This is a genomic window from Pseudomonas sp. FW306-02-D09B (assembly GCF_058782685.1).
The window spans coordinates 314939-370799 of sequence record NZ_JBYSXY010000003.1; the positions used below are offsets into that span (position 1 = coordinate 314939).

General features: G+C 58.4%; 61 protein-coding genes, 1 tRNA gene and 1 pseudogene (1 of these 63 only partly in view). 23 read left to right on the top strand and 40 right to left on the bottom strand.

The annotated features are described in order from the left end of the window. The 19 genes from der to trmJ form a co-directional block, all read right to left on the bottom strand. The coding region (gene der, locus AC3WK5_RS08110) for a ribosome biogenesis GTPase Der (RefSeq protein ID WP_492574145.1) at nt 1-1410 on the bottom strand (1410 nt) is incomplete at its 3' end. Nucleotides 1411-1553: 143 nt separating this feature from the next. Further along, on the bottom strand, nt 1554-2705 hold the full coding sequence (bamB, locus tag AC3WK5_RS08115) for an outer membrane protein assembly factor BamB (protein WP_103319252.1): 1152 nt from the start codon (nt 2703-2705) through the stop codon (nt 1554-1556). Next, on the bottom strand, nt 2698-3339 hold the full coding sequence (locus AC3WK5_RS08120) for a tetratricopeptide repeat protein (RefSeq protein ID WP_103319250.1): 642 nt from the start codon (nt 3337-3339) through the stop codon (nt 2698-2700). Before AC3WK5_RS08120 ends, bamB begins: the two co-directional genes overlap by 8 nt. 40 nt (nt 3340-3379) lie before the next feature. Then, a complete protein-coding gene (gene hisS, locus AC3WK5_RS08125; RefSeq protein ID WP_103319248.1) occupies nt 3380-4669 on the bottom strand; it encodes a histidine--tRNA ligase in 1290 nt (429 codons plus the stop codon). Nucleotides 4670-4692: 23 nt separating this feature from the next. Then, entirely contained in the window at nt 4693-5802 is a 1110-nt protein-coding gene (gene ispG / locus AC3WK5_RS08130) for a flavodoxin-dependent (E)-4-hydroxy-3-methylbut-2-enyl-diphosphate synthase (protein WP_054595806.1), read from the bottom strand. A gap of 3 nt (nt 5803-5805) precedes the next feature. Then, complete coding sequence (locus tag AC3WK5_RS08135; protein WP_103319246.1) at nt 5806-6834, bottom strand: RodZ domain-containing protein; 1029 nt, start codon at nt 6832-6834, stop codon at nt 5806-5808. Continuing rightward, on the bottom strand, nt 6834-7592 hold the full coding sequence (gene pilW, locus AC3WK5_RS08140; RefSeq protein ID WP_054595804.1) for a type IV pilus biogenesis/stability protein PilW: 759 nt from the start codon (nt 7590-7592) through the stop codon (nt 6834-6836). Before pilW ends, AC3WK5_RS08135 begins: the two co-directional genes overlap by 1 nt. A gap of 12 nt (nt 7593-7604) precedes the next feature. Next, nucleotides 7605-8753 carry a dual-specificity RNA methyltransferase RlmN gene (rlmN, locus tag AC3WK5_RS08145; RefSeq protein ID WP_019693463.1) on the bottom strand — a complete coding sequence of 383 codons (1149 nt, stop codon included), beginning with the start codon at nt 8751-8753 and terminating at the stop codon, nt 7605-7607. A gap of 28 nt (nt 8754-8781) precedes the next feature. Beyond that, nucleotides 8782-9207 carry a nucleoside-diphosphate kinase gene (gene ndk / locus AC3WK5_RS08150; RefSeq protein ID WP_007903599.1) on the bottom strand — a complete coding sequence of 142 codons (426 nt, stop codon included), beginning with the start codon at nt 9205-9207 and terminating at the stop codon, nt 8782-8784. A gap of 90 nt (nt 9208-9297) precedes the next feature. Continuing rightward, complete coding sequence (gene iscX, locus AC3WK5_RS08155; protein ID WP_019693464.1) at nt 9298-9498, bottom strand: Fe-S cluster assembly protein IscX; 201 nt, start codon at nt 9496-9498, stop codon at nt 9298-9300. 14 nt (nt 9499-9512) lie between these two features. Beyond that, complete coding sequence (fdx, locus tag AC3WK5_RS08160; protein ID WP_103319244.1) at nt 9513-9854, bottom strand: ISC system 2Fe-2S type ferredoxin; 342 nt, start codon at nt 9852-9854, stop codon at nt 9513-9515. Nucleotides 9855-9857: 3 nt separating this feature from the next. Beyond that, nucleotides 9858-11720: a Fe-S protein assembly chaperone HscA gene (gene hscA, locus AC3WK5_RS08165; protein WP_103319242.1), complete on the bottom strand. Its 1863-nt coding sequence runs from the start codon at nt 11718-11720 to the stop codon at nt 9858-9860. 51 nt (nt 11721-11771) lie between these two features. After that, nucleotides 11772-12293, bottom strand: a complete 522-nt coding sequence (gene hscB / locus AC3WK5_RS08170) for a co-chaperone HscB (RefSeq protein WP_054595799.1) — start codon at nt 12291-12293, stop codon at nt 11772-11774. 8 nt (nt 12294-12301) lie between these two features. Continuing rightward, the gene (gene iscA / locus AC3WK5_RS08175; protein WP_019693468.1) at nt 12302-12625 is read right to left on the bottom strand and encodes an iron-sulfur cluster assembly protein IscA; all 324 of its coding nucleotides are present in this window, start codon (nt 12623-12625) and stop codon (nt 12302-12304) included. A 34-nt stretch (nt 12626-12659) separates the two neighbouring features. Further along, the gene (gene iscU / locus AC3WK5_RS08180) at nt 12660-13046 is read right to left on the bottom strand and encodes a Fe-S cluster assembly scaffold IscU (protein WP_003443374.1); all 387 of its coding nucleotides are present in this window, start codon (nt 13044-13046) and stop codon (nt 12660-12662) included. Between the two features lie 93 nt (nt 13047-13139). Beyond that, a complete protein-coding gene (locus tag AC3WK5_RS08185; protein ID WP_103319241.1) occupies nt 13140-14354 on the bottom strand; it encodes an IscS subfamily cysteine desulfurase in 1215 nt (404 codons plus the stop codon). 50 nt (nt 14355-14404) lie between these two features. Beyond that, nucleotides 14405-14896 carry a Fe-S cluster assembly transcriptional regulator IscR gene (gene iscR, locus AC3WK5_RS08190; protein ID WP_054595797.1) on the bottom strand — a complete coding sequence of 164 codons (492 nt, stop codon included), beginning with the start codon at nt 14894-14896 and terminating at the stop codon, nt 14405-14407. A 251-nt stretch (nt 14897-15147) separates the two neighbouring features. Then, the gene (gene cysE / locus AC3WK5_RS08195; protein WP_054595796.1) at nt 15148-15924 is read right to left on the bottom strand and encodes a serine O-acetyltransferase; all 777 of its coding nucleotides are present in this window, start codon (nt 15922-15924) and stop codon (nt 15148-15150) included. Between the two features lie 2 nt (nt 15925-15926). Continuing rightward, nucleotides 15927-16697: a tRNA (cytosine(32)/uridine(32)-2'-O)-methyltransferase TrmJ gene (trmJ, locus tag AC3WK5_RS08200; protein WP_054595795.1), complete on the bottom strand. Its 771-nt coding sequence runs from the start codon at nt 16695-16697 to the stop codon at nt 15927-15929. Nucleotides 16698-16843: 146 nt separating this feature from the next. On the opposite strand from trmJ, the gene suhB reads away from it, so the two are divergent. After that, nucleotides 16844-17662 carry a type III secretion system regulator SuhB gene (gene suhB / locus AC3WK5_RS08205; RefSeq protein ID WP_054595794.1) on the top strand — a complete coding sequence of 273 codons (819 nt, stop codon included), beginning with the start codon at nt 16844-16846 and terminating at the stop codon, nt 17660-17662. A gap of 248 nt (nt 17663-17910) precedes the next feature. Here the strand turns inward: suhB and AC3WK5_RS08210 are convergent, their stop codons facing one another. The 6 genes from AC3WK5_RS08210 to queA all read right to left on the bottom strand — a co-directional run bounded on the left by AC3WK5_RS08210 (nt 17911) and on the right by queA (nt 23998). Further along, a complete protein-coding gene (locus tag AC3WK5_RS08210) occupies nt 17911-18465 on the bottom strand; it encodes a glycine zipper 2TM domain-containing protein (RefSeq protein ID WP_103318070.1) in 555 nt (184 codons plus the stop codon). Between the two features lie 118 nt (nt 18466-18583). Beyond that, nucleotides 18584-19498 carry a protein translocase subunit SecF gene (gene secF, locus AC3WK5_RS08215; protein WP_054595792.1) on the bottom strand — a complete coding sequence of 305 codons (915 nt, stop codon included), beginning with the start codon at nt 19496-19498 and terminating at the stop codon, nt 18584-18586. Between the two features lie 9 nt (nt 19499-19507). Next, nucleotides 19508-21376 carry a protein translocase subunit SecD gene (secD, locus tag AC3WK5_RS08220; RefSeq protein WP_103318072.1) on the bottom strand — a complete coding sequence of 623 codons (1869 nt, stop codon included), beginning with the start codon at nt 21374-21376 and terminating at the stop codon, nt 19508-19510. Between the two features lie 63 nt (nt 21377-21439). Next, on the bottom strand, nt 21440-21775 hold the full coding sequence (gene yajC, locus AC3WK5_RS08225) for a preprotein translocase subunit YajC (protein ID WP_019693477.1): 336 nt from the start codon (nt 21773-21775) through the stop codon (nt 21440-21442). Between the two features lie 43 nt (nt 21776-21818). Continuing rightward, nucleotides 21819-22934 carry a tRNA guanosine(34) transglycosylase Tgt gene (tgt, locus tag AC3WK5_RS08230; protein WP_162130405.1) on the bottom strand — a complete coding sequence of 372 codons (1116 nt, stop codon included), beginning with the start codon at nt 22932-22934 and terminating at the stop codon, nt 21819-21821. Nucleotides 22935-22948: 14 nt separating this feature from the next. Further along, nucleotides 22949-23998: a tRNA preQ1(34) S-adenosylmethionine ribosyltransferase-isomerase QueA gene (gene queA, locus AC3WK5_RS08235; RefSeq protein ID WP_103318074.1), complete on the bottom strand. Its 1050-nt coding sequence runs from the start codon at nt 23996-23998 to the stop codon at nt 22949-22951. A 107-nt stretch (nt 23999-24105) separates the two neighbouring features. Here queA and AC3WK5_RS08240 point away from each other — a divergent pair. The 5 genes from AC3WK5_RS08240 (at nt 24106) to AC3WK5_RS08260 (ending at nt 27689) form a co-directional block, all read left to right on the top strand. Continuing rightward, nucleotides 24106-24190, top strand: a tRNA-Leu gene (locus AC3WK5_RS08240). A gap of 206 nt (nt 24191-24396) precedes the next feature. Continuing rightward, nucleotides 24397-24726, top strand: a complete 330-nt coding sequence (locus AC3WK5_RS08245; RefSeq protein WP_103318076.1) for a hypothetical protein — start codon at nt 24397-24399, stop codon at nt 24724-24726. Nucleotides 24727-24871: 145 nt separating this feature from the next. Continuing rightward, on the top strand, nt 24872-25372 hold the full coding sequence (locus tag AC3WK5_RS08250; RefSeq protein WP_103318078.1) for a DUF3916 domain-containing protein: 501 nt from the start codon (nt 24872-24874) through the stop codon (nt 25370-25372). Between the two features lie 397 nt (nt 25373-25769). After that, on the top strand, nt 25770-26834 hold the full coding sequence (locus AC3WK5_RS08255) for a hypothetical protein (protein WP_103318080.1): 1065 nt from the start codon (nt 25770-25772) through the stop codon (nt 26832-26834). A gap of 378 nt (nt 26835-27212) precedes the next feature. After that, entirely contained in the window at nt 27213-27689 is a 477-nt protein-coding gene (locus AC3WK5_RS08260; RefSeq protein WP_492574146.1) for a hypothetical protein, read from the top strand. A 115-nt stretch (nt 27690-27804) separates the two neighbouring features. On the opposite strand, the gene AC3WK5_RS08265 is transcribed toward AC3WK5_RS08260, so the two are convergent. Both AC3WK5_RS08265 and AC3WK5_RS08270 read right to left on the bottom strand, forming a co-directional pair. Beyond that, nucleotides 27805-28062: a hypothetical protein gene (locus AC3WK5_RS08265; protein ID WP_103318084.1), complete on the bottom strand. Its 258-nt coding sequence runs from the start codon at nt 28060-28062 to the stop codon at nt 27805-27807. 34 nt (nt 28063-28096) lie between these two features. After that, the gene (locus tag AC3WK5_RS08270) at nt 28097-28480 is read right to left on the bottom strand and encodes a DUF6124 family protein (protein WP_103318086.1); all 384 of its coding nucleotides are present in this window, start codon (nt 28478-28480) and stop codon (nt 28097-28099) included. A gap of 309 nt (nt 28481-28789) precedes the next feature. Here AC3WK5_RS08270 and AC3WK5_RS08275 point away from each other — a divergent pair, with 309 nt between their 5' ends. The 3 genes and pseudogenes from AC3WK5_RS08275 to AC3WK5_RS08285 all read left to right on the top strand — a co-directional run bounded on the left by AC3WK5_RS08275 (nt 28790) and on the right by AC3WK5_RS08285 (nt 30264). Continuing rightward, entirely contained in the window at nt 28790-29563 is a 774-nt protein-coding gene (locus AC3WK5_RS08275) for an alpha/beta fold hydrolase (RefSeq protein WP_103318088.1), read from the top strand. 149 nt (nt 29564-29712) lie between these two features. Next, nucleotides 29713-30012 (top strand): annotated as a pseudogene (locus AC3WK5_RS08280) (hypothetical protein); the annotation flags it as partial. 18 nt (nt 30013-30030) lie between these two features. Beyond that, nucleotides 30031-30264: a hypothetical protein gene (locus AC3WK5_RS08285; protein ID WP_103318090.1), complete on the top strand. Its 234-nt coding sequence runs from the start codon at nt 30031-30033 to the stop codon at nt 30262-30264. 149 nt (nt 30265-30413) lie between these two features. Here AC3WK5_RS08285 and AC3WK5_RS08290 read toward each other — a convergent pair whose 3' ends face one another. From AC3WK5_RS08290 to AC3WK5_RS08310, 5 genes are all read right to left on the bottom strand, one after another. Then, on the bottom strand, nt 30414-31034 hold the full coding sequence (locus tag AC3WK5_RS08290; protein ID WP_103318172.1) for a LysE family translocator: 621 nt from the start codon (nt 31032-31034) through the stop codon (nt 30414-30416). A gap of 111 nt (nt 31035-31145) precedes the next feature. Beyond that, a complete protein-coding gene (locus AC3WK5_RS08295) occupies nt 31146-31520 on the bottom strand; it encodes a hypothetical protein (RefSeq protein WP_103318092.1) in 375 nt (124 codons plus the stop codon). Then, on the bottom strand, nt 31517-31684 hold the full coding sequence (locus AC3WK5_RS08300; RefSeq protein WP_158248920.1) for a hypothetical protein: 168 nt from the start codon (nt 31682-31684) through the stop codon (nt 31517-31519). Before AC3WK5_RS08300 ends, AC3WK5_RS08295 begins: the two co-directional genes overlap by 4 nt. Nucleotides 31685-31780: 96 nt before the next feature. Beyond that, complete coding sequence (locus AC3WK5_RS08305; RefSeq protein ID WP_103318094.1) at nt 31781-32167, bottom strand: hypothetical protein; 387 nt, start codon at nt 32165-32167, stop codon at nt 31781-31783. Next, nucleotides 32164-33312, bottom strand: coding sequence for a hypothetical protein (locus AC3WK5_RS08310; protein WP_103318096.1), 1149 nt, complete (start codon nt 33310-33312; stop codon nt 32164-32166). The genes AC3WK5_RS08305 and AC3WK5_RS08310 overlap by 4 nt, the downstream gene beginning before the upstream one ends. Before the next feature lie 538 nt (nt 33313-33850). Here AC3WK5_RS08310 and AC3WK5_RS08315 point away from each other — a divergent pair. The 5 genes from AC3WK5_RS08315 (at nt 33851) to AC3WK5_RS08335 (ending at nt 39821) form a co-directional block, all read left to right on the top strand. Beyond that, nucleotides 33851-34327 (top strand): formate dehydrogenase subunit gamma, encoded by a 477-nt coding sequence (locus tag AC3WK5_RS08315; RefSeq protein WP_054595777.1) that lies wholly within the window; start codon nt 33851-33853, stop codon nt 34325-34327. After that, entirely contained in the window at nt 34324-35886 is a 1563-nt protein-coding gene (locus AC3WK5_RS08320; protein ID WP_103318098.1) for a formate dehydrogenase beta subunit, read from the top strand. The genes AC3WK5_RS08315 and AC3WK5_RS08320 overlap by 4 nt, the downstream gene beginning before the upstream one ends. After that, nucleotides 35883-38771, top strand: coding sequence for a formate dehydrogenase subunit alpha (gene fdhF / locus AC3WK5_RS08325; RefSeq protein ID WP_103318100.1), 2889 nt, complete (start codon nt 35883-35885; stop codon nt 38769-38771). The genes AC3WK5_RS08320 and fdhF overlap by 4 nt, the downstream gene beginning before the upstream one ends. Then, the gene (locus tag AC3WK5_RS08330) at nt 38768-38989 is read left to right on the top strand and encodes a formate dehydrogenase subunit delta (RefSeq protein ID WP_103318102.1); all 222 of its coding nucleotides are present in this window, start codon (nt 38768-38770) and stop codon (nt 38987-38989) included. Before fdhF ends, AC3WK5_RS08330 begins: the two co-directional genes overlap by 4 nt. Nucleotides 38990-39362: 373 nt before the next feature. Beyond that, nucleotides 39363-39821: a hemerythrin domain-containing protein gene (locus AC3WK5_RS08335; protein ID WP_103318104.1), complete on the top strand. Its 459-nt coding sequence runs from the start codon at nt 39363-39365 to the stop codon at nt 39819-39821. A gap of 147 nt (nt 39822-39968) precedes the next feature. Here AC3WK5_RS08335 and AC3WK5_RS08340 read toward each other — a convergent pair whose 3' ends face one another. Then, entirely contained in the window at nt 39969-40853 is an 885-nt protein-coding gene (locus tag AC3WK5_RS08340) for a LysR substrate-binding domain-containing protein (RefSeq protein ID WP_103318106.1), read from the bottom strand. Nucleotides 40854-40924: 71 nt separating this feature from the next. On the opposite strand from AC3WK5_RS08340, the gene AC3WK5_RS08345 reads away from it, so the two are divergent. Beyond that, nucleotides 40925-42202, top strand: a complete 1278-nt coding sequence (locus AC3WK5_RS08345) for an MFS transporter (RefSeq protein WP_256585260.1) — start codon at nt 40925-40927, stop codon at nt 42200-42202. Between the two features lie 107 nt (nt 42203-42309). Here AC3WK5_RS08345 and AC3WK5_RS08350 read toward each other — a convergent pair whose 3' ends face one another. The 3 genes from AC3WK5_RS08350 to AC3WK5_RS08360 form a co-directional block, all read right to left on the bottom strand. Continuing rightward, nucleotides 42310-43431, bottom strand: a complete 1122-nt coding sequence (locus AC3WK5_RS08350) for an alginate lyase family protein (protein ID WP_103318109.1) — start codon at nt 43429-43431, stop codon at nt 42310-42312. A 280-nt stretch (nt 43432-43711) separates the two neighbouring features. Continuing rightward, a complete protein-coding gene (locus AC3WK5_RS08355) occupies nt 43712-45049 on the bottom strand; it encodes a sensor histidine kinase (RefSeq protein ID WP_103318111.1) in 1338 nt (445 codons plus the stop codon). Nucleotides 45050-45057: 8 nt separating this feature from the next. Then, entirely contained in the window at nt 45058-45768 is a 711-nt protein-coding gene (locus AC3WK5_RS08360; protein WP_103318174.1) for a response regulator, read from the bottom strand. 199 nt (nt 45769-45967) lie between these two features. On the opposite strand from AC3WK5_RS08360, the gene AC3WK5_RS08365 reads away from it, so the two are divergent. From AC3WK5_RS08365 to AC3WK5_RS08380, 4 genes are all read left to right on the top strand, one after another. Continuing rightward, entirely contained in the window at nt 45968-46285 is a 318-nt protein-coding gene (locus AC3WK5_RS08365; protein WP_103318113.1) for a hypothetical protein, read from the top strand. Between the two features lie 82 nt (nt 46286-46367). Continuing rightward, a complete protein-coding gene (locus tag AC3WK5_RS08370) occupies nt 46368-46766 on the top strand; it encodes an RNA-binding protein (protein ID WP_103318115.1) in 399 nt (132 codons plus the stop codon). Between the two features lie 52 nt (nt 46767-46818). Next, nucleotides 46819-47259 (top strand): bleomycin resistance protein, encoded by a 441-nt coding sequence (locus AC3WK5_RS08375; RefSeq protein WP_054595770.1) that lies wholly within the window; start codon nt 46819-46821, stop codon nt 47257-47259. Between the two features lie 94 nt (nt 47260-47353). After that, nucleotides 47354-47932 carry a DedA family protein gene (locus AC3WK5_RS08380; RefSeq protein WP_103318117.1) on the top strand — a complete coding sequence of 193 codons (579 nt, stop codon included), beginning with the start codon at nt 47354-47356 and terminating at the stop codon, nt 47930-47932. 126 nt (nt 47933-48058) lie between these two features. On the opposite strand, the gene AC3WK5_RS08385 is transcribed toward AC3WK5_RS08380, so the two are convergent. Next, nucleotides 48059-49240 (bottom strand): aspartate aminotransferase family protein, encoded by a 1182-nt coding sequence (locus AC3WK5_RS08385; RefSeq protein WP_103318119.1) that lies wholly within the window; start codon nt 49238-49240, stop codon nt 48059-48061. 102 nt (nt 49241-49342) lie between these two features. On the opposite strand from AC3WK5_RS08385, the gene AC3WK5_RS08390 reads away from it, so the two are divergent. Continuing rightward, on the top strand, nt 49343-50251 hold the full coding sequence (locus tag AC3WK5_RS08390; RefSeq protein ID WP_103318121.1) for a LysR family transcriptional regulator: 909 nt from the start codon (nt 49343-49345) through the stop codon (nt 50249-50251). Between the two features lie 131 nt (nt 50252-50382). Then, nucleotides 50383-51396 carry a GGDEF domain-containing protein gene (locus AC3WK5_RS08395; protein WP_103318123.1) on the top strand — a complete coding sequence of 338 codons (1014 nt, stop codon included), beginning with the start codon at nt 50383-50385 and terminating at the stop codon, nt 51394-51396. 7 nt (nt 51397-51403) lie between these two features. Here AC3WK5_RS08395 and msrA read toward each other — a convergent pair whose 3' ends face one another. The 3 genes from msrA to msrB all read right to left on the bottom strand — a co-directional run bounded on the left by msrA (nt 51404) and on the right by msrB (nt 54716). After that, nucleotides 51404-52111 (bottom strand): peptide-methionine (S)-S-oxide reductase MsrA, encoded by a 708-nt coding sequence (gene msrA, locus AC3WK5_RS08400; protein ID WP_103318125.1) that lies wholly within the window; start codon nt 52109-52111, stop codon nt 51404-51406. 231 nt (nt 52112-52342) lie between these two features. Continuing rightward, nucleotides 52343-54154 (bottom strand): cytochrome c biogenesis protein DipZ, encoded by a 1812-nt coding sequence (locus AC3WK5_RS08405; RefSeq protein ID WP_103318127.1) that lies wholly within the window; start codon nt 54152-54154, stop codon nt 52343-52345. A 43-nt stretch (nt 54155-54197) separates the two neighbouring features. Further along, a complete protein-coding gene (gene msrB / locus AC3WK5_RS08410; protein WP_103318129.1) occupies nt 54198-54716 on the bottom strand; it encodes a peptide-methionine (R)-S-oxide reductase MsrB in 519 nt (172 codons plus the stop codon). A gap of 152 nt (nt 54717-54868) precedes the next feature. Here msrB and AC3WK5_RS08415 point away from each other — a divergent pair, with 152 nt between their 5' ends. Both AC3WK5_RS08415 and AC3WK5_RS08420 read left to right on the top strand, forming a co-directional pair. After that, nucleotides 54869-55585, top strand: coding sequence for a response regulator transcription factor (locus AC3WK5_RS08415; protein ID WP_103318131.1), 717 nt, complete (start codon nt 54869-54871; stop codon nt 55583-55585). Then, a protein-coding gene (locus tag AC3WK5_RS08420; protein ID WP_103318133.1) for a sensor histidine kinase crosses the window boundary here: on the top strand, nt 55582-55861 show its beginning. 1247 nt of this gene lie beyond the right edge of the window; only the first 280 of its 1527 coding nucleotides appear in the window; it begins with the start codon at nt 55582-55584; the stop codon falls past the right edge of the window. The genes AC3WK5_RS08415 and AC3WK5_RS08420 overlap by 4 nt, the downstream gene beginning before the upstream one ends.

Sequence of the window (55861 nt, forward strand, 5' to 3'; positions counted from 1 at the left end):
CTTGTTGACCTGGCGGTCTGTAAGCGTGTTCTTGTTGCCTTCGTACGGGTTCTCGCCACCTTTGAACTCGATGCGGATCGGCGTACCGACCAGCTTCAAGACACGACGGTAGGTGTTTTCCAGGTAACGGACGTAAGACTTTGGAACCTTCTCGACCTGGTTACCGTGGATCACGATGATCGGCGGGTTCGCACCACCCAAGTGGGCATAACGCAGCTTGATCCGACGGTTGTTGACCATCGGCGGCGCGTGCTCACCAACCGCATCTTCGAGAATCTGGGTCAGGCGGTTGGTCGGCCAGCGGGTAACCGCGGACTTGAACGAGTTCTGCACCGACGCGTAAAGGTTGCCCACGCCAGTACCGTGCAGGGCCGAGATGAAGTGGATGTCGGCGAAGTCGACAAAGAACAGCCGACGTTGCAGCTCGACCTTCACGAAGTCGCGCTCGCTCGGCGTCATGCCGTCCCACTTGTTGATCGCGATCACCAACGCCCGACCCGCTTCCAGGGCAAAGCCCAGCAAGTTGAGGTCGTGGTCTACCACGCCTTCGCGGGCGTCCATCACGAAGATCACCACGTTGGCGTCTTTGATCGCTTGCAGGGTTTTGACCACGGAGAATTTTTCGACTTCTTCGTGGATCTTGCCGCGCTTGCGCACACCCGCGGTGTCGATCAGCGTGTACTTCTCGTCGTTACGCTCGAACGGGATGTAGATGCTGTCGCGGGTGGTGCCTGGCTGGTCATACACGATCACCCGGTCTTCACCGAGCATGCGGTTGACCAGGGTCGACTTGCCGACGTTCGGCCGGCCAATGATAGCGATCTTGATACCGTCTTTTTCGCTCGGGCCCGGAATGCGCTTGGCTTCCTCGCCTTCGGCAACGATCTCATCGAAGCCGTCTTCCGGCTCTTCGCTGTCTTTAGGGAAGTCGCTCAGGGCGATTTCCAGCATCTGGGTGATGCCACGACCGTGGGCACCGGCGATCGGGATCGCGTGGCCCATGCCCAGCGGGGCGAACTCGGCGCGGGCCATTTCAGGGTCGATGTTGTCGACCTTGTTGGCAACCACGTAAGAACGCTTGTTACGCTTGCGCAAGTGCTCGGCGATCATCTGGTCGGCCGCGGTGAAACCGGCCTTGGCATCTACCAGGAACAGAACGACATCCGCTTCTTCAATGGCCAGCAGCGACTGCTCGGCCATTTTTTCGTCCATACCGTGTTCGTCACCGGAGATACCGCCGGTGTCAACCAAAATGTAGGAACGCCCTTGCCACTTGGCCTCACCGTATTGGCGATCACGGGTCAGACCGGACAAGTCGCCGACGATGGCGTCACGAGTCCTGGTCAGGCGGTTGAACAAGGTGGACTTGCCGACGTTCGGTCGGCCCACCAGGGCGATTACGGGAACCATGCGGCTCTCCACTTCGTTATTTCAGAAAATACAAAAGCCGCTGCGAGGCAGCGGCTGGTGCTCGGGGCAGCACTTGATGTACTGCGAGCCTTGTAAAACAAGGCCGCCTGGGAACATTGCTATCCCCAAGCATAGTCAAACCATTACTTGATGGTCAGGGCTTCCAATTTGCCGCTGTTGCCATACACGTAAATCATGTCACCCACCACCAGCGGACGCGCACGCAGGCCGTCGCTGTCGATGCGTTCACGGCCGACGAAACGACCGTCCACCTGACTCAGCAGGTGCAGGTAACCTTCCAGGTCACCGACTGCAACGTAGCTGGAGAACACTTCCGGTGCCGACAGTTGACGGCGGGCCAGCGAGTCGTTGCTCCACAAGGAGGTGGTCGAACGCTCGTCGACGCCTTCAACAGTGCCCGAAGACAGGCTGATGTAGACGCTGCCGAAACCTTGGGCGACACCGGCATAGCTGGAAGCATCACGCTGCCAGAGCTGACGACCGCTTTGCAGGTCCAGGGCCGCTACGCGCCCCTGATAGCTGGCGACATAGATCTTGTCGCCGGACAGCAGCAAGCCACCGTCGATATCAACCACGCGCTCCAGCTCCGAGCGACCCTGTGGAATCGCAATGCGCTGCTCCCACACCGGCACGCCGTTGGAGATATCCAGCGCCACGACTTTACCGGTCGACAGGCCGGCAATCGCCAGGCGGTTGGTCACGATCGGCGCACTGGTGCCGCGCAGAGTCAGGACCGCTGGCGTGCTGTCATACAACCAGCGCTGGTTACCGGTGGAAGCATCCAGACCGATCAGACGATCGTCCTGGGTTTGCACCACCACCACGTCACCGTTGTTGGCAGGCGGTGCGAGCACTTCACTGGTCACGCGAGCGCGCCATTTCTCTTCGCCGGAGCTTGCATCCAGGGCAACCACTTCGCCCTTCAGCGTGCCGATCATGACCAGACCGTAACCCACGCCAACGGCGCCGGACACAGGCAACTCAAGATCTTTCTTCCATTTGACGTCGCCGTTCATGCGATCCAGCGCCATCACCACGCCTTTGACGTCAGCAGCATAGATGGTGTTGCCATCGATGGCCGGCACCAGCATGTTGTAGGTTTCGCCCTGGCCGTTACCGACCGAACGGCTCCACTGCTTTTGCAGGACCACTTCTTCCTTGAATTTGACCAGCTCGGCCGGCGGCAATTCTTTTTTGCTGTTGCTGCTGCAACCCGCGGCCAGAATGGCCAGAGCCAGCAATGCTGCATGTTTCCAACGGATCACGTCACGCATCCCCTTTGGCCAGGTCGTCCAGCTTGATTTGTAAGCCACCGACCGCCGCTTCATCCGACAGCGCAGCCTTGGCTTTTTGGTAAGCAGCATGGGCTTCATCGGTACGACCCAACTGGACCAGCAGGTCACCCTTGAGTTCTTCGCGAGTGGCCAGGAATGCCTGATCGGCATCACCTTCGAGCAATTTCAGTGCTTCGTCAGCCTTGTTCTGTGCGGCCAGAACCTGAGCCAGACGCTGACGCGCCACTTCGCCCAGCGCCGGGTTGGCAGGTTTGTCAGCCACAGCCTTGAGCTGGCTTACAGCGTCATCCAGCTTGCCGCTGTCGACCGCGACTTTCGCCACGAATAGGCTGCCGTATTGGGCGTAAGCCGTGCCGCCGAACTCGCTGTTGAGCTTGTTGGCGAGGTCCGCTACACGGGCCGCGTCAGGCTTGCCGTCCGGGGTCAGCGTGGTTTCCAGCAGTTGCTGGTAAAGCATCGAGGCGCCTTGCGACTGATTGCTCTGATACTTGTGGAACGCCTGCCAGCCGAACACGATGACCAGCGCCAACAGGCCGCCGGTTACGAGAGGTTTGCCGTTACGCTGCCACCAGTCTTTGAATTCCGCCAGATGTTCGTCTTCGGTACTCGACACCCCAATACTCCTTAATCGCTAAATCGGCTGTTTGACAGCTTCAACCCTGCACGACGCAGGTGGCCAGGTGAGCGGCAAGCGCATCCCAGGCAATGCTTTGTTGTTCGCCCTGGCCACGCAGGGGTTTGAAACCTACCACTTGCTGGGCCATTTCGTCGTCACCGAGGATCAATGCGTACAGCGCACCGCTCTTGTCGGCCTTCTTGAACTGACTTTTGAAGCTGCCTGCACCGGCATTGATCTGCAGACGCAGGTTTGGCAACTGATCACGAACCTGCTCGCTCAGTGTCAGAGCGGCCAGTTCGGCAGCCTCACCGAAGGCGCACAGGTAGACATCAACCTGCCGGGAGATTTCTTCCGGGATCTGCTCCAGGGTTTCGAGCAGCAGCACCAGGCGCTCGATGCCCATGGCGAAACCAACGCCCGGCGTCGGCTTGCCGCCCATCTGCTCGACCAGACCGTCGTAACGGCCACCCGCGCAGACAGTGCCCTGGGCGCCGAGTTTGTCGGTGACCCATTCGAATACGGTTTTGCTGTAGTAATCCAGCCCGCGCACCAGCTTCGGGTTGATCACGTAAGGAATGCCGGCAGCGTCCAGACGCGCCTTGAGGCCCTCGAAGTGCACGCGGGATTCTTCATCGAGGTAGTCGGCCATTTTCGGTGCATCGACCAGCGCCGCCTGGGTATCGGCGTTCTTGGTATCGAGCACCCGCAGCGGGTTGGTTTTCAGGCGGCGCTGGCTGTCTTCGTCCAGTTGGTCCAGGCGTGCCGTCAGGTATTCGACCAGTGCATCGCGATAACGAGCGCGAGATGCGCTGGTGCCCAGGCTGTTGAGCTCGAGCTTGACCGCGTCACGGATGCCCAGCTCGCCCCACAGGCGCCAGGTCAGCACGATCAGTTCGGCGTCGATGTCCGGACCATCAAGGTTGAAAACCTCGCAACCGATCTGGTGGAACTGGCGATAACGGCCTTTCTGCGGACGCTCGTGGCGGAACATCGGGCCGATGTACCAGAGTTTCTGCACCTGGCCACCGCCGGTGATGCCGTGCTCAAGCACTGCACGCACGCAGGCCGCTGTGCCTTCAGGGCGCAGGGTCAGCGAATCGCCGTTACGGTCTTCGAAGGTGTACATCTCTTTTTCGACGATGTCGGTCACTTCACCGATGGAGCGTTTGAACAGCTCGGTGAACTCGACGATCGGCATACGAATCTGCTTATAACCGTAGTTATCCAGCAGACGCGAAACGGTGCCCTCGAAATGACGCCACAGCGGGGTCTGTTCGGGCAGGATGTCGTTCATGCCACGTATGGCTTGCAGAGACTTGCTCACTTTAAATCCTTAAATTCGTTCGATCAGCCGCGAGCGATTACTGCTGCGTCGGCTTCGACCTTTTCGGCCGCTTTCTGGCGGATCAGCCTTTCCAGCTCATCCACCAGATTGTCATTCGTCAATTTCTGCGACGGCTTGCCGTCGATGTAAATCAGGTTCGGCGTACCGCCAGTCAAACCGATATGGGCCTCTTTGGCTTCACCGGGACCGTTGACCACACAACCGATGACCGCGACATCCAGCGGCACCAGCAGATCTTCGAGGCGCCCTTCCAGTTCGTTCATGGTTTTCACCACATCGAAGTTCTGCCGCGAGCAGCTCGGGCAGGCGATGAAGTTGATGCCACGGGAACGCAGATGCAGGGATTTGAGAATGTCGTAGCCGACTTTCACTTCCTCGACCGGGTCAGCCGCCAACGAGATGCGAATAGTATCGCCAATCCCTTCGGCGAGCAGCATACCGAGGCCCACGGCGGATTTCACTGTGCCTGAACGCAAACCGCCGGCTTCAGTGATGCCCAGGTGCAGTGGCTGGACGATTTCCTTGGCCAGCAGACGATAGGCTTCGACGGCCATGAACACGTCGGAGGCCTTCACGCTGACCTTGAAGTCCTGGAAGTTCAGGCGTTCAAGGTGCTCGACGTGGCGCAGGGCCGACTCGACCAGCGCGGCCGGTGTCGGCTCGCCGTATTTCTTTTGCAGGTCTTTTTCCAGCGAACCGGCGTTGACGCCGATACGGATCGGAATCCCGCGGTCACGGGCGGCATCGACCACCGCGCGCACACGGTCTTCACGACCGATGTTGCCCGGGTTGATCCGCAGGCAATCGACGCCCAGTTCGGCTACGCGCAAAGCGATCTTGTAGTCGAAGTGAATGTCGGCAACCAATGGCACCTTGACCAGTTGCTTGATTCGACCGAAGGCTTCGGCCGCGTCCATGTCCGGAACGGAAACCCGCACGATGTCGACACCGGCCGCTTCCAGACGATTGATCTGGGCCACGGTGGCGGCAACGTCATTGGTGTCGCTGTTGGTCATGCTCTGTACAGCGATAGGCGCATCACCGCCCACCGGTACCGAACCAACCCAGATCTTGCGGGATTCGCGACGTTTGATTGGAGATTCGCCGTGCATGACTTATTGACCCAACTTCAGGCGAGCAGTCTCGCCACTGGTGAACGGAGCTACATCGACCACTTGCCCGTTGTAGCTGACCTGCGCGCCACGGGCGTAGCCCAGGCGTACTGTAAACGGTGGTTTACCGCTGACGTCAGCGGTTTCGCCCTTATGCTTGAGAGCGCTCAACAGCACTTTGCCGTTACCATCGGTGACTTGTGTCCAGCAGTTGGCAGAGAACTGAATCTGCACCTTACCCGCACCGGCAACCGGAGTGGCCGGCGCAGCAGCCGAAGCGGCAGGTGCTGGCACGGCAGCCACGACTGGCGTTGGCGCAACAGCCACGACTGGTGCCGCTGGCGTCGCAACAACCGGGGCCGGCACGGTGCGCACTGGAGCGGCAACCGGGGCTGTCGGCGCAACCACCGGGGCGGCCGGCGTCGGCGCTTCGGCAGTTGCCGGAGCTTCGGCAGGCGCCTGACCTTCCGGCAATGCCAGAGGCGTCCCGGCTTCGACCTGACCTTCTACCACGGCCTGATCTTCCGGCTCGTCGAGCGGATGGATTTGCGTGGTGCCATCGGCGCCTTCGACTTCGACGTGTTCAGGGCTGAGACCACTCAGGTCCTTGGTACGCAATGAGGTTTGATCCTGCCACCAGACAAAACCGCCACCCACCACGGCCATCAGCAGCAACAGGCTGACGATGCGCAAAATGGTGTGGGAGACCCGCGATGGCTCCTCGATACGCCCAAGGCTGTGCACGTTGCTGCCCTGGGAGTCGGTGCCGGTGTGCTGGTCGAACTGCTGGACCAGAACGGCCTGGTCCATGCCGAGCAATTTGGCGTAGGCGCGGATATAGCCGCGAGCAAAGGTATGCCCCGGCAGCTTGTCGAAAGCGCCGTCTTCCAGATTCTTCAAGGAATTAGCGGTGAGATTGAGCTTGAGCGCTACTTCCGCCAGCGACCAACCATTGCCTTCGCGGGCCTGACGCAGGGTCTCTCCGGGGTTTACGCGAGTCGCTGCTACAACTTCTGGATGCGCCGCTTTCATCATTGCTCCGACAGGTATTGCTGATATTCCGGCGTACCGGGATAGAGTCGTTTTAATTGCAGGCCAAAACTGGCGGCCTTGTCGCGATCTTCGAACACTTTGGCCAGCCGAACGCCGAGCAATAGACTACGTGCATTTTGCTCGGCGAGCAGGCTAAAACGATCGTAATAGTCACGCGCGGGCACATAATGCCTGTCTTCGTACGACAACTCAGCCATTTCCAGCAACGCCCGTGGCTGTTGGCGGTTCAGGCGCAGGGCTTTTTCCAGTTGCTGACGGGCCAGATCCCGCTGGCCAAGCATCGAAGCCGTCATGCCGAGGTTCTCGAAAACCCGTGAACGCTCAGGATAAAGGCTATCGGCAGCCGCTTGTTCAAAGCGCTCGTAAGCTTCTTTGTAACGTTTCTCTTCAAAGAGAAAGCTGCCGTAGTTGTTCAGGATACGAGCATCGCCAGGACGGCCGGACAATGCCTTGCGAAAATGCTGATCCGCGAGCTCAGGTTCCATTTCGGCCTGAAACACCAGGCCCAACGCCGCGTTGGCATCCGGGTCGGCGCTATCCAGTTCGAGGGCCTTCTTCAACGGGACTTTCGCCCGTTCGGTCATGCCCTGTTGCAGATACCCCACACCCAGCTGCACATACGCAGCACGCGCCTCATCGCGCCCCTTGCTGGTTTTCATCGGATTGAAATCACCCGACAGAACACAACCAGCCGACAGGCTGGCGAACAGCAGAAGCAGCGCTAGGCGCAGTGACATAGAGATCCTCTCTTAAGTACGATTCGCAGCGTCTTGCGGCATATCGTTGTCGGCGCTCAACTCACGCACGGCGATATAACGTTCGCTACGACGGGTGCGATCCAGCACCTGTCCTACCAATTGGCCACACGCAGCGTCGATGTCTTCGCCACGGGTGGTGCGCACGGTGACATTGAAGCCAGCGTGATGAAGTTGATCCTGGAAACGACGGATGGCGTTGTTGCTCGGCCGCTCGTAACCGGAATGAGGGAACGGGTTGAACGGGATCAGGTTGATCTTGCAAGGGGTGTCCTTGAGCAACTCGATCATTTCAACCGCATGCTCGACCTTGTCATTGATGTCCTTGAGCAAGGTGTACTCGATGGTCAGCACGCGCTTTTCGCCCAGGGACGACATGTAGCGGCGGCAGGACTCGAGGAGCATTTTCAGCGGGTACTTCTTGTTGATCGGTACCAACTGGTTACGCAGCGCATCGTTCGGTGCGTGCAGGGACAACGCCAGGGAAACGTCGATGTGCTTGGACAGCTCATCGATCATCGGCACCACGCCCGAGGTCGACAGGGTCACACGACGCTTGGAAATGCCGTAGCCCAGGTCGTCCATCATCAAGTGCATGGCGGCAACGACGTTGTCGAAGTTCAGCAGCGGCTCACCCATGCCCATCATCACCACGTTGGTGATGGCACGGTCGGCGGTCGCCGGGATGCTGCCGAACGATTTATTGGCAATCCACACCTGGCCGATGACTTCGGCGGCGGTGAGGTTGCTGTTGAAACCTTGCTTGCCGGTGGAGCAGAAACTGCAATCCAGGGCACAGCCTGCCTGGGACGAAACGCACAGAGTGCCGCGCTTGCCCTGGGGAATGTAGACGGTCTCGACGCAGCTGCCGGACGCCACGCGCACCACCCACTTACGGGTGCCGTCGCTGGAGATGTCCTCGCTGACCACTTCGGGGCCGCGAACTTCGGCAATAGCCTTGAGCTTGTCGCGCAAGGCCTTGCTGACGTTCGTCATGGCGTCGAAATCATCGACGCCAAGGTGGTGAATCCACTTCATTACCTGACTGGCACGGAAACGCTTCTCCCCGATTGAGTCGAAGAATTTTTCCATTTCCGGCTGAGTCAGACCCAGCAGGTTAGTTTTTGCAGTCGATGTAGTCATGGATTCACCTTCACTCATAAGCCAATGCTTAGCGAGTGGTTACTTCAGTAGCTGCGAAGAAGTACGAGATTTCGCGAGCAGCAGCGGCTTCGGAGTCCGAACCGTGCACAGCGTTGGCGTCGATGGAGTCAGCGAAGTCAGCGCGGATGGTGCCGGCAGCAGCTTCTTTAGGGTTGGTAGCGCCCATCAGCTCACGGTTCAGAGCGATAGCGTTTTCGCCTTCCAGAACCTGAACGACAACCGGACCGGAGATCATGAAAGCAACCAGGTCGTTGAAGAAACCACGAGCGCTGTGCTCAGCGTAGAAGCCTTCAGCTTCGGCTTTGGACAGTTGCTTCAGTTTCGAAGCTACAACGCGCAGGCCTGCTTTTTCGAAACGAGTGGTGATCTCGCCGATAACGTTTTTTGCAACGGCGTCAGGCTTGATGATGGAGAAAGTACGTTGAACAGCCATGGTGTAACTCCAGAAACGGTAATTTGCGAAAAATTAAACCCGCGAATTATACGCGGGTTCTTGGGTATTGCCTAACGGCGTACAGTGCGTTCAGTCTGCTTCTTCGATCCAGGCCGCTTGAATCGCTTCAAGCACCTTCTCGCCACCGCGGGTCGGATCATCGCTGAAGTCCGGCAGAGCCATGACCCAGGTGTGCAGATCGACGAAGTTCACGTAACGCGGATCCACATCCGGCTTGCTGTCAGCCAGCTGGATCGCGATTTCCAGCACATCAACCCATTTAAGACTCATGCCAGTTCCTTGAATCAGTGCGGCGCTTCGGCAGCGTGGTTGAGCGAGTATTTAGGAATTTCAACGGTCAGGTCTTCAGTCCCGACGATTGCCTGGCAGGTCAGGCGCGACTGCGCTTCCAGCCCCCAGGCCCGATCAAGATAGTCCTCTTCCAGCTCATCGGCCTCATTCAGCGAGTCAAAGCCTTCGCGAATGATGCAGTGGCAGGTGGTGCAGGCACAGACGCCGCCGCAGGCGCTCTCGATCTCGATATGGTTGTCATGAGCCACTTCGAGAATGGACTTGCCGGTCTCAGCCTCTACGACCATACCGTCCGGGCAATGCTCGGCGTGTGGCAGAAAAATGATCTGCGGCATCAGTTATTCCTCGATTTCATTCAGGTTGCGCCCCGCCAGAGCGGCTTTCACCGTCGAGTCCAGGCGGCGGGCAGCAAAGGCATCGGTCACTTGCGACAGACGCTTGGTCTGCTGCTCGATGGCGTAACCATCGGTACCTTTCATCAGTTCGCTCAGTTCCTGCATCTGCAATTCGATGACCATGCGTTCTTCGGCGTCGAGCAGGCGCTCGCCGTCGACATCGAGGGCGCCTTGCACCGCTTCGATCAAACGCTGGGCATCGACTTGCTGCTCACGCAGTACGCGGGCGACCTTGTCGTCGTTGGCGTGCTGGAACGATTCCTTGAGCATGCGGGCGATTTCGCCGTCGGTCAGGCCGTAGGACGGCTTGACCTGAATGCTCGCCTCGACGCCCGAACCCAATTCGCGGGCGGCCACGCTGAGCAAGCCATCGGCATCGACCTGGAAGGTCACGCGAATCTTCGCCGCACCCGCGACCATGGCCGGAATGCCGCGCAATTCGAAGCGCGCCAGGGAGCGGCAATCGCTGATCAGCTCGCGCTCGCCCTGCAGCACATGAATCATCATGGCCGACTGGCCGTCTTTATAGGTGGTGAAGTCTTGGGCGCGGGCGACCGGGATGGTGGTGTTACGCGGAATCACCTTCTCCATCAGACCGCCCATGGTTTCCAGCCCCAGGGACAACGGAATCACGTCGAGTAGCAGCAGTTCGCCGCCATCGCGCTTGTTGCCCGCCAAGGTATCGGCCTGGATCGCAGCACCAATGGCCACCACTTGATCCGGATCGATCTCGGTCAGCGGCTGACGACCGAAGGCTTCAGCCACGGCATCGCGAACACGCGGCACGCGAGTCGAACCGCCGACCATCACCACCGCCTTCACGTCTTCCAGCTCGACACCGGAATCACGCACGGCGCGGCGGCAGGCTTTCAGGCTGCGAGCAACCATAGGCTCGATCAGCGCATCAAAGGCTTCGCGGGTCAGCTGGGATTTCCAGCCGTCATAAACGACTTCAACCGTCGCCGCATTCGTCAGGGCCTCTTTGGCCGCGCAGGCGGTTTGCAGCAGATGACGTTGCGCGCCCGGATCGAGGTCGGCGGACAGGCCCGCGCTCTCGATGATCCAGCCAGCAATCGCGTGGTCGAAGTCATCGCCGCCCAGGGCGCTGTCGCCACCGGTGGCCAGTACTTCAAACACACCGCCGGTCAGACGCAGAATCGAAATATCGAAGGTGCCGCCGCCCAGGTCATAGATGGCGACCAGGCCTTCGGCGTGTTGATCCAGACCATAAGCCACCGCCGCAGCGGTCGGCTCATTGAGCAAACGCAGCACGTTCAGGCCGGCCAGCTTGGCCGCATCCTTGGTTGCCTGGCGCTGTGCGTCGTCGAAGTAAGCCGGAACGGTGATCACCGCGCCAACCAGTTCGCCGCCCAGCGTCAACTCGGCGCGCTGACGCAGCACCTTGAGGATATCGGCGGAAACTTCGACCGGGCTTTTCGGCCCTTGCACGGTGTCGATGAACGGCATGTGCGACTCGCCATCGACAAAGCGATACGGCAGTTGTTCGCCCAATTGCTTGACGTCGGACAGACCACGACCCATCAAGCGTTTGACCGACAACACCGTGTTCAGCGGATCGGTAGCGGCTGCCAGCTTGGCGGACTCGCCGACCTCGACACGGTCAGCGTGATAGCGCACCGCAGACGGCAGGATGACCTGCCCGTCAGCGTCGGCCAGTGGCTCGGAAAGACCACTGCGCAACGCAGCGACCAGCGAATTGGTAGTGCCCAAGTCGATCCCCACAGCCAGACGACGCTGGTGCGGTTGAGGACTTTGGCCGGGTTCGGCGATCTGCAGTAGGGCCATCGTTATCAGGACTTATCTGTATATCAGGCGTGCGACCGAGGCGGCACTGGGTTAATCGTCGAGGCGCTCTTCTAACTGGCGCACTTCGTAGGTGAGCTTGTCGAGGAACTGCATGCGCCGCATCAGGCGTTCGGCCTGTTCACGCTGCACTGCATCATTCCAGCAAGCTGCGAAGCTTTCGTTCAGTACATCCTGAGCGACCTTCAGGCGGCGCTTGAATACCACAATCCCGGCCAGATCGGCACTGTCTTGCAGGTCTTCGAGTTCTTCACGCCATTGCATCTGCTGCAGAAGAAATTCCGGATCATGCACCGTGACCTCCAGCGGCAGCTCGCGACCACCCATGGCGAGCAGGTAACGCGCGCGCTTGGGGGGACTTTTGAGCGTCTGGTAGGCCTCGTTGAGGCTAGCGGATTGCTCTAGCGCCAGCCGTTGCTCACGCTCGGAAGCGTCAGCAAAGCGGTCTGGATGAACGCCGCGCGCCAACTCACGGTAGCGCGTAGCCAGCTGATCGAGGTCCAGATTGAAGCTCGGTTGCAGCTCAAATAATGCGAAATGACAAGGAGTACCCACGAGCAGCCTCAGATGTTGAAGCTTTCGCCGCAGCCACATTCACCGCGCACGTTGGGATTGTTGAACTTGAAGCCTTCGTTCAACCCTTCCTTGACGAAATCGAGCTCGGTGCCGTCCAGGTACGCCAGGCTTTTCGGATCGATGATCACTTTCTCGCCATGACTGACGAAGACCTGATCGTCAGCCCCTACCTCATCGACAAACTCCAGCACGTAGGCAAGGCCGGAACAGCCCGTGGTGCGAACACCCAGACGAATCCCATCACCCTTGCCGCGCCCGTCGAGGGAGCGTCGCACGTGTTGAGCAGCCGCTTCTGTCATGCTGATAGCCATCGGTGACTCCTTACTCGTCGCCAATACTTGAAAGTCAGATCAAGCCTTTCTTCTGCTTGTAATCGCGAACGGCAGCCTTGATGGCGTCTTCAGCGAGTACCGAGCAGTGGATTTTCACTGGCGGCAAGGCCAGTTCTTCAGCCAGCTGGGTGTTCTTGATGGTCTCTGCTTCGTCCAGAGTCTTGCCCTTCATCCACTCGGTAGCGAGGGAGCTGGAGGCAATGGCAGAGCCGCAGCCGTAGGTCTTGAACTTGGCGTCTTCGATGATGCCTTGCTCGTTGACCTTGATTTGCAGGCGCATAACGTCGCCGCATGCTGGAGCGCCGACCATGCCGGTGCCGACATCAGGATCTTCCGCGTCCATCTTGCCGACGTTACGCGGGTTCTCGTAGTGGTCGATGACCTTTTCGCTGTAAGCCATGATTAATCCTCACTCATCAGAGAGTCGCTCTTGGAGCCCTGCAAGCCAACCTTTCAACCGGCTTGCAAAGCCCCTGTGCGGCGACTTAATTCGTTAGTGTGCCGCCCACTCGATCTTCGAAATGTCGACGCCGTCTTTGTACATGTCCCACAGCGGCGACAGAGCGCGCAGCTTGGTGACGGCCTCGCAGACTTTCTGCGCGGCATAATCGATTTCTTCTTCGGTGGTGAAGCGGCCGAAGGTGAAGCGAATCGAGCTGTGTGCCAGTTCGTCGTTGCGGCCCAGGGCGCGCAGTACGTACGAAGGCTCAAGCGACGCCGAGGTGCAGGCCGAACCGGACGATACCGCCAGGTCCTTGAGCGCCATGATCAGCGACTCGCCCTCAACGTAGTTGAAGCTCAGGTTCAGGTTGTGCGGAACACGGGCGGTCAGGCTGCCGTTGACGTACAGCTCTTCGAGGCCTTCGACCTGCTTGAAGAAACGATCGCTCAGGGCTTTGATCCGAACGTTTTCGGTAGCCATGTCTTCCTTGGCTACACGGAAGGCTTCGCCCATGCCAACGATCTGGTGAGTGGCCAGGGTGCCGGAACGCATGCCGCGCTCGTGACCGCCGCCGTGCATGGTCGCTTCAAGGCGAACACGCGGCTTGCGGCTGACGTACAGCGCGCCGATGCCTTTAGGGCCATAAGTCTTGTGAGCCGAGAAGGACATCAGGTCGACTTTCAGCTTCTGCAGGTCGATCTCGACCTTGCCGGTGGACTGCGCAGCGTCGACATGGAACAGGATGCCCTTGGAACGGGTCAGTTCGCCGATGGCTGCGATGTCGTTAATGGTGCCGATTTCGTTGTTCACGTGCATGACCGACACCAGGATGGTGTCATCGCGCAGCGCGGCTTCGATCATCTCAGGCGTTACCAGACCGTCTTCACGAGGATCGAGGTAGGTGACTTCGAAACCTTCGCGCTCCAGTTGGCGCATGGTGTCGAGGACCGCCTTGTGTTCGATCTTGGTGGTGATCAGGTGCTTGCCTTTGGTGCCATAGAAATGCGCGACACCCTTGATTGCCAGGTTGTCGGACTCGGTGGCACCGGAGGTCCAGACGATTTCACGCGGGTCGGCGTTGACCAGGTCGGCGACCTGGCGGCGAGCGTTTTCGACCGATTCTTCGGCTTTCCAGCCGAACACGTGGGAGCGGGACGCCGGGTTACCGAAGTTTCCGTCGACCAGCAGGCATTCACTCATCTTTTGCGCGACACGCGGATCAACCGGGGTGGTCGCAGAGTAATCAAGGTAAATCGGCAATTTCATGGACTCTCTCCTAATTCAGGCTGGCTGGCGTGCCGCTAGCTCTTTGGCTGTCATTCGACGGCGGACGCTTCAATCTTGTCCAGACGCGACGCCTTGCTGTTGCAACGACGCTGGTCCTGACGCTGGGCTACTTCTTGCACTTCACGGCGAGTGACAAGGTCAGCCAAGCTGATACCGCTCAGAAATTCGTGGATTTGCAGGCTCAGATCACACCACAAATGGTGGGTCAGGCAGGTGTCGCCGCCATGGCAATCACCCAGCCCCTGGCATTTGGTTGCATCGACCGATTCGTTTACCGCATCGATCACCTGAGCGACCTGGATGCCCTGCATGTCACGCGATAGCTGGTAGCCACCGCCTGGTCCACGGACACTGGAAACCAGATTGCTGCGGCGCAATTTGGCGAAGAGCTGTTCGAGGTAGGACAGGGAAATGCCTTGGCGCTCAGAGATATCGGCCAGGGACACCGGGCCATGTTGCGCGTGCAACGCCAGGTCAAGCATGGCGGTGACAGCGTATCGGCCTTTTGTAGTCAGTCGCATGGACAATTACCACGGAGTTACGGGATGGGGGCGAGTATGCAATTCCCGAGTATTCAAGTCAACTATAAGACCTAGTACTTTAGTCAGGTTTACCCGCAAAAGAGCGCGCGCACTATAACAAAGGCTGGCGGTGATCGACCAGCAAATGCGCGTTATCGTTCTTCGCGAGCAAGCCCGCTCCCACAGGGGATCTCCAGTGCTGCATAGACCCAGTGTGGGAGCGGGCTTGCTCGCGAAGGCCGCGCCGCGGTTTAACTGGCCTGGCTTTCATCCTTGCCTTTGACGCAGGCGAAGTCTTCTTCGCGCAGCTCAGGCAAATCCTTGGCACAGTAAGGGCTGCCCAGGTCCTTGAGCGCGCCGCACATGCCTTCCAGTCGACCATCGACCGCTTGCAAGTGATCCAGCAACTGACCGATGGCACGCGCCACCGGGTCCGGCATGTCTTCACTGACGCCGTAGGCATCAAAACCAATCTTCTCGGCCATGGCCTTGCGCCTGGCTTCCAGCTCATCATCGGACTTGACGATAATCCGCCCCGGAATTCCGACCACTGTCGCCCCCGCCGGCACCGCCTTGGTCACCACCGCATTGGAACCCACCTTGGCCCCCGCCCCCACGGTGAACGGCCCCAACACCTTGGCGCCTGCCCCCACCACTACACCATCTTCCAGCGTCGGGTGGCGCTTGCCTTTGTTCCAGCTGGTACCGCCGAGGGTCACGCCCTGATACAGCGTCACGTCATTGCCGATCTCGGCGGTTTCACCGATAACGATGCCCATGCCATGGTCAATAAAGAAGCGACGACCGACCTTGGCGCCCGGATGAATCTCGATCCCGGTCAACCAGCGGCCGAAGTTCGATACCAACCGCGCCAGCCATTTCCAGCCCATACCCCACAGAGCAGCAGACAGTCGATGAATCCAGATGGCGTGCATGCCGGGGTAGCAGGTCAACACCTCAAACGCATTACGTGCCGCCGGGTCACGGTGGAAAACGCTCTGGATATCTTCACGCAAACGCTCGAACATCATTAATCCTTCCGCTTAAGAAGCTCACCACGGGCCGCTTTTTGGGTTTCCGTGAGGATGCCACGCAAAATATTCATTTCCGCCCGGCTGACCGAGCTTCGTCCGTACAACCGACGCAGGCGCGCCATCAAGTGCCGCGGTTTTTCCGGATCGAGAAATTCGATGGCCACCAGCGTCTGCTCCAGGTGCTCATAGAATCGCTCAAGCTCATCCATGGTCGCCAGCTCGCCACTCTTGGTCGACGCCACTTCTTCCTTCTCGATCTTGCTTGGCTGACCTTGGGCCGCCAGCCAGGACATGCGCACTTCATAGCTCAACACCTGCACCGCCGCCCCAAGGTTCAGCGAACTGAACTCAGGGTCTGATGGGATGTGCACGTGATAATGACATCGCTGCAGCTCTTCATTGGTCAGGCCGGAATCTTCACGACCAAAGACCAAAGCAATCTCAGCACCTTGCGCTGCCTCCTCAACCACCTTCGTCCCGCATTCACGGGGATCGAGCAGCGGCCAAGGGATACGACGGTCACGCGCACTGGTGCCCAGCACCAGGTTGCAGCCGACCAGCGCATCTTCCAGCGTGGCGACGACTTGGGCGTTTTCCAGGATGTCACCGGCACCGGAAGCTCGCGCATCGGCTTCGTGGTGCGGGAACAACCGCGGCTCGACCAGCACCAGTCGCGACAGCCCCATGTTCTTCATGGCACGCGCAGCCCCGCCGATATTCCCCGGATGGCTGGTATTGACCAGGACGACACGAATGTTCTGCAGCAAAGGAGGCGCTCTCTGACAGGGAAATTAGGGAGCAAATCTTACAGTTCATCCTACCGTTAAGCTATGAAAGCGAACGTCGACCTTCACCTGTAGAAACTTTCTGATAGAATGCTCGGCTTTCTTTAACAACCTTAGGTGACACATCCATGCAGCCCATGCTGAATATCGCGCTGCGCGCCGCCCGCAGCGCCAGTGAATTGATTTTCCGCTCCATCGAGCGCCTGGATACCATCAAGGTCGACGAAAAAGACGCCAAGGACTACGTGTCCGAAGTGGATCGCGCTGCCGAACAGAAAATCATCGACGCACTGCGCAAGGCTTACCCGAATCATTCGATCATGGGTGAAGAGACCGGCATGCACGCAGGCAACGGGATCGAAGGCGAAGAATACCTGTGGATCATCGACCCACTGGACGGCACCACCAACTTCCTGCGCGGCATTCCTCACTTCGCTGTCAGCATCGCCTGCAAATACCGCGGTCGCCTGGAACACGCAGTGGTTCTGGACCCGGTTCGCCAGGAAGAATTCACCGCCAGCCGTGGTCGCGGCGCTCAACTGAACGGTCGCCGTCTGCGCGTCAGCGGTCGCACCAGCCTGGACGGCGCCCTGCTGGGTACCGGCTTCCCGTTCCGTGACGACCAGATGGACAACCTCGACAATTACCTGGGCATGTTCCGCGCCTTGGTTGGCCAGACTGCCGGCATCCGCCGCGCTGGCGCAGCGAGCCTGGACCTGGCTTATGTAGCTGCCGGCCGTTTCGACGCCTTCTGGGAGTCGGGCCTGTCCGAGTGGGACATGGCGGCAGGCGCCCTGCTGATCCAGGAAGCTGGCGGCTTGGTGAGCGACTTCACCGGCGGTCACGACTTCCTTGAAAAAGGCCACATCGTTGCCGGCAACACCAAATGCTTCAAAGCAGTACTGACGGCCATCCAGCCGCACCTGCCAGCCTCGCTAAAACGCTAAGCACCAGGCACAAAAAAGCACCCTTCGGGGTGCTTTTTTTATGCCTGAAATTTGATCTCGCAAACATCACATCCCCATTGTGGGAGCGGGCTTGCTCGCGAAAGCGGTGTGCCAGTCGACATCACTATTGGATATGCAGCCGCCTTCGCGAGCAAGCCCGCTCCCACAGGGAATGGGTGGTGGGGCATAAATTCCGGGCACAAAAAAAAAGCACCCTTCCGGGTGCTTTTTTGAGTCTGGCATTCAGCTTATTTCTGAGCGGGCTGATTCTGTCCCAGGATCAGATGACCGTCCTTGTCGACCGGGATCTGGTTGCCCGGATCACGATCCATCCGCACTTTGCCTTCCTTGCCGCCCAGCGAATACCGAACGTCATAGCCTACGAGCTTGTCGCTGACGTCATGGACCGTCTCGCAACGTCTTTGCATCGTGGTGGAGGTATCACGCTCCTGCATGCCTTCCTGCACCTTGTTACCCGCGTAACCGCCACCAACTGCACCGGCGACCGTGGCGAGCTTCTTGCCATTACCACCACCGACCATGTTACCCAACAAACCACCGCCGACCGCACCGATCACCGTACCGAGGATCTGATGCTCATCCTTCACCGGCGCCTGCCGGGTAACCGGTACATCCCTGCACACTTCACGTGGGGTCTTGATCTGTGTTTTGACCGGCTCGACTGCCAGTACTTGCGCATACTCAGGTCCGCCGCTTTTTACCAGGCTGTAGGTGGCAACAGCGCCTCCGGCAGTCACACCGACAGCACCCAATACCGCACCAACCAGTAACGACTTGTTCACATGAACCTCCTGACCATCACATGCGGGACGTGCCCGCGCCTTTCCAAACCTTGGAGCATAAAAAAAGGCGCGAGTTCAATACTCGCGCCTTCTGGTTATAACGAGAGGAAATAACGCCTCAAGGACGATCGTCCACTTCCTTCTCGGTATTGGCCGGAGGAATCAGGTCCTCGCTGCTCAGGTTCAGCCAGATCAGCACCACGTTAGCGATGTAGATCGACGAGTAAGTACCCGCCAGAACGCCGATAAACAGCGCAATGGAGAAGCCGAACAGGTTGTCGCCACCGAAGAACAGCAGCGCTGCAATCGCCAGCAAGGTGGAGATCGACGTCGCCATGGTCCGCAGCAGGGTTTGCGTGGTCGAGATGTTGATGTTCTCGATCAGGCTAGCCTTGCGCAGTACACGGAAGTTCTCACGAACCCGGTCGAATACCACGATGGTGTCGTTGAGCGAGTAACCGATGATCGCCAGTACCGCCGCCAGCACCGTCAGGTCGAAGGTGATCTGGAAGAACGACAGGATACCCACGGTCACGATCACGTCGTGGATCAGCGAGACAATCGCACCAACCGCGAACTTCCACTGAAAGCGGAATGCCAGGTAGATCAGAATGCCGCCCAGCGCCATCAGCATGCCGAGGCCGCCCTGGTCGCGCAGCTCTTCACCCACCTGCGGACCGACGAACTCGACACGCTTGACCACAGCCGGGTTGTCGCCGCCGACTTTCTGCAGCGCTTCAGCGACCTGGTGACCCAGTTGCGGGTCTTCGCCAGGCATACGCACCAGCAAATCGGTGGTCGCGCCGAAGCTCTGAACGATCGCTTCGTGATAACCCGCTTCAGTCAGCTGGGAACGAACTTTCAAGACGTCGGCCGGACGCTCGTAGGTCAGCTCGATGAGCGTACCGCCGGTGAAGTCCAGACCGTAGTTCATGCCCTTGTGGAAGCAGCTGAACAACGCCAGAGCGGTAAGGAACAATGTGACGCCGAACGCAACGTTGCGAACGCCCATGAAGTTGATAGTACGTAACATGGCAGCCCCTTAAATCCACAACTTCTTGAAGTCACGACCGCCGAAGATCAGGTTGACCATCGCGCGGGTCACCATGATGGCCGTGAACATCGAGGTAAAGATCCCGAGGGACATGGTCACTGCGAAACCTTTGACCGGGCCGGTGCCCATCGCAAAGAGGATGCCGCCGACCAACAGAGTGGTCAGGTTGGCGTCGAGAATCGCGGTGAATGCCCGGCCGAAGCCTTCGTTGATTGCCCGCTGCACGGTCATGCCGGCCGCGATCTCTTCACGTATCCGCGAGAAGATCAGTACGTTGGCGTCGACCGCCATACCCATGGTCAAGACGATACCGGCGATACCTGGCAGGGTCAGCGTTGCCCCCAGCAAAGACATCAAGGCCAGCAGCAGCACCATGTTCACCGCCAGCGCAACCGTGGCGATCAGGCCGAAGAAGCGGTAGATGGCCATGATGAACAGCGAAACGAACAGCATGCCCCACAGCGACGCATCGATACCCTTGGTGATGTTGTCAGCACCCAGGCTTGGACCGATGGTGCGCTCTTCAGCAAAGTACATCGGTGCCGCCAGACCACCGGCGCGCAGCAGCAACGCCAGCTCCGAGGACTCGCCCTGACCGTTCAGGCCAGTAATGCGGAACTGAGCACCCAGCGGCGACTGAATGGTCGCCAGGCTGATGATCTTTTTCTCTTCCTTGAAGCTCTGGACCGGCACGTCTTTCTCGACGCCGTTGACCATCTGCTTGACGTAAGTCGTCACCGGGCGTTGCTCGATGAAGATCACCGCCATGCTGCGACCGACGTTGGAGCGCGTCGCACGGTTCATCAGCTCACCGCCGTGACCGTCCAGACGAATGTTCACTTCCGGCGTACCGTGCTCACCGAAACCAGCCTTGGCGTCAGTTACCTGGTCGCCAGTGATGATCAGGCCACGCTCGATTTGCGCTGGAGGACGCTTGCCCTCACGGAACTCGAAGGTCTCGGAAGTGGCTTTCGAAGCACCCGGCTCTGCCGCCAGACGGAACTCCAGGTTAGCCGTCTTGCCGAGGATACGCTTGGCTTCGGCAGTGTCTTGCACGCCTGGCAGCTCAACCACGATGCGGTTGGCACCCTGACGCTGAACGATCGGTTCGGCAACACCCAGCTCGTTGACGCGGTTACGCACCGTGGTCAAGTTCTGCTTGATGGAGTATTCGCGGATTTCCGCCAGCTTGGCCGGGGTCATCGCCAGACGCAGTACCGGTTGGCCATTGAGGTCGGCCGGAACAATGTCGAAATCGTTGAAGTTCTTGCGGATCAGCGCACGAGCATCTTCGCGGGCAGATTCATCACTGAAACCCAGCTGAATGGCGCCATTGATCTGCGGCAGGCTGCGATAGCGCAGTTTCTCTTTACGCAGCAGGCTCTTGACGTCGCCTTCGTAGACTTTCAGGCGCGCGTCGAGGGCTTTTTCCATGTCCACTTCAAGCAGGAAGTGCACACCACCGGACAAGTCCAGACCCAGCTTCATCGGATGCGCGCCAACAGTGCGCAGCCATTGCGGGGTGGTTTGTGCCAGGTTCAGCGCGACGACGTAGTCATCACCCAGCGCCTTGCGCACGACGTCTTTGGCTGGCAGTTGGTCTTCCGCCTTGGTCAGGCGCAACAAACCGCCCTTGCCATTGGCCGACAGAGTGGCCGCCTTGACGTTGATCCCGGCATCGTTGAGCGCTTTGCTCACGCGATCCAGATCAGCCTGATTGACCTGCAGCGCAGTGCTTGCACCGCTGACCTGAATGGCCGGATCGTCAGGATAAAGATTGGGAGCGGAATAAATCAGACCGACCGCCAGCACCGCCAGGATCAGAATGTATTTCCACAGAGGGTATTTGTTCAGCATCACGCCGCCCGCTTATGACGCGGGGCGCCTTGCGCGCCCCGTCGATTGAGTAGAAGTTGAAACTTAGATCGCTTTTAGCGTGCCTTTTGGCAGCGTGGCGGCAATGGCGCCCTTTTGGAATTTCATTTCGACAGTGTCGGAAACTTCCAGAACAACGAAATCATCTGCCACTTTAGTGATCTTGCCGGCGATACCACCGGTGGTCACAACTTCGTCGCCTTTTTGCAGGCTGCTCAGCAGGTTCTTCTGCTCTTTGGCGCGCTTGGCCTGTGGACGCCAGATCATCAGGTAGAAGATGACCAGGAAGCCGACCAGGAAAATCCACTCAAAGCCGCCGCCCATTGGGCCTGCCGCAGGGGCACCAGCATCAGCCATGGCATTAGAGATAAAAAAGCTCATTTAGCACTCCAGTTGCAAATGTTGAATCTTGGGGTCAGAAAACTCAGTCCAAAGGCGGTACGGGTAACCCGCGTTTGGCGTAGAAGGCATCGACAAAGGCGGCCAATGTACCCTGTTGAATAGCCTCGCGCAAACCAGCCATAAGTACCTGGTAATGGCGCAAATTGTGGATTGTATTCAACATGCTACCCAGCATTTCTCCACACTTGTCCAGATGGTGCAGATAAGCACGGGAGAAGTTCTGGCAGGTATAGCAATCGCAGGTCGGATCGAGCGGCGAATCATCATGGCGATGAAACGCGTTACGGATCTTCAGCACGCCCGTATCAATGAACAAGTGCCCATTGCGGGCATTACGGGTTGGCATCACGCAATCGAACATGTCCACACCGCGGCGCACACCCTCAACCAAGTCTTCCGGTTTGCCAACGCCCATAAGGTAACGAGGTTTGTCAGCCGGCATCTGGCCTGGCAGATAATCCAGCACCTTGATCATCTCGTGCTTGGGCTCGCCGACCGACAGGCCGCCGATCGCCAGGCCATCAAAACCGATCTTGTCGAGGCCTTCCAGGGAGCGCATGCGCAGGTCCTGGTGCATGCCGCCCTGAACGATGCCGAACAGCGCCGCGGTGTTATCGCCATGAGCGTTTTTCGAACGCTGGGCCCAGCGCAACGACAGCTCCATGGACACCCGCGCCACATCTTCGTCGGCCGGGTACGGCGTGCATTCGTCGAAAATCATCACGATGTCGGAGCCCAGGTCGCGCTGAACCTGCATCGACTCTTCCGGGCCCATGAACACTTTCGCGCCATCCACCGGCGAGGCGAAGGTCACGCCCTCCTCCTTGATCTTGCGCATGGCGCCCAGGCTGAACACCTGGAAACCGCCGGAGTCGGTCAGGATCGGGCCTTTCCACTGCATGAAATCGTGCAGGTCGCCGTGCTTCTTGATCACTTCCGTACCAGGACGCAGCCACAGGTGAAAGGTGTTACCCAGAATGATCTCGGCGCCTGTCGCCTCGATATCCCGCGGCAACATGCCCTTGACCGTGCCGTACGTGCCGACCGGCATGAAGGCTGGGGTTTCGACAGTGCCACGCGGGAAGGTCAGGCGACCACGGCGAGCTTTGCCGTCAGTGGCCAGCAATTCGAAAGACATACGACTGGTGCGACTCATGCTTGATCCTCAGGGCCGCGTGGCGCCGGATTGCGGGTGATGAACATCGCATCACCGTAGCTGAAAAAGCGGTATCCATGCTCGACGGCGGCCTTGTAGGCGGCCATGGTCTCGGGATAACCGGCGAACGCCGAAACCAGCATCAACAGCGTGGATTCGGGCAAATGAAAGTTGGTGACCAGGGCATCGACCACATGGAACGGCCGGCCTGGGTAGATAAAGATATCGGTGTCGCCGCTGAACGGCTTGAGCACGCCATCGCGCGCCGCACTTTCCAGCGAACGCACGCTGGTGGTCCCCACTGCCACAACGCGCCCGCCCCGCGCACGGCACGCAGCGACCGCATCCACCACGTCCTGGCCGACTTCCAGCCATTCACTGTGCATGTGGTGATCTTCGAGCTTTTCGACCCGCACCGGCTGAAAGGTGCCCGCGCCAACGTGCAAGGTCACGAACGCCGTCTCGATACCCTTGGCGGCAATCGCCTCGAGCAACGGCTGATCGAAATGCAGCCCCGCCGTCGGTGCCGCCACCGCGCCCAAACGCTCGGCGTAGACCGTCTGATAACGCTCGCGGTCCGAGCCTTCGTCCGGACGGTCTATATAAGGAGGCAACGGCATGTGCCCGACGCGGTCGAGCAACGGCAGCACTTCTTCGGCGAACCCCAGTTCGAACAACGCATCATGACGCGCGAGCATTTGCGCTTCGCCACCACCGTCGATGAGGATCGTCGAACCCGGCTTCGGCGACTTGCTGGAGCGCACATGGGCCAGCACGCGATGACTGTCGAGCACCCGCTCGACCAGAATTTCCAGCTTGCCGCCGGAAGCTTTCTGGCCAAACAGCCGCGCCGGAATCACCCGGGTATTGTTGAACACCATCAAGTCGCCCGGGCGCAAATGCTCAAGCAAATCAGTGAATTGACGGTGCGCCAGAGCGCCGCTGAGCCCATCCAGGGTCAACAGGCGACTGCCGCGCCGCTCAGCCAAAGGGTGGCGAGCGATCAGCGAATCAGGGAGTTCGAAAGTAAAGTCAGCAACGCGCATGATGGGGTTCGTCTAGCAGGGCCGGGAAGTCTAGCGGAAATAGTGAAAATTCTCCATGTACCTGATTGACCGACGGTTATCTCATCTCTATACTTCGCCGCCATTGAGCCCTGATGGCGGAATTGGTAGACGCGGCGGATTCAAAATCCGTTTTCGAAAGGAGTGGGAGTTCGAGTCTCCCTCGGGGCACCAAAATTAAGAAAGGTCTTGCTTAGCAAGGCCTTTTTTTTCGCCTGTAGAAAAGTGGTGCCGCCCACTGATCGTTCCCACGCTCTGCGTGGTAACGCATCCCGTGACGCTCCGTGTCACAACTATCGGCACCACCCCGCTCTTTCGTCCACCCAAAAAACCTGCGAAAAAATGATTCTGTCCTCATTTTTTCCCTCAAGGATTCCCCCATGGAATTGCCACTGGAAACCGTCGCCCTCTTCTCCCTCAAACTCGCCTACGAGTCGGAAGGCCAAAGCCCGATCCTGCGCGACGACCTGATGATGGGCGACTACCAACGGGATGTATTCGGCTTGCTGGTACGCAGAGGTGATGTCGAGACGATCAAGGTCAAAGTGGCTGAATGCGTGGGGCTGGCGCTTGAGGCGATAGGTGGGGCGGGTACGCCGCTGGGTCGAGAGCTGGATAGATTGTCGGGGGATTTCAGCGCTGCACAGACGCTGGAACAGCTTGATAGTCCGCTGATTGCGCTTAAGGATTATTTGAAAGACATTCAGTGAATGATCGGGTTGGGAGCAGTTTGCCCCTTTTCATGGACGGATACTGGGCGGGGCTTTGGCTGATATGGAAATGGACCCATCCACTTTTCCATTGCACCAGCAGACAACAACAGAAAGACTTTTTCGGCATCACAAGGACGTATCAATGCGGCAAATCGCCCTCAGCAACAAGCCACTCAGAGGCATTCCCCGCCGCCTTCGCGCTCTGGAACGTTGGGCCTCCAGTTTTCGCGACGAGTTTCACCCACGATCGGCGCACATGGAGCGCTACACACATTGGAAAATCCCGGTGCACGTGGCCCTGGTTCAAGGCTCTCAAGCCAGGATCGAAGTTCAGGCCTTCTGCATTCAGCAACTGCTCGAAGCTGCTAGCCACCTGTCCAACGCTGCTGACCGCTCACAGGGTTACTACCGGGTCGCCTGCCTGCTGGTGTGGCCATGGGTTCATCAGAGCGAGATCACCGTCTTCTATGACCGGGACTACTATCTGGGTTTTCTCGGTGAAACCAACGCTCTCAAGCCAGAGCGGATCAGTGATGCTCTTGCGTTGCACACGCCAGCGCATTTCATTGAGCACGGGCATGACGTAACTCAGCCTGACGATGAGGTCGCAGTACAGTGGTGGTGCATCGGGGAACCGGCCTGACGTGGAGAAAAAGTAGGACAATTTTTTTCTCTACTGTCCCGTTAGACCAGCGCAGCGAGGCCATCAATGGATTTTCGGATGTCGACGGGCTTGGGGTAGAGACAGACTTTTTCGACTTTTGCGTCGGGACGCATCATGAGGTGCTGGCTCAGGAAAGGAATCGGGAGCACAGCATCAGGGATCAGGTGATGACTTTGAATATGGGGGTTATGGAGCACTTACGCTCAATACCATGGACTACTGGTGCCGCAAATGGGGCGCAGCTTACACATTTTACAAAAGATAAAAACCAGCAACTACTTGTAACAACAAGACAATAATCTCCACTCATATTCTTATCACCTACGACTATACTGCGAGACAAATTATAGGACTGAACGATTAAAGGACTAAACGCATGATTACATCTAAACATACTCCACGAGAGCTAGAAATTGCAGCAGCGCGAGATTTTTTTGCTCCCGAAAATTTTGGCTTTGAAAAGCACGGGACTGGCTGGAAAAAAGTTATACCTGGAATAGGCTCAACTATTTTCACCCCTCTTGATTGGGAACACGCTCACTTCTTAACAAATTTGAAGAATGGTCAGAAAGGAAATGGCTTAGAGCTTGCCTCCCAACAACAAGAAAGTATTTTTGGCATGAAGGATCATCGTGACATCATGCCCCCTTACCTTATAAGTAATATTGCAAAAACTGGCGGATCCGCTTTTGTTGCATACACTGAAAGGGAAGGATTTACAGATGAAGGCTGGCTAGGTTTTGGATTTGTTTTTGGTGGAAAAAACAATTCATTGGAATCTACATTCTTGGGAGTTAGAGAAAAAAATAGAAGTAAAAATGCTATTGGCTTTCATCTAAGACTACTCCAATCAAATGATGCCTTAGAAAATGGCTCTACTAAAATCGAATGGATGCAAGGCCCTTTACGGGGTGAAATTGCAAAACTAAGCATTAGTAAATTGGGAGGCATCGCCTCTTCTTTTACCATTGACAAATATAGAGACATGCAATACAAGCTCTATGGACCTGGAACAACAGACAGAATTACTATTGAATGGGATCTTCTGTCGCCGCGCACTCAACAAAAAATAACAGATATCTCACAAGGGGTTTCTCAAGGATTAACATTAGAGGATATACAAGCGCTACCTATTGCAACAGGAGATAACATCAAACAAATCGAGCAAGACAGACACTCATCCGTTCTCTATGAAATCCCTGCCAATGCTGATGAGCTTAAGGAGGAAGAAAAAATAGCATGGAGAAATGACATGAGAAAAGTATTTGGTATATTGATGAATACAGAGTACGTCAAAATCCCAGACGATGCCAAAAATGATCCCGCATTAGTACAAAAAATAGCTACGCCAGGGGGCTATCAAATTAGTGACTTTGCCACAGGATTTGATGGAGACCAGAGAAGAAATTTTTATGTATTAACCAAAAAACCAAATGCGTAATAACTACATTGCCATCAGAATTTTGAATAATACCAACTATTAATTCGCCCATCAGACAATAGGAAAAAGCCAGGCAAAATGGGACGCACTTTACGCACGACAGGACATTTCTCAAGGATTGGCGCAAGTTTGGTTCCCTCATCATTACTCCATGCCCACCAATTGCCGGTGACTGCTAGCTAAGACTCACCTAGCCACCTAGATCCCCCATCCAACCGTGCTGTTTTCTGCCAAAGTAGGCATGCTGTGAATCGTCCAGTCCGTCGAGACATTCATATGTCGCTCTGTTCTGCCTCCCTTCCACCAGTTCCACTAGGCTCAATCACCACTGCTTTCCCATCCTCCCTCAGATTGGAGGCAGAAGGTCTTAGCCAGATCATGGGCCTTACCAGGCTAGCAACGCATCGGGGTATAGAGGTCAAAATCGGTAAAGAGAACCTGATCATTCCTTATCGGATTCATCACGAAGGTGATGAGCAAGCCTGCGGGCAGCTGACTGGTGTTCAGAGCATCTTGTACTCATGTCTTCTGACACGACACCACGATGGGCGTGTGCGTCAACGTCAACTGGAACGCATTCTTTCAGTTCACGAACCATGGATTGTCCCGTTCGTTTTCCAGCTTACTGGCGAGTACGTAATCGATATTCTTAACACCGTTGAAGCCCACCTGCCCACAATCAGTCCGACCTTTTACGGCAGCTTCATTCGGGATAATCAGAAGTATTTTCAAACGACGCAAGATCGCATGATCAGTTACTGGGACTGCTACTACCGGACTCAGTACAAGCACCGGTCCGACTATGTTGGGTTTCAGGTGTTTAGTAGGTTTCACGAGTTCGCTGAAAACTACTGAGTGGTGAGGAGAACACGGAACAGACCACGATTACATCGTCTGATGTAAAACGTAATCCACCCTCCCTTTTCCTACCCCAACTAAAATGGGCGACCTAAACAAGGTCGCCCATTTCTCATACCAACAATACCTCCACCTGCAATCGTCTCCCCACCACATCCAGCAAATCACAACCATCGCGCAGCGAAGTCACCAGCACCCGCGCCAGTTCACTGTGAATCCCCTCGCCCACGGCAATGTTCTCCAGCAGTTCAGTCGCGGTACGGATGCGGTAGGCAGCGGTTTCGTGCAGTACGTCGAGCGGTGCTTGGGTATCGATCAGCAGTGACGGGATGGTGCAGTCAATGCCGGTGACAGGCATGTATCGATCCATGACAAACCTCCATTGGGTAAACGAGCGCGACCACTCAGTGGTGGACGGTGGGCTGGCTCTCACCTGCACCATCGGGCTGGTCGAGGTGGTCCAGCGCTCGGTTTACCAGCAACTCGGCCAGCACGGCCAACTGTTGAATGGCCAGTGCCACATTGCGCCGCGAGCCTTCGAGTTCGAACGCCAGGTCGGTGGTCATGGCGTTGATCGAGGCGAGGGTTTCGCTGGCGTGGACCAGTAAGGTTGCCGTGTCTACTTCGGGGACAATGGTGAATACATGGCTGACGGGATCGGGGTGACTGGGGTTACGCAAACGGGCACTGACGGTGCGTTGGGCGGTTTCGGAAAGCTCTATTGGATCGAGGTCTTCTGATGTAGAGAGCGACGGGTTATCAAGTGGATTTCGGGTTGTCTTTTTCATAAGGAATCTCCAGGATTTTCAGGAACCCTGCGTTTTTTCGGCCTGTCAAAACCGTCCGCTCGGCTGCAGCGAAGACATTAGGTTATCTTCCATGAATGCTTCCCGCCAGTTCATGGAAGGCGCTACGGTTTGCGGGAAATGTCCTAGGACGGTGGTTGCGATTTTGCCCAGGGGAAACACGGGACAGACCACGATCATGGACATGAGAAAACGTAGCCTGCCCCCATTCTTTGCCCTACGCTGCTGATCGGCGTTGTCGTCGGCTTATCTTTTTCCACGGACGGTACGGAACAGACAAAGGAGAACACTATGAAGCAGACACTATTCGCTGGAACGCAGGGCAATCTTGCTGTGATTGAAGCAGGGCACGGCGAAGGTTTGCCGGTGCTCTTCCTCCATGCGGACTCCGGTCGAGCAAGCCAGTGGGCGGAAATGCTCGAACCTATCGGACGCGGCAGGAAAGTCTATGCCCTTGATTCACGGGGCAGCGGAGACAGCTCCCCGGCTGCGGATGGTGACTATTCATATGCAGGGCGTGCGCAGGACATCATCGATACAGCCGCCGCCTTCAAGCTTGAGCGTTTCATCATCGTGGCCCACAGCGGAAGTGGTGCCGCAGCGCTGGACTATGCCGCCAGATACGCCAACCGCGTGGCTGGCGTGTTCCTGCTTGATCCCGCGACCGATCCAAGGGCACTTCCCGATGAGGTTCGCGCCGGAATGCTGGAAGCGCTTGCCGGGCCTGCGAGCCTTGATGTGCAACAGGGGTTCTATGCCACGATCGCGGGCAATAACGTAAAGGTAACGTCCAGAGTTCTGGAAGATTGTGCTGCGGTCGATGCAGCGGCACGGTTGGGGTTTGCGGTGGCGTTCGCCAATTGGAACCCGGAACCCGCGCTGGATGCATGGAAAGGTCCTGTTTTTCTCCTGGTCAGTAGCGCGAACGACAATCCCAATGCGCTCTACGCGTTACGACCGGAGTTACCCCACGCCGTGGTGACTGATACGGGACACTGGATACAGCTCGACCAGCCCGAAAAGGTCGAGCGGGAAATCCTGCGTTTCATCGCTAGCGTTCGATAGCGAAGTTGTTGGGAAGTACAGGGGCAGGTCAAAGCGCCTCCATTTTCACCCGAGATGAAAGTCTTTTTCAGCGTATTACCAAGCGCTTGCGAACGCCCACGGGCTAAGACAGACTCCCCGCCTTTCCAGACTCGATAAGGATGCGAGCATTGAAGTTTGAGAGCGACCAGTTTTCCGGCAACCATGGAATTGTCTTCAACGTATCGCGCTTCACCCTGTCAGCCAGTGAACGGGGTAGCCTCAGAACGCTGCATTTCGGTGAAGCGAAAGCCGCCCACTATGAAGTGAACAATCTGGTGGTGGAGCTCTACGACAAAATGCTCGCCAAGGATTTGCCCTGCCAAATGATGGTCGGGATCTCCAAACCCCTGACCCGGCAACAGGGGGATTTACTCAATGCCCAACGAACGAGTATCGCCAACCTCTCCAGTGGTGTTTTCGGCGCAGCGAATCAAGGCGGGTAGACCATGAGCGAATATGGCTTGTATGCCGGTGCTTACGCGGTGTTCCTGCTGTTGTTCTTCTATCTGAAATCCTACCGCCTCAGAAAATGGCTGGGCATCACCCTGCTCGCTCTGGGGTTTATGAGTATTTTCATGCTGCCGCCTTTCATTGCCGGCTTTGATGTGGGCATCGCTTCGATCTATGCCATCGGTAGCGGGACGGCGCTGTTTTTTAGTCGGGCCCGGTATGTGGAATGAGCCAGGCGCTCATTAATAATCGGCCACTCTCGAGATCGAAGTACGGATTTCATGCCGGGAGGCGTGGTAGGAGAACCAGCATAGGACTGGCAACCCGTCCAACCACGCAGATGAGTCGCAGACGCTTCGCATCATCTGCTAACTGCGAATCACGCTCGACGTGCCATCAATAGCATCGAGGCGGCAGCCGACAACAAACCAGCGCAGCAACGGTTGAAAATTTGCTTACCCTGAGGCAGGGCAAACCAACGTCGCATATACAATCCGATGTACGCATAGATGCCAATGGCAATCCACTCCAATACCAAAAACAGAAGACCTAGCAACGCAAACTGAGAACCCATGTCTGCCGTTGGGTCGACGAATTGAGGTAAGAACGCGGTAAAAATCAGGATGGCTTTAGGGTTGCCTGCGGCGACGAGGAATTCCTGCCTTGCCAGCGCGAAAAGACCTAACGGGGCGTTTTTTGACTCGGCTTCCGCTCGTGGTTCAGCCCTCCACAACTGGTATGCCAAGTAAAAAAGGTAGGCCGCGCCAACTATTTTGATCCCATAGAAGACCAGCTCTGAAGTTTGCAACACTACGGCCAAGCCTGCCGAAACCAGCGCAATCATCAGCGCGAACGCCAGCAAGCGACCCACACCTGCCATGCATGATGTGCGGTATCCGTAGCGTGTTGCATTGCTGATCGACAGCAGGTTGTTAGGCCCTGGCGCCATATTCAGGGCAAAGCAGGCGGGCAGGAATAACGCTAGCGTCGCAAGGTTCATATGGATATCCATCACCATTTTGCGTCAATCCTACATTTGAACAGGCCGCATGTGCCACCGTCCTTAGGGCTATGAGCGGTGGCGTATCCAAACAGGTGTGTCCCCGGACGCTTACCCTGATTTGCCCACAGCAACCAGCACAGTCATCGCAGAAAGCAGCCCTATAGCGCTCCATTGCACCAACACAAGTTTCTGCTTGAGTGGACCCGGAAAGTTGTTTACGTCCTCTGTACTGAGAGTGCCGCGTCTGATGTAGAAATTCGCAAACGTAACGAGTCCAGACGCACCGCCGACTAACAGCAGTCTTCCCCATACTCCTCCTTGTTTTAGTGCAGCCAACTTAGTTCCAGCGGAACTGTTCTTGAGGTGCTCCAGGATCAAGTCCATCTTGGTGTGTGCAATATAAAGAGCAATACCGATCCAGACGATCAACAAAGCGATCACCACGCCGCACAGACCACCGACAATGAGCTCAGCGGTATTCATTTCATGACCTCGTAAAGCATTTCACCTACCAACTCGCCAGTAGCACCGCCTAAACACCTGATCTCTGTCATTTTCCGCGAGCGAAGGATAATTTGTGAAGGAAGCTGGTTGTATAGCGGTACATAGCCACCCATAAAATGACTGACCGACTGACTTTCCTTCATTGACCTTCCTTTACGCCCGGCACCAACCGCCACTACAGGCCAAAAGAGCCATTCGAATATGCACATGAAACAGGGGCAACTCAGTACACAGCAATATTAAATAAAACCCAATTTAACAGCCACCCCGAAACTGATCATTACCAATAACAGCCAAATCACGCTCCACTGCATTACTGCTAACTTGCGTTTAATGGAGGCGGGAAAATTGGCTAAATCTTCAGAACTTAGCTCGCCCCTTTTCAAATAAAATCCAGGGAAGGTAACAATTCCCGAAATGCCACCGACGAGCAGAAGTTTTCCCCAAGGCCCACCATGTCGAAGCGGAGCACGAGACATGATGGCTGAGCAACTTTTCAGATGCTCCAACATCAAATCCATTTTCGTGTACGCCAGATGCAGACAGACGCCTATCCAAAGAAAAATCCCTGCCAGATCAATGAGGGCAATGGATAGGAGTACCTTATCAACAACGTTCAAACTCATTTGCCCGCCTCATAGATCTTCTCACCGGCCCATTCGCCTGTAGCCCCTCCAAGGGCGCCCCCAGCGTATGAGCCTGCCGCTACAACTATGACGCCACATGCTAGCGTTGCCATGCCACCTGTAGGTACGCCCAAGCCAACGCAGATAACTCCTGCTGTGGAACCGGTCAAAAACGCACCAGTAGCAGCACCACCAGCCACTCCACCAACGAAGTTACCACTCTCGGTGTATTTGATCTTTTCACAGGCATCTTTGTTGCCTGCCGCACAGACTTCTTGAACCTTCATGTAAGACGCACCGCCCCCTACGGCTGTGCCAATCCAGCCGCCGTACTTAACAACCTTGGCCGCTTTGGCTACACCTTCCGAGTGCGTGGCATAACCTGGAATCTGCCCCGGAGCGCCGGCTAAACCCCAGTGGTGCACCAAGCTTTTACTTGATATTCCAAGAGCTGTTTTCAGGCTCGGATGATCTGGGAAGCCGATGCCCTTTCTGGTTAGCCCGGTGAGCTGCCTATCGAGCTTGGCAAACAGTCGTGCACGCTCAGCAAAGAACTCTGGGCTACGCAAGTGGCCGTCACGTTGGAAGCTTTTCTGGTGCAAGGTCTCAATATCTTTCAGAGAGGTTTTCACGTCTTCCAAGTTCTTGGCGAAGATTGATTCAGCAACCCCGATTGATGTTGAGCCTTTTGAAAGAATGGATTCTATTTCGCTCCGATGGCGAACCATGAAGCTGGCTTCTTCGTCGCTCATGGGCTTGAGTGCAGCGTCCACCTTCTGAGCTGCTTCCATGAGCAGTGCTTCTTCGCGTGTGCATTGCGGGTTATTCGGATCGCTCAAGACGATGAGTTGGCCGGGCTTGGCGTAGCCGGTTACGTGTGGGTTGAGTCGCTTGAATTTCTCAAGCGTTGCTCCATCTGGTTTATCGAACAATGCAGATTCGAGAGCAGAGCGCGGCATGACTTCCTGAACGATGTAGAAGCCAGGTTCAGCCGGCTCTTTTGCAGCTACGGGCTTCTTCGCTGGGGCTTCAGGGTATTGCGACCAGTATTTGGCGTGCAGGTCTGTAGGTTCACCACCGCGATAAGGTTTATTTCTCGGTGAATTTGCGAGGGCGGGTCTAGGTACGTTTCCGTATTCGCTCATGAATCATCCTTGTTCGTCCTTGGGAATCCTGACTTAAGTCTGGGCCTAATGACCCTATCCAAAAACTCAAGCATTGGCTGCAAGACAAATCCTAAATGCTCTGCCAAAACTCCTGATCCCTGTCATTTTGTTTTGAGAAACCCGTTTCGAAATCTCCACCGTCGAATTCATCCCGCTGAACTCAGTCATCACCTTCCCCGCCTGCGATCCTTTTTGCATAACCTCTAAAGCAAAAAGGCATAAATCCCCTTCAGAGACGGCGCCTTCGGCCACACTCTTCTAGACTTAACGGGTAGTCGTAGAAAGAACCAAACACGTCGCTTTCGTGCAGATGATTCAAAGGCGGCGTGGCAAGCTGCCCTATATGCCCTGAAGAGGTGCGGCAAAGACCGTACCGGGCCCAACAAGATGCCCGCTCAGGGTGCCTGGCCAACGGCCTGAAAATGCCACGATACCGTGACGTGGCGTGACTGCCGCAGCCGACACTTTCGGACAACCGACAACCACCTGGTTTGCCCGTGATCGTGAGGAATGCTGTATGCCTGATGAGATGTTGCACCTGTCTATGGTCAACAACCTGCTGGAGCGCCACAAGGGTTCGCCCGGCGCGCTGTTGCCGATCCTTCATGATATTCAGGAGGGCATCGGTTACATCCCCGATGCCGCCGTCCCCGAGATTGCCCATGCGCTGAACCTGAGTCAGGCCGAGGTTCGCGGGGTGATCAGCTTCTACCATGACTTCCGTACCGCCCCTCCGGCGCGGCATATCCTGCGCTTGTGCCGGGCCGAGTCCTGCCAGAGCCGCGGCGCCGAGCAGCTCGCGGCGCAATTGCGTGAACGCCTGCAACTGGACGACCACGGCAGCAGTGCCGACGGCAGCATCAGCCTGCGCCCGGTGTATTGCCTCGGTGCCTGTGCCTGCTCGCCGGCCCTTGAGCTGGATGGTCAGGTGCATGCGCGCCTCAGCGCCGAGCGCCTTGATGCCCTGCTCGACGCTTGCCTGGAGGACGCATGATGCCGAGTCTTTATCTGCCCTGTGATTCGCTTGCCCGCGCCGTGGGTGCCGATGAGGTGGCCGTGGCCCTGGCCACTCGGGCCCAGGAACGCAATCTGCCGCTGGACCTGCAACGCACCAGTTCTCGCGGCCTGTACTGGCTGGAACCACTGCTGGAAATGGACACGCCGCAAGGCCGTATCGGCTTCGGCCCGCTGACCGCCGCCGATGTGCCATCGCTGCTTGATGCGCTGCAAGGCGAGCCGTCCGCCCATCCACTGGCTTTGGGCCTGGTGGAAGAATTGCCTTATCTGAAGTCGCAACAACGCCTGCTGTTCGCCCGCGCCGGCATTACCCGGCCACTGTCGCTGGACGATTACCGCGCCCACGGCGGTTTCGAGGGCTTGACCCAGGCCGTCGCCTTGGGTGGTGAGCAGACCGCGACTGCTGTGTTCGATTCGGGCCTGCGTGGTCGTGGCGGCGCGGCGTTCCCGGCCGGGATCAAATGGCGCACGGTGCGCGGTACTCAGGCGGCGCAGAAATACATTGTGTGCAACGCCGACGAAGGCGACTCCGGCACTTTCGCCGACCGTATGTTGATGGAAGGTGACCCCTTCCTGTTGATCGAAGGCATGGCCATTGCCGGCATCACCGTCGGCGCCAGCTACGGCTACATCTATGTGCGCTCGGAATATCCACAGGCCGTGGCCACATTGCGCGAGGCGCTGGACATCGCCCGGGCCGCCGGTTACCTCGGCGCCAATGTCGGCGGCAGCGACCTGGCCTTTGATATGGAAGTGCGGGTCGGTGCCGGCGCTTACATCTGCGGTGAAGAAACCGCGTTGCTCGACTCGCTCGAAGGCAAGCGCGGGATCGTCCGCGCCAAGCCGCCGATCCCGGCCTTGCAGGGCCTGTTCGGCCTGCCGACCCTGGTGCACAACGTGCTGACGCTGGCCTCGGTGCCGATGATTCTGGCCAAGGGCGCGCAGTTCTATCGTGATTACGGCATGGGCCGTTCGCTGGGCACCATGCCCTTCCAACTGGCGGGCAATGTTCGTCACGGCGGTTTGGTAGAGCGGGCCTTTGGCCTGACCCTGCGCGAACTGGTGGAAGAGTACGGCGGCGGTACCGCCAGTGGCCGACCGCTGAAAGCCGCACAGGTTGGCGGCCCTCTCGGCGCCTGGGTGCCACCGGGGCAATTCGACACGCCGCTGGATTACGAAGCGTTCGCCGCCATCGGCGCCATGCTCGGTCACGGCGGTGTGGTGGTGGCTGACGACAGCCTCGACATGGCCCACATGGCGCGTTTCGCCATGCAGTTCTGCGCCGAGGAATCCTGTGGCAAATGCACCCCCTGCCGCATCGGCTCGACCCGCGGCGTGGAGGTGATCGACCGCCTGCTGGCCGCGCCTGACCAGAGCAGTCGCGATGAACAGGTGATCATCCTCAAGGACCTGTGCGACACCCTGCAGTACGGTTCGCTGTGCGCGCTGGGCGGCATGACTTCCTATCCAGTGGTCAGTGCCCTCAAGTACTTCCCCGCTGACTTCGGTCTGCAAGCCTCGGAGGCCGACCAATGATCACTCTCTTCGACCCGAACACCGATATCGATCTGGGCACCCCGGCTCGCCACAGCGAAGTGCAGATCACCCTGAACATCGACGGCCAAAGCATCAGCGTGCCCGAAGGCACGTCGGTGATGCGCGCCGCCGCAATGCTGGGCACCACCATTCCCAAACTGTGCGCCACCGACAGCCTGGAAGCCTTCGGCTCCTGCCGCATGTGCCTGGTCGAGATCGACGGCATGCGCGGTTACCCGGCGTCCTGCACCACGCCGGTCAGCGAAGGCATGAGCGTGCACACCCAGACGCCAAAGCTCGCGACCCTGCGCCGCAACGTCATGGAGCTGTACATCTCCGATCACCCGCTGGACTGCCTGACCTGTTCGGCCAACGGCAACTGCGAGCTGCAAACCGTCGCCGGCCAGGTCGGCCTGCGGGAAGTGCGTTACGGCTATGAAGGCGAGAACCATCTGGACGACCAGAAGGACACCTCCAACCCCTACTTCGACTACGACCCGAGCAAGTGCATCGTCTGCAACCGCTGCGTGCGCGCCTGCGAAGAAACCCAGGGCACCTTTGCCCTGACCATTACCGGGCGCGGGTTCGAATCCCGGGTCGCAGCCGCCGGTGGCGAGAACTTCCTCGACTCGGAATGCGTGTCCTGCGGCGCTTGTGTGCAAGCCTGCCCGACCGCGACGCTGATGGAAAAAAGCGTGGTCGAGCTGGGTCAGCCCGAACACAGCGTGATCACCACCTGCGCCTATTGCGGCGTGGGCTGCTCGTTCCGCGCCGAGATGAAAGGCGACCAGGTCGTGCGCATGGTCCCCGACAAAAACGGTCAGGCCAACCACGGCCACTCGTGCGTCAAAGGGCGCTTTGCCTGGGGCTACGCGACCCACCCGGATCGCATCACCAAGCCGATGATCCGCAAGCACATCAACGACCCTTGGCAGGAAGTCAGCTGGGATGAAGCGGTGACCTACGCCGCCAGCGAATTCCGTCGCCTGCAACAAAAATACGGTCGCGACTCCATTGGTGGCATCACCTCCAGCCGCTGCACCAACGAAGAAACCTACCTGGTGCAAAAACTGGTGCGCGCCGCGTTCGGCAACAACAACGTCGACACCTGTGCGCGGGTCTGCCACTCGCCGACCGGCTATGGCCTGAAACAAACCCTGGGCGAGTCCGCCGGCACCCAGAGCTTCGACTCGGTGATGCAGGCCGACGTGATTCTGGTGATGGGCGCCAACCCGAGCGACGCCCACCCGGTGTTCGCCTCCCAGCTCAAGCGCCGACTGCGTGAAGGTGCGCGGCTGATCGTCATCGACCCACGCCGCATTGATCTGGTGGACACGGTGCATGCCCGCGCCGAACTGCACCTGGCCCTGCGCCCGGGCACCAACGTCGCCATGCTCAACGCCCTGGCCCACGTCATCGTCACCGAAGGCCTGCTCAACCAGGACTTTATCGACGCCCGTTGCGAGGGCAGCGATTTCGCCCAGTGGAAGGCGTTCGTCAGCCGTGCGGAAAACTCGCCGGAAGTCCTTGGCGAGATCTGCGGCGTCGCCGCTGCCGACATCCGCGCCGCTGCCCGTCTGTATGCCACCGGTGGCAATGCGGCGATCTACTACGGCTTGGGCGTTACCGAACACAGCCAGGGCAGCACCGCGGTCATGGGCATCGCCAACCTGGCCATGGTCACTGGCAACATCGGCCGCGAAGGCGTGGGCGTGAACCCGCTGCGTGGGCAGAACAACGTTCAGGGCTCCTGCGACATGGGCTCCTTCCCGCACGAGTTGCCCGGCTACCGGCACATCTCCAACGAGGTGGTACGAGCGCAATTCGAACAAGCCTGGAACGTTACGCTGCAACCCGATCCGGGCCTGCGTATTCCCAACATGTTCGAAGCCGCCCTGGGCGGCAGCTTCAAGGGTTTGTATTGCCAGGGTGAAGACATCGCCCAGAGCGACCCTAATACCCAGCACGTCACCGCGGCCCTGTCGGCCATGGAATGCATCGTGGTGCAGGACATTTTCCTCAACGAAACCGCCAAGTTCGCCCACGTGTTCCTGCCGGGCAGCTCGTTCCTGGAAAAAGACGGCACCTTCACCAACGCCGAACGGCGCATCTCCCGAGTGCGCAAGGTCATGGAACCGCTGGGCGGCAAGGCCGACTGGGAAGGCACAGTGGCCCTGGCCAACGCCCTCGGTTACCCGATGAACTACCAGCATCCGTCGCAAATCATGGATGAAATCGCCAGCCTGACGCCGACCTTCACCAACGTCAGCTACGCCTCGCTGGATCGCCACGGCAGCCTGCAATGGCCATGCAACGCCGCGGCACCGGACGGCACGCCGACCATGCACATCGAGGAGTTCGTGCGCGGCAAAGGACGCTTCATGCTCACCGGCTACGTGCCCACCGAGGAAAAGGTCAACAGCCGCTATCCGCTGCTGCTGACCACCGGGCGGATCCTCAGCCAGTACAACGTCGGCGCCCAGACCCGGCGTACCGAAAACGTCGCCTGGCACGACGAAGACCGCCTGGAAATCCACCCGACCGACGCCGAGAGCCGTGGCATCAACGAAGGTGACTGGGTTGGCATTGGCAGCCGCGCCGGACAAACCGTCCTGCGTGCGCGGATCACCGAACGGGTCGCCCCGGGCGTGGTGTACACCACCTTCCACTTCCCGGAATCGGGAGCCAACGTCATCACCACCGACAACTCCGACTGGGCTACCAACTGTCCGGAGTACAAGGTCACCGCCGTGGAAGTCAGCCGCGTCTACCACCCTTCCGAATGGCAAAAACGCTACCAGGAATTCAGCGACGAACAACAACGCCTGCTCGACGAACGCCGTGCGGCACGCGGCGCCGGAGCAAAAGCCGAGGTACGCCGATGAGCACCGCCAACCTGATCAAAATGGCTAACCAGATCGCCCAGTACTTCGCCAGCGAACCGGACCAGAAACAGGCCGTGCTCGACGTGCGTAATCACCTGAAAATGTACTGGACGCCCGGCATGCGCAAGGAATTGCTGGCCTGGCAAACGGAGCATCAGGGCGCAGACTTGCACCCGCTGGTGCAATCAGCAGTCAGTGGGGCGGGCTGGGAGGCTTAGGTTCACCTGATCCATCGGAATTGCCCCTTGGCCTGTGAAGACAGGCCAAGGGGCAACCTCATGCTCCGCTTGATAACGCCCCGCCGTTCCTCCCCCAAAAAAACCACCGTCCCCCTGTTATTTGCAGCCTTTCCTGCAGTCGATCAAATAACGCATATCAACACTGACCTGATATTTCCAATTCATCCAAGGGCTGCACATTTCCCGGGGTGAGTATTGGGCGCCCGACTATACTAAGAAGGTTTAGTACACAGTGATGAATGCTGTGGATGGAGGCATTAGACGTGATGGAAGCTCATATATGGCCACCCTTGGAAGTTGGTGATTAATATTAATTATTCATGATGCCTTGGTGCAGCGGAGAGGACTTTATATGAACACCCTGTTGAATGAACTGCACACTTACCATCATGAGGTGGCTAAAAAAATTACCCAGATCAAAGGATTACTGGGAAAAATGAAACATGAGTCCGCCGATGCCGATGATCGCAAGCTGTTGTTTCAGGAACTGGAAGCCTTGCATGGCGACGCAGAGCGGCATCACCATGAAAATGAAGAGATTATCCGGCGGGCCTTGCTGGAGACCGAGGCACCGATCCATCCACGGGTCAAGGATATCGAGCGCGACCATCTGGCATTTGGGCGCATTGCTGGACAACTCAAGGCGTTGGAAGATTCAACTCAGGAAATGAAAGTGATCGCTGATACCATCGATGACTTTATCAAGAAATACTATGATCACATGGAGTCCGAGGAGAACATCTTCTTCCCGATGGCAGATAAGTGGCTGTCAGAAACTCAGTGGCAGGAAGTAAGGAGTCAGTGGCATTAGTTGGAACGCCCAACCACGTCCAGCCAATAGCAGCCATCACGCAGTGAAAATACAGGGACAGACCACGATAATGAATATGAGAAACCGTGGTTTGTCCTCTCATGTCCGTTTTACACGAACATCACACTAACGCTCGCCATTTATCGCTCAGTAAACAATTTCACTTCGAATTGCCTGCATGACGATATTCGACAAACGCTCGGTCAGCGGATCAGGGTTAGCCTCTCTTCGATGCAGCATCAGGGCTATGGAGGGTAAAGGCGGCAAACCTCGTTCGTCGGCAGCCAACAGTTCGGTCCCCGATTGCAAGCCCAGGGCTGTCCTGATCGTGTAGCCCAAACCGGCTTCGGTCGCCGCGGACAGGCCGTTGAGGCTGGAACTGGTAAACGACAGCAGCCAGGGAATTCCCTCGCGATTCAGCGCCGCAGTGGCCATCGAATGAAAAGGACATGGCGTGTCAAAGGCAATGATGGGCAGCGGTGTCCCTGATTCGACGCGCCAGTCGAGGTACTGGTGAGAAGAGCCGATCCACTCCATTTGCAGTTCCGCCACCCTCTCCCGGTATCCGACGTCCGGCACGTCACCCCACACCACCGCCAAATCGAGCGAGCCATTTTCGATCCGGTTCAGCAGGTCAGCATTGCGCGCAATCCGGGCTTCCACTCGAACATCGGGATGAGCCCTGGCGAACCTGCCCAACACCGTCGGCAAGAAGCTACTGAGATCCTCCTGAAGCCCGAGGCGTACCCATCCCTTGAGCTTCAGCTCGGAGACGGCAGTGATGGTCTCGTCGTTGAGGCTCAAAAGACGCCGAGAGTAATTGAGCAGCACCTCTCCCGTATCAGTCAGGGCAAGCCCGCGACCTGCCTTTTTGAAAAGTGCTGAGCCCACCTGGGCTTCCAGTTTCTTCAACTGGGCGCTGATGGCTGACGTCGAACGCGCGAGTTTTTGCGCCGCCTTGGCAAAGCTGCCCAGTTCGACCCCGGTGACAAAACTGCGCATGGCATCTAGATCGAAATTTACCGGCCTCATAACAATCCTGTTTTTCGGGACGAATACGAAAAATAATTTGATATTCGAGACGATACCCTCATGAGAGTCTTTTGGCCCACAACTATTCAACGAGTGGGATTTTTATGCCTGTGAATAACGGTCACCGCTGGAAAGTGCTGGGTGTCGGTGTTGCTGCCAACGCAAGCTTTTCCAGTGTCGTGGGTGGACTACCCGCGACAGCGGTTTATATGCGAGCAACGTATCAGCTCGATAACGCCGAGTTGGGGCTGGTCTTGGGGATTTTGGGACTCGGTATTGCCGTCAGCGAGATCCCGTGGGGATTATTGACTGATCGCTGGGGTGATCGCCCTGTGCTGCTGACGGGGCTTCTCACTTCCGGGATCGCACTGATTGGGCTGGCCATGCTGGCCTTGTATGCACCCACGATAGTGTTGCTGGCCATCGGGCTGTTCGTGGTGGGCCTGCTGGGGAGCAGCGTCAACGGCGCCAGTGGTCGAGCCATCATGGCCTGGTTCAAAGAGGGCGAACGAGGGTTGGCCATGAGCATTCGGCAAACGGCGGTCCCGGGCGGTTATGCCTTGGGGGCGGTCGTGCTGCCCTACCTTGCCCATACCTATGGATTTGTCGAAGTATTCAGTGCTTCTGCCATCTTCTGTCTTATTGCCTGCCTGTTTGCCGGGTTCTGGTTGTATGAGCCGGACTTCTCCAGCGACGCGGCAAAAAAACAGAGTCAGGAGCCCACAGCCAGCCCGTTGAAAGATTCCAGAGTCTGGCGAATCGTTTTAGCCATCGGCCTGCTCTGCGCCCCGCAATTTGCCATTCTTACTTATGCCGCCGTGTTCTTTCATGACGTTGGCAACATCAACATCACGCTGGTTTCCGCGACGTTGGCGGTTATACAGATCGGCGCGATCGTCAGCAGAATCTGGAGCGGGCGCTGGACCGATAAAAATAAAAACCGCCGTAGCTACCTTAAAACCTGTGCATGGTTGAGTGCCCTGACCTTTTTGATTCTGGGCAGCACGGTATCGGCCGCGAGCTTTTACGGCATGAGCGAAACACCACTGGCCAGCGCCCTGATCATTGGCGTGATGGTAATCGCCGGGATCAGTGTTTCTGCCTGGCACGGCGTGGCTTACACCGAACTCGCGACACTGGCAGGCGCCAGTCGGGCCGGCACGGCGCTGGCCATGGGCAATACCTGCGTCTTTGTCGTGCTGTTCGCTACCCCTATCGCGGCGTCCGCCCTCATGACTCATTTCTCATGGGGCGTGGTGTGGCTGGCTGCAGCCTTTTGCGCCCTGTTGACGGTGCCGCTCTTTCCACCCGTGGAAAAAGCCTATGCATTGGAACTTCGCTCGGCCTGAAATCGCTCCCCCTTGAAACGCCAAGGGGGATACAGCGACAGACCACGACTTTAGAGGTGAGAAAACGTAGCCCCGTTTTTTCGTGGCCGGGGAGCGCGGGCAATGACTTACAGAACCTCTCCATACAACAGGGCGATTTCGTATCCATCCATTCCGAGATTGCCCTGGTGAATGGCAACACCGCCGTCAGTACGCGGAATCCTGTGCTGCAAAATCCGGAAATATGCCGCGTTGCGCACACCGTTCAAATGCCCACCATTACTGGCGTAGTAAGGGAAGGTTTCCGGATGCAAGGTCCAACCGGCGGCTCTTGCATAGGCCAGGGCAAGTCGCTGACCAGCACTGCTTGCATAAACGTTGAAGCCCTCATTGCGAAAGACCTCCGCGGCCAGTGTGGTGGGCAGCAACGTATAGTGGGTATACGAAAGGCCGTTGACCCCTTTATCGGGTCCGCCACACCAATCTGTTGTGTTGCTCCGGCAGATTTCAGCCGCCATTGATCCATCTGACGACACCTGACTAAGCATCAGGGCGCTCCATCGATTTTTTGCCTTCTCCATGAGGTGATGGTCATTGAGATAGGCGGCACTGCTGGCTTCAAGCAATACCCCCCAGTTGCCAAAGTTGTTTGCTTTCGATGCGACTGAAAGGGGCAGCACTCGTTCGCGCAGGAAGCTCTTGAACGCAGCGTCATGCCACTGACTGTCAGCACGCAGCATCACCGCGGCCAGCACATACTTGGGAAACATGAAGTTGAAATCGGCGGTACCTTGCCCACGGTCGATGTGTTGCACACCTGCCGCCCACGCATCGAGTATGCGCTCACTGGTTTTCGCGTATTGCCGATCGCCGCTCAGCGCAAAACACAGCGCCTCTTGATAGGCGACGTTACCGTCGTCTCCCAGTGACTTGGCGATGCGTTGCTCGCCTGCCCGGTCGACATAATGCGCTGGCGGGGTGAAATCAGCGACTGGATGCGGGGTGTAGTCGAGGTTCCGATCGCACGTCGCACGAAGTGCGGACCATCGCCCTGGTGACGCGCGTAGCGAATCGACCAGTTCCGCACTTGGCCAGGCTGCCTGCTGGCTGGGCGCTACTGTTTTGGAAGACGCGGCATGTTGAGCTTCCTGGGCAGCACAGCCCGTACAGACCTGAATCCAGAGGACAGCGGCAGCCAGGTTTCGAACTCTGGCGGATAGCCGGTTTGGCACGATTTTACGAAGAGTCATACAGTGAGCGCCCGTTCACGTTTATCAACGCATGGAAGGTTTCCGGATGTGCCTCGGCCCCAATTCATTTGATAGCGGCCGTTCACCAACCGGGGCCGCCGTGTGCTCAGGTCTTATTCAGGAAATTGACTTGGGTTGCATAAGGGCTTTCACGATTGATCCTTAGGCCAGATGATTCGGCGCCTTGGTTGGCACTTGCTGTTGGATTGCCCAAAGTTCACTTGGTTCTGTACGAAAAAACCTTTCAGGAACAGCACGTCTGTCCCCGCATAAATCCTCTCTAACCCACCTGCACCGGCAACACCACCCGCGCCTCCAACCCTCCACCTGAGCGGTTGCGCACGGTCAGCGTGCCGCCGTGTTCCAGAACGATCGCCCGTGCCGACGACAACCCCAGCCCCACGCCCCCCGTGCTTTTATTCCGCGACCCTTCCAGCCGAAAGAACGGCGCAAACACCTGTTCATAACTGTCAGCCGGGATCCCCGGCCCACGGTCGAGTACCCGAACGATCACCTGTTCGTCCTCCTGGCACAGTTCAATCGCCGGTTCACTGGCGTACTTGATCGCGTTGTCCAGCAAGTTGGTGATCACCCGTTTCAGCCCCAGCGGGCGGCCGAAGTAGACCAGTCGGGGTGGGCCGCTGAAGGTGATGTCGATGGACTGGTCGCGGTAGTCGTCGATCAGGGTTTGCAGCAGCTCGGCCAGGTCGAACTGGGTTGCCTGTTCCAGGCGGGCGTCGTCGCGGAAGAATTCCAGGGCGGAATTGATCATGGCCTGCATTTCGTCGACGTCGCGAAACAGCCGTTGTTGCTGCTCGGGGTCTTCGATGAATTCGCCGCGCAGGCGCATTCGGGTCAGCGGGGTGCGCAGGTCGTGGGAGATGGCGGCGAGCATCTGCGTGCGGTCCTTGATGAAGTGCTGCAACTGGGCCTGCATGGCATTGAACGCGAGGATCGCCTGACGGATTTCATGCGGGCCGACCGGGTCGATGGGCGGTGCACGAAAGTCGACGCCAAAGCGTCGGGCGCCTTGGGCAAAGTGCTGCAAGGGTTTGGCCAGTCGGCGAGTGGCGATCAGCGCGACAATACCGGTCGACAGCAACACCAGCAGAATCACGATCAGGGTTCGTGGCCCTTCCGCCAACCCCCAACTGCGTGACGACACGCTGAACATCAGCCAGGACTCATCCGCCAGTTGCACCAGCAAAGCGTAGTGACCGTTCTTCTGTGGCCAGTCGCCGGGTTGATAGGCTTCGACCCGGCGGGTCGGCGTGTTGAACAGTCGCTGGGCCTCCGGTGAGGCCGCGCGGTAAGCCGCTTCGGGCGTGTCCGGCAAGTCGAGGCCTTGACGGGTGGCATGCCAGCTGACGCTGAAGGTGTTTTCGCTGGCGGCCTTCGCCAGACCCTCGCGCTGCGACGCTTGCGAGGCTTCCATCATCCGGGTAATGGACGCGGTCTTTTCCAGGAGGCCGGTTTCGGCCAACGGTGGATACGCCCAGACGCCGGCCAACTGGATAAACAACGCGTTGAAAGCCAGCGACGTAAGCATCGCTATGAGGGTGGTCAGGGCGATCCAGCGGGCCACGGTGTCACGCGGGCGCAGACGCAATGCTGCCATGAGTTTTTTCACTGGCGGGTCACGCTGGGGGTGAACAGATACCCGCCGTTGCGCACGGTACGAATCATCTCCGGGCGCTTGGTGTCGTACTCCAGTTTGCGCCGCAAACGGCTGACCTGAACGTCGATGCTGCGATCGAACGCCTCATGGGTGCGGCCCCGCGCCAGGTCCAGTAACTGTTCCCGAGTGAGAATGCGCTGCGGATGCTCGACAAACACCAGCAGCAAGTCGAACTCCCCGGCCGACAGCGGAATCATCACCTGATCCGGTGAACGCAGTTCCCGACGAGTGAGGTCCAGTTGCCAGTCGGCGAACTTGATCAGCGGGCGCGGCGCTTCCCCGGTCAGCGGGCGGCTTTCGCCGGCCCGACGCAGCACGGCACGCACGCGGGCCAGCAGCTCCCGGGCGTCGAACGGTTTGCTCAGGTAATCATCAGCGCCCATCTCCAGCCCGACCACCCGATCACTCAACTCACCCATGGCGGTCAGCATGATCACCGGCGTCGGGAATTGCTGGCGCAGGCGTTGGCACAGCGTCAGCCCGTTCTCGCCCGGCAGCATCAGGTCGAGAATGATCAGGTCCGGCGCCTGGCGCTCAATCGCCGCCCACATCGAGGCGCCATCGGTGGCGACCTCCACCGCATAGCCTTGTTGCACAAAAAATTTCTTCAGCAGCGCGAGGACCTCAAGGTCGTCGTCCACGATCAAAAGACTGCTCACCAGCGGCATCACTTAAGGTCTGAAAGAACCCACATCTAAAACCATTCGGCGCGCTCCGTCATATATTTCAATCGGGTAACAAAGCGACAGCCAGGTAAAAAAGCAGACATCTTTGCGCAAGGCTCGAATGTCAGCATCGGTCACCTTTTCCCGAAGACTGTTTGCGCACGCGTACACCGCTGCCAGGAAGCCCAGACCGATGATCTCTGAAAACCAGCCGCTGATCCTGCAACAACGCGTGGTGAAACACGCCAACGCCAACCTGCACTGCCGCGAAGTCAGCCTGCAACTGTCGAGCGACCAGCGCGAGGTCATCCTCACCCGCTACACCGAACACTACAGCCCCGACGGCCTGCAATGGGTCGAACGCAGCCACCGCGTGCCGGTGACCGACCTGCTGCGCTGGGTGATTGAAAATGGTGAGGCGCAAACGTTGGTGCAGGGTGGGGACGCTTCTGAAGTCTTGCCGATTGATCGTTCCCAGGCTCCCGCGTGGGAGCGATCAATTACACGTTGATCTTCGACCTGTCCAATGATCTGGAAGACAGGCACCGCAACCTATAGCCTATAGCTATCGCCATTTGAAAAGGACTCTTCACATGCACACTGACTGGAAGCAAATCCGCGAGATGATGAACACCGTCATCGACAGCTGCGAGCAGATCGAGAACGCCGGTTATCGAGAGGAGCACCGCACGGCCATGGTGGAGGTCAACGGCCATCCGTACTCCGTTCATGAGTTTCTGATCAGTGCCTGGACACTGCCGGAAAACATTCGCTACCGGATCATTCAGGAACGCCACGACAAAGGCGTCAGCCTGCCCTATGTGCCTGAGTCGGCGCGGATGCTGCTGGCCATGGCCCAAGCGTGCAGCGAACTGATCGGGGCTCGGGATGCGGCGCCAGCGCAGCAGGCGATCAATGGAATGAACCACTGGTTTACCAACTATGCGGTACCGAATATCAAGAAGGCGATTGAGCAGGCCGAATCCGATTGAGGCGGTATCCTGAGCGCACATTGATCGGGCTGGACGCTCACTAAGGAGAGGTATGTTTTCAAGGAACAGAATGGTCCCCGAACTGATGGTCGGCGATATCAGGAACAGTCTGGATTTCTGGACCGGATTGGTTGGCTTCAGGGTCGCCTACGACCGTCCCGAAGAGGGATTTGCCTACCTCGATTTCGACGGGGTGCAGGTCATGCTGGAGCAGTACGACCCGCTCGAAGGGCAATGGGTGACCGCTCCACTGGAACCGCCATTTGGGCGCGGCATCAACTTTCAGATGACGGTCGACAGTGTCGAGCCGATTCTCCAGCGGTTGGCCGCTGCCGAGTGGCCATTGTTTCGCCCGTTTGCCGAGAAGTGGTATCGATCCGGTACGGTGGAAGTCGGCCAGCATGAGCTGTTGGTGCAGGACCCGGACGGTTATCTGCTACGGTTGGTTGAGTATCTGGGGGAGCGTCCGCTCTCGAATGTCGCAGCCACATAATCGCTTCAATCATGAATGCACGGGCAACGACCCCAGCCGATAACGGTCCACCATTACTCAGCCTCCACAACACGCCAAAGGCCGCCAACCGCCCATGTTCGAGCACATAGACCTCAATCACCTCCTCGCGACCTACGGCTATTGGGCGGTTTTTATTGGCTGTGTCATGGAAGGCGAAACCATCCTGATATTGGGCGGCATGGCGGCGCATCAGCATTTGCTGAAGCTTTGGCCGGTAATCGCCTGGGCCAGCGCCGGTGGGATGTTGGGGGATCAACTGCTGTTCTGGAGCGGTCGTTATTTCGGCTCACGACTCTTGCCTCGCCTCAAACGCCAGCAAGCGCAGATCAAGCGCGTCAGCGGATTGATCGCACGCTACCCGTCGATGTCGGTTTTTTCGGTGCGCTTTCTGTACGGCATGCGGTTGGTGGGCCCCATGGTGATCGGTGCCAGTGGCCTGTCGCCGTTGCGTTTTTCACTGTGGAACATGCTCGGTGCAATGGTCTGGGCCACACTGTTTGTCAGCGGTGGTTATTGGGCGGGCGAAGCGCTTCAGCGATTGTTCGGTGATCTCAGACCTTACCGGTTGCCGATTGCCTTGGGTGTTGTGCTGGTCGTTGTGGTTGTGGCGGTGATCGTGCACCTGAGAAACAAGCGTAAGTTGCAGCAGTAAATCGGTCCCCTTCGTACGTTACGACGGACAGAAAACCGTAGGAGCCTGGCTTGCCAGCGATGACATCCGTGAGACCGCCATCGCGGGCAAGCCTTGCTCCTACGGGAACGGGGTAAGCGAGATCGATCAGCTATCCGTGCCTCTCACCACCCGCCCTACTCCCCGCACAATCATCTCCACCTCGCGTTCATCGATAGTCAGCGGTGGCAGCAAGCGGATGGTCTTGCCCCGTGTCACGTTGATCAGCAACCCATGGTCCCGCGCGGCGATCAGGGTCAGGTCGCGAATAGGCCGGGCCAGGTCGATGCCGATCATCAAGCCTTGGCCACGGATCGCCAGTACCTGCGGGCTGCCATCGAGTTCGGCGTGCAAACGTGCGAGCAGGCGTTCGCCCTGACGCTTGGCGTTTTCCAGCAAACCTTGTTCTTCGATGATTTCCAGCACGGTGCAGCCCACCCGACACGCCAGCGGGTTTCCGCCAAAGGTGCTGCCGTGGCTGCCCGGGGTGAAGAGTTCGGCGGCTTTGCCGCGAGCCAGGCAAGCGCCGATCGGGACGCCGTTGCCCAGGCCTTTGGCCAGGGTCATGAGGTCCGGGACGATACCTTCGTGTTGAAAGGCGAACCATTGCCCGGTACGGCCGATACCGGTCTGGATCTCGTCGAGCATCAGCAACCAGTTGCGCCGATTGCACAATTCGCGCAGGGCTTTCAGGTAGCCGGGCGGCGCGAGTTGCACACCGCTCTCGCCCTGAATCGGCTCCATCAAAACCGCCACGATACGCTGGCCATGAGTCTGGTGCGCCTTATCCAGTGCGGCGAGATCGCCGAACGGCACTTTGATGAAATCCCCCGGCAACCCCTGAAACCCCAAACGCACCGCAGGGCCATCGCTGGCAGACAAGGTGCCCAGCGTGCGGCCATGAAAGGCGTTCTCCATGACCACCACCAACGGCTGCTCGACACCTTTGTGCCAACCGTACAGCCGGGCCAGTTTCAGCGCGGTTTCATTGGCCTCGGCGCCGGAGTTGTTGAAGAACACCCGGTCGAGCCCCGACAACTGCGTCAGCTTGTGCGCCAACCGTTGCTGCCAGTCGATGCTGTACAGGTTGGACGTGTGCAGCAACAGGCCGGCCTGTTCGCTGATGGCGCTGACCACCTTCGGGTGCGAGTGGCCGACATTGGTCACGGCCACGCCCGCCACCGCATCCAGGTATTCACGACCGGCCTGATCCCACAGGCGTGTGCCCAACCCTTTGGTAAAGCTCAAGGCCAGGGGTTGATACGTGGTCATCAGGCAGGCGGCGGTCATGACATCAAGCTCCATCATTGGTCAGTGTTTTTGCAGTATCGTTAGCCACCTGAGCTGGATAAACGCCGAAACACTTCAATCATTTTAAAGCTGGGCTTGATAATGGACTTACTGCTGGCGATGTCGGTTTACGTGAAGGTGGTCGAGGCTGGCAGCATGACTGCCGCCGCCCTGGAGTGCGAAATGTCGACCACCATGGTCGGCAATCACCTGCGAGCGCTGGAGCAACGTCTCGGCGTCAGTTTGCTGCACCGTACGACACGGCGTCAGCGCTTGACCGAATTTGGCTCGACCTACTATCAACGCTGCCTTGAGGTATTGGGGCTGGTGGCCGACTCCGAGCGGCTGGCCGAACAAACCCAGGGCGAACCCAGCGGAACGTTGCGCATTACCGCCCCGCTGACCTTTGGCACGGAACGCCTGGCGCCGGCCTTGAGTGAATTCGTGCAGCGCTGCCCACAGGTCAAGCTGGATGTGGTGTTGACCAATCAACGTCTTGATCTGCTGGACAACGGTTTTGACGTGGCGATTCGCCTGGGTAACACCGAACCGCCCAACCTGATCGCCCGGCCACTGGAGGACTACACGCTGACCATGTGTGCATCGCCGGCGTATCTGGCACGCCGTGGCACACCGCAAAAACCGGAGGAGCTGGCCGATCACGACTGCCTGGCCTTTGCCTACCCGGCGGGCGATGAATGGCGCTCGGTGGAAAAACAGTGGCGCCTGAGCGGCCCTGACGGGGAGATCGTCGTGGCGGTGAGCGGCCCGATGCTGATCAATAGTTCATCGGGCCTGCACCAGGCGGCGCGCACTGGGATGGGTGTGGTGATGCTGCCGGATGCTCTGGTGGATCAAGATCTTCGGGAAGGGAAACTGGTAGCCCTGATGCAGGACTATCAACTGCCCCGTCGCCCGATGAATCTGATCTACGCGCAGGACCGATACCGTTTGCCGAAGCTGCGTAGTTTTGTCGAGTTTGCGTTGCAGACATGGGGTAAACAGAACTGATCGCGCACGCCATTATTACTACGCAAGAGGCTTCTATCCCTTGATTTCCGGCGCTACAGTGTCAACGCGCCATGAGTTAGTCTTTACGACTGGCCGGCCACTTGAAGATCAGGGCAGCAGGGAGAGCGGTGATGGTTGAGTTGTCCAGTATCGAGCCGTTGAAGGTCAGCCTGACTGATCTGAATGAAGACATGCTGCACGCGATTCTGGAACTGGTCAGCGACGGGATCTGGGACTGGAACGCCAACACCGGGTTTGTCTACCGCAATCGCGGTTGGTACGACATGCTCGGCTACGCGCCTCATGCACTTGAGAACAACGTGCTGGCCTGGGAGAACGCGATTCATCCCGACGATTACCAGCAGGTGATGCTGCAATTCGATGCTCACCTGCATCAGCGCTCGCCCCGCTATCAAACCGAGTACCGTTGCCGCAGGCGGGATGGCCGCTACATCTGGATCGAAGATCGCGGTCATGTAATCGCACGTAACAGCGATGGCTCAGTGGCGCGGATGATCGGGGCGAGCCGCTGCATTGAAGACAAGAAGCGTCTGCTCGAGCAACTCGAACGGCGCAATCATTCCCTCGAAGCGATGGTCGAGGAACGGACCCGCGAGTTGTCTCTGCTCAATCAGCAGTTACAGGCGCAGCTGGACGAGAACCGTAAACTGGCAGAAAGCGACACCCTGACCGGGATCGCCAACCGCTATCTCCTGGAAAAAGCCCTACCACTGGAGTGCGAGCGCTCCCAGCGTTTTCGTCAGCCGCTGTCGCTGATCGCCATGGACATCGATGACTTCAAAAACATCAACGACCATTACGGCCATGCCTTGGGCGACGCGGCGTTGGTGCACGTGGTCGAAAGCGTCAAACGCTGCGTGCGCGAAGGTGACTTGCTGGCCCGTTGGGGCGGTGACGAGTTCATCGTGATTCTGCCCAACAGCACCGCGGCCACCGCACGCACCCTCGCCGAAAACATCCGCCTTGAGCTGTCGAGCCTGCCACCGGTGGGCGACTTCCAGGTCACGATGAGCTTCGGCGTGGCGCAACGCTTTGAAGACGAGCAACAAACCGGCCTGCTGGCTCGGGCGGATCAGGCGTTGTATCGCTCGAAGATCATCGGCAAGAACATGATTTCCGGTTGATCCAGCACTACATGCCGGTCTTCACCAACACCGGTTTCTCCTGATACCGCTCCGGGTACAGCTGTTTGAGTTGTGCCACTTTCGGCAGGTCGTTGATCACGATGTAGGGATACGTCGGATGCTCCGTCAGGAAGTTCTGATGGTAGGCCTCTGCCGGGTAGAAGCCGTTGTAGGTTTCGAGTTTGGTCACGATCGGTTTGTTGAAGGCATGTGCGGCATCGAGCTGTGCGATGTAGGCTTGGGCGACTTTTTGTTGCTCGGCACTTTCGACAAAGATCGCCGAGCGATATTGGGTTCCGGTGTCCGGGCCCTGGCGATTGAGCTCGGTGGGATTGTGAGCGACCGAGAAGTAGATTTGCAGCAAGGTGCCGTAGCTCACCTGAGCAGGATCGAAGGTGACCTGGACCGATTCCGCATGGCCGGTATCACCCTCGCTGACACGCTCGTATTGCGCGGTGTTCGCTGCGCCTCCGGCATAACCGGAGAGCGCATTCTTGACGCCTTTGACATGCTGGAACACGCCTTGAACGCCCCAGAAGCAACCACCGGCGAACACCGCCGTCTCGCTGTTGGTCTTGGGCGTTTCATCCACGGCTGGCGGCGCGATGGCAACCGCGTCCTCGGCAGCGCCAAATGAAAAAGCCATGCATTGACCTGCAACTGCAGCGACGGCCAGCCCGAGCAGGGTCTGGCGCCAGGTAAATCGGGTTTTCATGATGACGACTCCTGCATAAACAACTCTGAGTAATGTGGCGAGCACAACACCCGTGGCGAGGGAGCTTGCTCCCGCTGGAGCGCGTAGCGATCCCAAAAGGTCGCAACTCCATTCTGTCAGTTACACCGCGTACCCAGGTTTACGACGGCTTCGCCCGAGCGCGGACCGGCCGGCGGGAGCAAGCCCCCTCGCCACAGTGTTCAGTGCACGCTCTGGGCAACTGAATGTTCATCAACCAAAGGTAAACGCATACGCCGACACGCCCGGGTCAAGGAACTCGATGCTGAAGGTCCGATCTGCCACGTCGCCGGGTTGGCGCACCAATTGGTAGAGGCGTTGTTCGGTGACGCTGCCGCTGCCATCCGGGGCGACGTCGGTGCCGTGGGCATCACCCGGGGCCTTGCCGTCGATCATGACTTTGAAGCGCACCGGTTTGCCGTCAGCGCCGGGGCCCAGTACCAGGTGCAGGTCGCGGGCATGGAAGCGGTAAACGATGCGGCTGGCCGGGGCCGCCGAGGTGGCGCGCTCCGAACCGACGCTCCAGTGGCCGTCCAGCGTCCAGTCATTCAGCGCCAGCGTCGCGGGTGCGCTGTAGGCAGCAACCTTGTCAGGCGCGAGGCTCGCCTCAGGTACGAAATGTTCCAAACGCTGGTAGCCGACGTAGGTTTCCGGCGAGCGCACTTCGTTCATGTCCGGTGCCCGTTGCACGCCTTGGGCGCTGGCATCGATCAGGCCATCGGCAACTTTCGCCGCGCCGGCTTCACGCAACAACTGCTGGATCACCCGTTCCGATTCGGCGTAGTTGCCCTCACCAAAATGGTGGTAGCGAATGCGACCCTGAGCGTCGGCAAAATAATGCGCCGGCCAGTATTCGTTGTTGAAAGCGCGCCAGATCCGGTAGTCGTTATCGATGGCCACCGGGTAGGTGATACCCAGATTCTTCATGGCCTTGGTCACGTTGCCCACATCCCGTTCGAAGGCAAACTCCGGCGCATGCACGCCGATCACCACCAGGCCCTGATCACGATACTTCTCGGCCCAGGCTTTGACGTACGGCAAGGTGCGCAGGCAGTTGATGCAGGAGTAAGTCCAGAAATCCACCAGCACCACTTTACCCTTCAACGTTTGAGCGCTGAGCGGCGCTGAATTCAGCCACTGCACCGCACCGTCCAGCGGCGGCAGGTTACCTTCGACGGGCAGCGACGCGGGAGCGTTGGCGGCCACTTTCATCGCACCACCGGCAGCCATCATGGCTGAGCCTGATTGATCGTCGGCGGACGGCGGAATCTGCGCCATCATCGCCCCGCTGTTGGCCGGTGATTTACCTGCCAGTCGACCGACCAGCGCCTGTTCAAGCCCACTGGTAGACGCGGTCGACACCCGCGCCAGAATCCCGGTGTCCAGGCCCAGGGCAATAGCGGCCACACCGGCCAGCATCGCCGCACCAAGACCACGGCGCAGCCACTCACCGGCACCGATCGAACGCTTCATCGCCGCGAAGACTTTACCGCCCAGCAACAAGGCGACCGCGAGGGAAGTGGCGGCGCCCAACGCGTAGGCCAGCAACAGCAAGGTGGTGCCGATGCTTGCCCCTTGCAGCGCCGCGCCGGTCAGCACCAGCCCGAGAATCGGCCCGGCGCACGGTGCCCAAAGCAGGCCCGTGGCGACGCCGATCAGCAACGAAGCAGCGGGACGCGGCCGGGCATCGGCGCCCGCCGCTTCCGACAGTCGACTGCCGGCGGCCACCAGTGGACGCGTCAGCCGTTCGGCGAGTTTTGGCAGCAGCAGCGTCAGCCCGAACAGTGCTACGAACAGCAACGCGAGCCAGCGACCGTACTGATTGAGTTGCACCACCCAACCGCCGCCCACCGCCGCCAACGAGGCGACGAGCGCGAAGGTCAGCGCCATCCCCGCCAACAGCGGCAAGCCACTCTTGATAAACGGCTGCCCGGTGCGAGCGAAGACAAACGGCAGTACCGGCAGAATGCACGGGCTGAGAATCGTCAGCACACCACCGAGATAAGCGAGGACCAGAAGCCACATAACAAGGACCTGTATGAAGTGAGGGAAAAAGCCTGCCCATGGGTCAGGCCGTTTGCGGCTTGAAGGTCATCGCCAGACCGTTCATGCAGTAGCGCAGACCGGTCGGTTTTGGCCCGTCGTTGAACACATGGCCCAGATGGCCGCCGCAGCGTCGACAGTGAACTTCTTCGCGCAGCACGCCGAACGAGCGGTCTTCGCGGGTCGCGACGGCATGCTCCAGGGGCGCCCAGAAACTCGGCCAACCGGTATGGCTGTCGAATTTGGTTTTCGATGAAAACAGCGCCAGATCGCACCCTGCGCAGGCGAAAGTACCGTCGCGGTGTTCGTTGTTCAGTGCGCTGGAATAGGCCCGTTCGGTGCCCTCTTCGCGCAGGATTTCGTACTGCTCGGCGCTGAGCAGCTTGTGCCACTCGGCATCGCTATGGCTGACCTCGAAGGTCTCGGCGGCGCTCGCCTCGCTGATCAGCAGCGAGCCTCCGGTCATTTTTGGCAATACACCGGCAACCAGCGCCGCAAGGCCCAGCCCGCCGCCCGTTAGAAGAATCTGTCGCCGTGAAAACATGGCCCGCTCCCTAAATCCGCCGTGGATGACATGGAACACAGCCTAGGCTTGAGGTGATCGCCAAATCCTCACGTGGAGTTAAACAATTCGTGATAACTCGCCGAGGGAAAACCCCGCACAATACGTGCACTGCGCAACAGGATTAAGTCCAAATGGATCAACCCAAACGCGTCCTGGTGGTCGAGGACGACAAACACATCGCCGACCTGATCTGCCTGCACCTGCGCGACGAACACTTCGAGGTCGTGCACAGCGCCGATGGCAACGAAGGCTTGCACCTGCTCGAACAAGGCAGTTGGGATGCGCTGATCCTCGACCTGATGCTGCCGGGCGTCGACGGCCTGGAAATCTGCCGCCGCGCCCGCGCCATGGCCCGTTACACCCCGATCATCATCACCAGCGCCCGGTCGAGCGAGATGCACCGCATTCTTGGCCTGGAGCTGGGCGCCGACGATTACCTGGCCAAACCGTTTTCGATGCTTGAGCTGGTGGCGCGGGTCAAGGCCCTGCTGCGACGGGTCGACGCCATGGCCCGCAACCTGAAAATGGACGCTGGCAGCTTGACCAGCGACGGGCTGTTCATCGACCCGATCACCCGCGATGTGTCGCTCGACGGCAAGCGCCTGGACCTCACCCCACGCGAATTCGACCTGCTGTACTTTTTCGCCCGGCAACCGGGCAAGGTCTTCTCGCGCATGGACCTGCTGAACGCCGTCTGGGGTTACAGCCACGAAGGCTACGAGCACACCGTCAACACTCACATCAATCGTCTGCGCTCCAAGATCGAAACCGACCCGGGGCAACCGGTGCGGATTCTCACGGTGTGGGGCCGTGGCTATAAATTCGCCCCGGCGCAGGAGCAGCCATGAGACTGACACTCACCCAGCGCCTGTCGGCGGTGTTCGCCCTGCTGCTGTTGGTGTGCAGCGGCACGTCGGTGTGGATGCAAGTGCGCTCCAACCACATGCATGAGCTGGAAGTGGTGCAAGGCTTGTCCCGGGACCTGGCGCAGCACATCGCCCACGACACCCAGTTGATGGACGCCAATGGCCTGAAACCCGATGCACTGCGCGAGTTGTTCAGCCAGTTGATGCTGGTGAACCCGAGCGTCGAGGTGTACCTGCTCGACAGCAGCGGCCGGGTGG

Coding starts and splice junctions, on each gene's coding strand:
- bamB (WP_103319252.1), bottom strand. CDS start 2,705: ATGCGTGACGTGATCCGTTGGAAACATGCAGCATTGCTGGCTCTGGCC.
- ispG (WP_054595806.1), bottom strand. CDS start 5,802: ATGCACGGCGAATCTCCAATCAAACGTCGCGAATCCCGCAAGATCTGG.
- AC3WK5_RS08135 (WP_103319246.1), bottom strand. CDS start 6,834: ATGAAAGCGGCGCATCCAGAAGTTGTAGCAGCGACTCGCGTAAACCCC.
- pilW (WP_054595804.1), bottom strand. CDS start 7,592: ATGTCACTGCGCCTAGCGCTGCTTCTGCTGTTCGCCAGCCTGTCGGCT.
- rlmN (WP_019693463.1), bottom strand. CDS start 8,753: ATGACTACATCGACTGCAAAAACTAACCTGCTGGGTCTGACTCAGCCG.
- ndk (WP_007903599.1), bottom strand. CDS start 9,207: ATGGCTGTTCAACGTACTTTCTCCATCATCAAGCCTGACGCCGTTGCA.
- iscX (WP_019693464.1), bottom strand. CDS start 9,498: ATGAGTCTTAAATGGGTTGATGTGCTGGAAATCGCGATCCAGCTGGCT.
- fdx (WP_103319244.1), bottom strand. CDS start 9,854: ATGCCGCAGATCATTTTTCTGCCACACGCCGAGCATTGCCCGGACGGT.
- hscA (WP_103319242.1), bottom strand. CDS start 11,720: ATGGCCCTACTGCAGATCGCCGAACCCGGCCAAAGTCCTCAACCGCAC.
- iscA (WP_019693468.1), bottom strand. CDS start 12,625: ATGGCTATCAGCATGACAGAAGCGGCTGCTCAACACGTGCGACGCTCC.
- iscU (WP_003443374.1), bottom strand. CDS start 13,046: ATGGCTTACAGCGAAAAGGTCATCGACCACTACGAGAACCCGCGTAAC.
- AC3WK5_RS08185 (WP_103319241.1), bottom strand. CDS start 14,354: ATGAAATTGCCGATTTACCTTGATTACTCTGCGACCACCCCGGTTGAT.
- iscR (WP_054595797.1), bottom strand. CDS start 14,896: ATGCGACTGACTACAAAAGGCCGATACGCTGTCACCGCCATGCTTGAC.
- cysE (WP_054595796.1), bottom strand. CDS start 15,924: ATGTTCGAGCGTTTGCGTGAAGATATCCAGAGCGTTTTCCACCGTGAC.
- suhB (WP_054595794.1), top strand. CDS start 16,844: ATGCAGCCCATGCTGAATATCGCGCTGCGCGCCGCCCGCAGCGCCAGT.
- secF (WP_054595792.1), bottom strand. CDS start 19,498: ATGTTACGTACTATCAACTTCATGGGCGTTCGCAACGTTGCGTTCGGC.
- secD (WP_103318072.1), bottom strand. CDS start 21,376: ATGCTGAACAAATACCCTCTGTGGAAATACATTCTGATCCTGGCGGTG.
- yajC (WP_019693477.1), bottom strand. CDS start 21,775: ATGAGCTTTTTTATCTCTAATGCCATGGCTGATGCTGGTGCCCCTGCG.
- tgt (WP_162130405.1), bottom strand. CDS start 22,934: ATGTCTTTCGAATTGCTGGCCACTGACGGCAAAGCTCGCCGTGGTCGC.
- queA (WP_103318074.1), bottom strand. CDS start 23,998: ATGCGCGTTGCTGACTTTACTTTCGAACTCCCTGATTCGCTGATCGCT.
- AC3WK5_RS08245 (WP_103318076.1), top strand. CDS start 24,397: ATGGAATTGCCACTGGAAACCGTCGCCCTCTTCTCCCTCAAACTCGCC.
- AC3WK5_RS08250 (WP_103318078.1), top strand. CDS start 24,872: ATGCGGCAAATCGCCCTCAGCAACAAGCCACTCAGAGGCATTCCCCGC.
- AC3WK5_RS08255 (WP_103318080.1), top strand. CDS start 25,770: ATGATTACATCTAAACATACTCCACGAGAGCTAGAAATTGCAGCAGCG.
- AC3WK5_RS08260 (WP_492574146.1), top strand. CDS start 27,213: ATGGGCCTTACCAGGCTAGCAACGCATCGGGGTATAGAGGTCAAAATC.
- AC3WK5_RS08265 (WP_103318084.1), bottom strand. CDS start 28,062: ATGGATCGATACATGCCTGTCACCGGCATTGACTGCACCATCCCGTCA.
- AC3WK5_RS08270 (WP_103318086.1), bottom strand. CDS start 28,480: ATGAAAAAGACAACCCGAAATCCACTTGATAACCCGTCGCTCTCTACA.
- AC3WK5_RS08275 (WP_103318088.1), top strand. CDS start 28,790: ATGAAGCAGACACTATTCGCTGGAACGCAGGGCAATCTTGCTGTGATT.
- AC3WK5_RS08285 (WP_103318090.1), top strand. CDS start 30,031: ATGAGCGAATATGGCTTGTATGCCGGTGCTTACGCGGTGTTCCTGCTG.
- AC3WK5_RS08290 (WP_103318172.1), bottom strand. CDS start 31,034: ATGAACCTTGCGACGCTAGCGTTATTCCTGCCCGCCTGCTTTGCCCTG.
- AC3WK5_RS08295 (WP_103318092.1), bottom strand. CDS start 31,520: ATGAATACCGCTGAGCTCATTGTCGGTGGTCTGTGCGGCGTGGTGATC.
- AC3WK5_RS08300 (WP_158248920.1), bottom strand. CDS start 31,684: ATGAAGGAAAGTCAGTCGGTCAGTCATTTTATGGGTGGCTATGTACCG.
- AC3WK5_RS08305 (WP_103318094.1), bottom strand. CDS start 32,167: ATGAGTTTGAACGTTGTTGATAAGGTACTCCTATCCATTGCCCTCATT.
- AC3WK5_RS08310 (WP_103318096.1), bottom strand. CDS start 33,312: ATGAGCGAATACGGAAACGTACCTAGACCCGCCCTCGCAAATTCACCG.
- AC3WK5_RS08315 (WP_054595777.1), top strand. CDS start 33,851: ATGCCTGATGAGATGTTGCACCTGTCTATGGTCAACAACCTGCTGGAG.
- AC3WK5_RS08320 (WP_103318098.1), top strand. CDS start 34,324: ATGATGCCGAGTCTTTATCTGCCCTGTGATTCGCTTGCCCGCGCCGTG.
- fdhF (WP_103318100.1), top strand. CDS start 35,883: ATGATCACTCTCTTCGACCCGAACACCGATATCGATCTGGGCACCCCG.
- AC3WK5_RS08330 (WP_103318102.1), top strand. CDS start 38,768: ATGAGCACCGCCAACCTGATCAAAATGGCTAACCAGATCGCCCAGTAC.
- AC3WK5_RS08335 (WP_103318104.1), top strand. CDS start 39,363: ATGAACACCCTGTTGAATGAACTGCACACTTACCATCATGAGGTGGCT.
- AC3WK5_RS08340 (WP_103318106.1), bottom strand. CDS start 40,853: ATGAGGCCGGTAAATTTCGATCTAGATGCCATGCGCAGTTTTGTCACC.
- AC3WK5_RS08350 (WP_103318109.1), bottom strand. CDS start 43,431: ATGACTCTTCGTAAAATCGTGCCAAACCGGCTATCCGCCAGAGTTCGA.
- AC3WK5_RS08355 (WP_103318111.1), bottom strand. CDS start 45,049: ATGGCAGCATTGCGTCTGCGCCCGCGTGACACCGTGGCCCGCTGGATC.
- AC3WK5_RS08365 (WP_103318113.1), top strand. CDS start 45,968: ATGATCTCTGAAAACCAGCCGCTGATCCTGCAACAACGCGTGGTGAAA.
- AC3WK5_RS08370 (WP_103318115.1), top strand. CDS start 46,368: ATGCACACTGACTGGAAGCAAATCCGCGAGATGATGAACACCGTCATC.
- AC3WK5_RS08375 (WP_054595770.1), top strand. CDS start 46,819: ATGTTTTCAAGGAACAGAATGGTCCCCGAACTGATGGTCGGCGATATC.
- AC3WK5_RS08380 (WP_103318117.1), top strand. CDS start 47,354: ATGTTCGAGCACATAGACCTCAATCACCTCCTCGCGACCTACGGCTAT.
- AC3WK5_RS08385 (WP_103318119.1), bottom strand. CDS start 49,240: ATGACCGCCGCCTGCCTGATGACCACGTATCAACCCCTGGCCTTGAGC.
- AC3WK5_RS08390 (WP_103318121.1), top strand. CDS start 49,343: ATGGACTTACTGCTGGCGATGTCGGTTTACGTGAAGGTGGTCGAGGCT.
- AC3WK5_RS08395 (WP_103318123.1), top strand. CDS start 50,383: ATGGTTGAGTTGTCCAGTATCGAGCCGTTGAAGGTCAGCCTGACTGAT.
- msrA (WP_103318125.1), bottom strand. CDS start 52,111: ATGAAAACCCGATTTACCTGGCGCCAGACCCTGCTCGGGCTGGCCGTC.
- AC3WK5_RS08405 (WP_103318127.1), bottom strand. CDS start 54,154: ATGTGGCTTCTGGTCCTCGCTTATCTCGGTGGTGTGCTGACGATTCTC.
- msrB (WP_103318129.1), bottom strand. CDS start 54,716: ATGTTTTCACGGCGACAGATTCTTCTAACGGGCGGCGGGCTGGGCCTT.
- AC3WK5_RS08415 (WP_103318131.1), top strand. CDS start 54,869: ATGGATCAACCCAAACGCGTCCTGGTGGTCGAGGACGACAAACACATC.